We start from the raw sequence: 56,143 nt of genomic DNA, 5'->3' as shown, positions 1-56,143 counted from the left end.
TCTGTTTCGGCGCGCGCCTGCGTCAGCGCCTCCCGCAGCTCCGGGACGCTGGCGGCGTCAGCCTCCAGACGTTTCCGCAGCTCAAGCCCCAGCGCGCGCGGGATCGCCTCCGGGAACTTCAGCAGATCACCCACCGCGCCCAGCAGCTGGGCGAAATGGCGGATATAGATCTTCTTCTGACGGCCCGCAGAGGCGTAAAGATCGCTGACCGCATCCTCCAGCGACTTCGCCCCGGTGCCCTCGTCCTGCGTATAGCTCAGCGCCAGCTGGGCCATTTCGGCGAATGAAATGTCGCGGCGCACCAGGTTTTCGTCCACCATCCGGCGGTAAAGGCTCTGCAGCGAGTCGCCCTTGGCCACCAGTCCCGCGGGGATATGCTCATAGACCTCATCCCCGGTTTCCCGCAGCAGCTCCACATAGGCGCGCAGGCGGCGGTAGCCCTGGATCAGCTCATAGGTGCCGTCGTCGTTTTCCTCGACCCGGATCGGGTTCGACAGGCCGATAGATTTGATCGAAGCCTTCAGTTCATCCAGGTCCGGATCACGCCCCTCGCGCCGGTCGCGGATCAGCTTGGCGGCGCCAATCCGGCCAATCGGGATCCGGTCGACCACCAGGCCCAGCTTCTTCAGGCGCACGAACTCATGCGCCAGCCGGTCGTTTTCATCGCGGATTTTCTGCTCTGCCTCCGCCCGGCTGCGCAACGCATCAGCGTTCTCGGAGATTGCGGTGGCCATCGGCCCGCGGCGCGATTCGGACGGCTTGCGCATCCGCTGGTCCGGCTTCTGGACAGCAGTCTCTGCGGGGCGCGCTTTTACTTCAGAGAGGTCGTTTGGTTCAGTCGGGAAGTCGATGTCGAAGACTCTGCGTTTGCTCATGCCTCATCCTCCAGTTTTTCCCAGGCTTCCAGCGCGTAGGCCTTGAACTCGTCATAGGCCTGATCAAACGACGCCCGCGCACGGCGCCAGGTTTCGCGTGTCATATCCCGGTAATCGATTTCGTAGATGGAACTCAGGAAGCGGCCCGATTGTTCGACTGCGCGGGTCATCTCGATCGGGTGCTCAGTCATTCTACCCTCAAAAACCTTCATAAATGCCGAACGCATCGCACGGTGCAAATCGTTACCGCTTTCGTAACGGGTTAGAAGGAAGCGGACGTCCTGGAAAACCTTGGGCAAGGCAAATGTCCCCGCGGGGACAACGCCGTTAAAGGCGGACAAATCCTCCAGCGCCTCTGACAGCTGGCCGATGAAGGAGGTGGTGGAGTCATATTCCCAGTAACCGGGGCCGGAGGGGATATAGAGCATGTCGGCGGCAAACACCGCGTTCATCGACTGGTAGCCGATGGCGGGCGGGCAGTCGAAGATCATCAGGTCGTAGTCTTCGGACGGCAGCTGGTCGAGGTAGCGGGAGACAGCGGCGAAGAAGGACCATTCCGGGTTCAGGTGCCGGTACTGGGCGGAGGCGAATTCCACAAAGGCCGCATTGGCGCAGGAGGGGATGATATCGATGGTCGGCCAGCTGGTGGGCTTGACGAAATCGCTGACCCGCAGGTCCTGCAGACCCATGCCGGTGATCGCCTCGGGCAGCTGGCGCTGGGGCAGGGCGGTGCCGGACTCGGCGCCCCGCGAGGCGGCGTTCATCCGCTCGGTCTCGCGCACCAGGTCGCGGGCCATGATGCCCCAGACGGTATAGTCCTCGGTCACGTCGCTGAGGCCCATGGAGTGGGAGAGCGTCGCCTGGGGGTCGAAGTCGACACACAGCACCCGGTAGCCGTCCAGCGCGGCGGCATGGGCGAAATGCAGGGCAACGGTGGATTTGCCGGCGCCGCCCTTGAAGTTGGAGATCGCCACCCGCAGCGCCCGTTTGCCTGCGGGGCGTTTAGGCAGCAGGGACTGGCGGTTGATCTTGATGCGGCGGCGCAGCTCGTTGATCTCCTCCAGCGAATACCAGCGCTGTCGGCCGTCCTCCTCCACATGGCCCTGGGGCAGGGAGGGGTCGGTGGCCAGGCGTCCCCGCAGGGTCGACTGGTTGACGCGGAAGATCAGCTCCGCCACTTCCCAGGAGGAGAACCGGCGCAGGGTCTTTTCCATTTCGGGGGAGAAGGTCTGCTGGCGGATCCAGCTCTGCATCTTCAGGGATTGGGCCTGCATCTTGGACAGGTCTTCGTGCGTAAACATCGCTGCTCCTTAGCCTCACACGTTTTTCTTTATGGCCGCGCCTGATTGTTCAGGACGCTAATTCAGCCTCAATATCCATTTACGCCGAATTTGCAAAAAACGCAAAAGCTAATATGGTCTGGAAGAGCGTCCTGTCCCCGCGGGGACACATCTGCAGAAGGCCCAGCAATTTATGGGCCGGAGCGATTCGGAGGGCACCCGCCAAACGATTCGTTTCATTGGGTTTTTCTGGTGTTTAGAGACCAGATTTAGGGGGACACCCTGAAGGCGGACACAGCAGATTGGGGGACATTTCGGCGCGAATAGGGGACATCCAAGGTGTCACCCAATACCATGGATACCAATTTTTCTTTCGAAAAAGGGATTGGGTTTGAATTGAATTCCCGCCAGCGCTTGACAGAATCGGAATTCCGGACGCAAATCAGGTACAACAAACAAATAGCGTTGAGTTCAGGGCAAACCGGCCAACGCATTTCCCGGAAAAATGCCCGGGAGCACATGAGGCAGCATATCCCGGCCCAGGAGGGCAGGGGAGGGAGAAACGGGGGCAGAAATGCTTGCCAAACGGCCTGCGGGGCGAAACGCCTCAGCATTGAAGTATGACATCCTCACGGCGATGGGGGCTTATGCGCTTGGCCAGGGCAAGGGCGCGCAGAAGCTGGTTCTGCGTTTCATGACATTGATGACCGCACGCTACAACTGGCAACGGGATGAGCTGGCCGTGGGGCAGCGCGAGATCGCCCGGCTGTGGGACGTGGACGAACGCACGGTGAAGCGCGAGATGGCCAAGCTGCGCGGCATGGGCTGGCTGGTGGTAAAGCGGCAGGGCGCCCGCGGGCGGGTGACGGAATACGGCATCGATCTGGAGCGGCTGCTGGCAGACACGCAGGAGCGCTGGGGCGCGGTGGGGCCGGACTTTGCGCACCGGATGCAGGGCGCGGATGAGCCTGCGCCGAATGTTGTGCCCTTGCGCTCCGGCGCGGTACCGCCTGCTCCGGATGTTTCGGACGGCAGCGAATGGAGCCTGGCCAAGGCGGTGCTGCATGCGGAAGACCCGGCCAACTATGCCTCCTGGCTGCAGGGGCTGGAGCGCGCGGGCAGGGCAGGGGGCAGGCTGGTGCTGAAGGCGCCGAGCCGGTTCCATGCGAACTACGTGATGTCCCATCTGATGCCGCGGCTGCTGGCGGCCTGCCGGGATGTGGACAGCGACGTCTCCGCGATTGTTGTGGAGGCGTGAGGCCGAAACCGCACGCCTGCGGTTGAACCCCTTGGGGCCAAGGCATTATGTGGGCGGGCAGGGGGCCTGGCGTGACAGGCCCCGCGGAACAAGGAGCAGCCGGACATGAGCGGCGCGCAAGACAAAATCTGTGTCATTGGCCTGGGCTATGTCGGGCTGCCGCTGGCGGCGGCCTTCGGGCAGCACCGGGAGGTCGTGGGGTTCGACATTGATCCCTCGCGCATTGCCGGATTGCGCAAGGGCGAGGACCGCACCCGCGAGCTGGAGCCTGAGGAACTGGCCGCTGCGGAGTTTCTGCGCTTCACTTCGGACCCGGCAGAGATTGCGGATTGCTCCATCTATATCGTCACCGTGCCGACGCCGGTGGATGCCAGCCACCGCCCGGACTTGAGCCCGCTGCTGGCGGCCTCTACCATTGTGGGCAGTGTGCTGAAACCCGGTGATCTGGTGATCTATGAATCCACCGTCTATCCCGGTGCCACCGAAGAAGACTGCGTGCCGGTGCTGGAGGCGCGGTCAGGGCTGACATTCAACGTTGATTTCTTTGCCGGCTACAGCCCGGAGCGGATCAACCCCGGCGACAAGCAGCGGCGGCTGAAGGATGTGGTGAAGGTGACCTCCGGCTCCACGCCCGAAGTGGCGGAGCGGGTGGATGCGCTGTACCGCGAGGTGGTTGCGGCGGGCACACACAAGGCCGCAAGCATCCGGGTGGCAGAGGCCGCCAAGGTGATCGAGAACAGCCAGCGGGATATCAATATCGCGCTGGTGAATGAGCTGGCCAAGATCTTCAACAAGATGGATATCGACACCCAGGCCGTGCTGGAAGCGGCTGGCACCAAATGGAATTTCCTGCCGTTCCGCCCGGGATTGGTGGGCGGGCACTGCATCGGGGTGGACCCCTATTACTTGACGCATAAGGCGGAGCAGCTGGGCTATCATCCCGAGATCCTGCTGGCGGGCCGCCGTCTGAACGACGGCATGGGCGCCTATGTTGCCGGTGAAATGGTCAAGGCGATGCTGAAGCGCGGCCTGCCGGTGGCGGGTGCGCGGGTCTTGGTGATGGGGCTGACATTCAAGGAGAACTGCCCGGACCTGCGCAACACGCGGGTGATTGATGTAGTGCGCGAGCTGCAGCAGTACGGCGCGCAGGTGGATGTGTTTGATCCCCATGCGGATCCGGCGGAGGCGCAGGAGGAATACGGCATTCCGCTGGTGTCCGGGCCGGGGCAGGGGGCCTATGCCGGGGTCGTGCTGGCAGTGGCGCATTCCGAGTTCCGGGAGATGGGCGCAGCAGCGATCCGCGCCTTGGGGTCCGAGGGCGCGCTGGTCTATGACCTGAAATATGTTCTGGCGCCGGACGAGGCGGATTTGCGGCTCTAACCGGGGAAATCTCCCGCTCAGCCTCGAATTGCTGTATCCTTGCCCCTGCCGGTGAGGAGGTTAGTCATGACCGATGTTCTGGAAGGCCGCTGTTTGTGCGGTGCGGTGAAAATCCGTGTTGAGGACGCGCATGATCCGCGCCCCGGGGCCTGCCACTGCCGCATGTGCCAGCGCTGGAGCGGCGGGCTGTTTCTGTGTTTCGAGGCCGATGCGGAGGCGGTGACCGTGGAGGGACCGGTGGCGCGCTATCAATCCTCTGCCTTTGCCGAGCGGGCGTTTTGCAGCACTTGCGGTTCGCATCTGTGGATGCGGGACGTGGATGAGGACGGCGGCCCCTATGACCTGATGCCGGGGCTGTTTGATGAAGCGCTGGCCTGGCCGCTGAGGTCCGAGATCTATGCCGACCGGGCGATGGCATCGGTGCGGCTGGGAGGGGATCACAAGCGGGCCACCCGGGACCAGTGGGAGGCGCAGAACCCGTTTATTGATGGCGATGTCTGAGGAGCGGGGGGCGCCTCAGCGGTCTGTGCGGGCCAGTGCCAGGCCGAGGCCGGAAGTGATGAACAGCGCGCCGGTCAGCCGGTGGCGCAGGCGGCCGAGCCTCAGGATCGCGGGCCGGGCCGATTGTGCAGAGGCCGCCCAGAGCATGTCACCTGCAAAAATCACCGCCAGATAGATCGCCGCTGCGGTGAGCAGGGCTGCTGATCCGGCGCCAGGAGCGATGAACTGCGGCAGGAAGGCTGCGTTGAACAGCAGGGTTTTCGGATTGATCAGGGCCAGCAGCAGGCCTTGCCAGAAGATGGTGCGGCGCGGCTTGCGGCTGGCCTTGGCCTCTTCCATGCCGGCAACGCCCTGCCGCCAGGAGTGCACGCCGAGATAGAGCAGACAGGCGACACCGGCCCATTTCAGCCACAGGAAGGCGGAGGCGGCGAATTCCAGCACCGCGGCAAGCCCCAGAACCACGGCAGCCAGCTGCAGGGCCACGCCTGCGGTGGTGCCAAGCACGGTCAGTGCGCCAAGGCGGAAGCCGCGGGCCAGCGTATTGGCGATGATCAGTGCCACATTCGGCCCCGGAACCGCCACCAGAAGCGCTGTTGCGCCGGCCAGCGCCAGTGCCATCGTCAATTCCATGGGATTACCCTCCGCCTGTTGTGCAGGCATAAGACGCGGGCAGACCACCGCTGGCAACTGTTTTTCGGCTTGATGCTCGGGGCCTACCGTCCGATGCGCGGCAGTTTCGGGCCGCTCCAATAGGCGCCGCTGTCCTGGCGCAGGGCGTCATAGGCCTCGATCCGGCGCCGGGCGTCTTCGCCGCCGGCCTCGATCAGATGGCTGAGCAGGCATTCCAGCACGGCCATGGCGCCGCCGATAGCGCCGAAGGGATGCAGGGAGTTAGCGGCCACTGCCAGCACATGGTCAGTGCGGATGCCGGGGGCGATCACCTCGCTGTCGGAGATCAGGATCACCGTTGCGCCGCGCTCGCCCGCCAGCCGCAGCGCCTGGATGGTACCGGCGGAGTAGGGGGCGAAGGTGACGGCGATCAGGCAATCCTCGGGGCCAATGTCCAAGAGGTCGTCGAGTGCTGCGCCCATGTGGCGGGGGATGAGGTCCAGTGACGGCAGGGCCATGCGGCCGACATAGTGGAAGTAATAGGCCAGCGCATAAGATGAACGGGTGGCGGTGACATAGCTGCGGCGGGCCGTCAGCAGCGTGTCCACGATGGCCTGGGTGCGCTCAGCCGTCATCAGCCGCAGGGAGCGGGAGGTGATGTTCAATTGGTTTCGCGCGGCGGCGGCCTGCAGCTTGCCTGCGGGGCCTTCGTCCTGCATCCGGTCCAGCCAGTCCTGGCCGAGGTCGGCCTCATGCGTGGTGGTGAGGGCAGCGCGGAAGGGGGCGCGGAAGGCCTCAAACGTGTCATAGCCCAGGTGTTGGGCGAGGCGGACAAAGCCGTTGGCGCTGATGCCGGTCCTTTCTGCTGAGGTGCGGACGGTGTCGAGACCGAAGTCGCCGGGGTTGTCGATCACGTATTTCGCCGCCGCTTTCAGTTTCGGCGGCAGGTCGTCCATGCGGTCCTTCAGATGCTGGATCAGCCGGGCGGTTTTCCGGGGGTCAAGATGCGGGTCCATGCGCCATATCAGAGCAGATGTGCGGAAAATGGCAAGGCCGGAACGGGCGTTATTCCGAAAGGAACGCCATCAGGTCCTGGCGGGCGTGCAGGATGCGGATGATTTCCGGGCGGCCCTGCTCCAGCCGGTAGATCACAAGATGCGCGCCGGTGGGGTGGATGCGGACAGGAGGCGTGAATTCCGGTCGTTCGCGGGCCATTCCGGGAAAGTCTGCAAGCAAGTCGAACAGCGCAAACAGGCTGCCGGCATAGGCGTCTGCCTGCGCTTCCCCCCAGGTTTCCAGGCCATAGCGCCAGATCGCAGCAAGGTCGTCGCGGGCGGCGGGGCGGATCCGCCAGCGCGGCTCAGCCATTGCGGCGCATGGCGGCCTTGAAGCTTTCGGCTGTTAGCGGTTCCGCCGGACCGCTGGCGAGACCTGCGTCGATGGCCGATTGCAATTCGGCAATCGCAGCGGAGCGGGCCTGATCGCGGCGGATCAGGTCGCGGACATAGTCGCTGGAATTGGCATAGGTGCCGTCGCGGGCCTGTTCCTCGACCCAAGTTTTCATCTGCTCCGGCAGGGAGACGTTCATGGTGGCCATGGGCGGGCTCCTTTCGCTGGGACAGGATATGGCAATCTTTGCCATGTTTGCAAGGGGAGGGGACTGGCGGGCGGAATCGCCCACCCTACGTAAAAAGCCCGCAACCAGTTGGCGCGGGCTTTTCTCTTTTCCTGTCTGGCCGGGTTAGGCGGAGACCACCTTGAGGCCCTTTTGCTCCAGCGGCTGGATGGTGCCGTCTTCGCTGACGGTTACCTGCTCGCCATGCTCAAGGCTGTCGAGGCCCTTGCAGGCGACCAGCATCAGAACGTCCTTTTCGCGGGCGACGATGGCCATGTGGCTAAGCCAGCCGCCGACCTCGGACAGCACGGCGCCGGAGCGCTGCACCCACGGCAGCCAGGCCGGGTTGACCATGCGGCAGACCAGGATGTCGCCGTCCTGGAAGTCTGCGAAGGCTGCGGGATCGATGCAGCTGTCGTCCTCCATCCAGAACACCCGGGCGGTGGCGCTGCCGCTGCCCGCGACGCAGGTGCCGCCCATGGTACCGTCGCCCGCCTGGGCTTGGGCGCCGAGCGACAGCAGTTCGCAATCGCGCAGGGTGAGGGTGACGTCTGTGGGGGCGGATTTCTTGCGCAGGGCTTCTTTTTCTGCGCGGGCCTCTGCCAGTTCGCGGAGAGGCGCCGGGTTGGACCAGTTGCTGTCCAGAACTTCGGTGAAGGTCAGGCTGAATACCAGATCCTCCAGCCCGCTTACCTGACCCAGGGCCAGGAGGGCGCGGCGCAGTTCGGCGACGACGCGCAGCGCCTCGTGCTTGGCCTGTTCCTTGAGGTCCTGATAGGCGATGGCGATGCCTATGGTATCGTCCAGCTCATCCGGCAGGTTAGCCGGGACCGGCACTGCGCCGATCGGCTCCACCGTGCTGTCGAGCAAGGAATTCAGCAGCGCCGGAGCCTCGGCGTAGCGAGGCGAGGACAGCTCGTAGTCGAAGATCGACCGGTGGCCCATCAGCTTCATGGCACGCGCCTGGGCATCCTTGCCGGTGCAGGAGGCGAGCAGGCTGGAGGGCGCGTTGGGCAGCTCTGCGTGCATCAGATGCGCGCGCAGGGCCGGGTCGCCGGCCGCCGCCGAACCTGCCTCGCCCATGGTGAAGCCTGCCAGGATGTTGATCTTCTCGGCTTCCAGGTAGACCACTTGGATGAACATGCCCTTGAGGGTGGAGATCGCCTCAAGCAGTTTGTCCTGGGGCAGGGCGGTGTAATCCACGGCCTGCCAGATCGCCAGCTTGTTGCGCAGTTCCGGCATCACTTCGCTGCGGAAGCGGGCGATCATCGGATGCGCCTGCTTGCGCAGCTGCTTGGCCTTGGCGGCGGTGAGTTTCAGGGTCATGTCCTGCTTCAGCGCCACATCGACATATGTCTTGCCGAACAGGTTCACCAGATGGCCGTCGCGCCCCTCGGGCAGGCCATAAGGCACGCTGAGGGCACGGCAGGCCAGGTCAACGCTGCCGCCCGGCGCCCACATCTCGCTCATCAGCGAGAAGGAGAGCGGGGTGGGGCGGGGCAGGACCTCTGACATTTCGTCCTGTTCCAGGATGGCCTGATCCGGGTCAGCGCCGGCGTAGCGGTCCAGCAGGCCGCGCCATTCGGCGAGACGAGTCTGCTCCTGTTCGGTCCCCAAGGACAGCGTGGTGATGTCACGGCTTTGCACGATCTGGAACTCGCCGTTTGCATAGGCCCATTCGACGTCCTGCGGGCAGCCGAAGGTCTCCTCGATCTGTTTGCCAAGCGCCAGGAGCGGCGCCATGTCCAGGGTCTGGTCCTGATCGGCATCCGCCGGCAGGCCGGTGTAGCGGCCAAAGCGCAAGCTGGTCGGGGTGACGCGGCCGGACACCAGATCCTCGCCGCAGCCCTCGACCCATTCGATCATCGCCATGCCGGGCGCCATCGGGTCCTGGGTGAAGAGGACGCCTGCGTATTCCGCCTGCACCATCTCCTGCACCACGATGTTGCCCTGATCGGTGCTGTCGCCCTCGCCGGAGTAGCTGGCGGCGCGTTCAGACGAGAAGCTGGTCACAACTTCGTCCAGTGCGGCGCGCATGGTGTCTGCGGTCACGTCGAGCACCGATTCAAAGACACCGGCAAAGCTTTGGTCGTGGCCGTCCTCATTGCTGGCGGAGGAGCGCACGGCGACCGGTTTGCCGCCAGCCAGGGCAAAGACCTTGGCTGCAAAGGCGTCTTTCTTGGCCTCGGACATTTCGCGGTAGCCGTGGATTGCATCAGAGCGCACGATCACGCCGCCCGGTACCGGCAGGCCGGCATTGCGCAGGATCGACAGGCGCAGGGCCTTGTTGCCGGCGTGCTCCAGCTCCTCGGTGTAGCCCATCGGGATCACGCCGCGCGGCAGCTTGGCAAGGCGGCGCTTGTGGGCGCGCAAGGCAAAGGCTTCGCCCAGTTTGCGGTGCATGCCGGTGACATAGGCGCGCTGCACCAGCAAGAGCGTCAGGCTGAAGCTGAGATAGGCATTGGCGGCGCCCGACAGGCTGAACACCATGGCAAAGAGCGCGGGCATGCCCAGCACCATCCACAGGGTTTTCTGGCGCGGGGTCTTGGCTACGGCCCAGAGCAGGTAGACGGCGGCGAGCGCGCAGAACAGCACCGGCATGATGTACAGCGGATCGGGCAAGCCGAGGTCGGCCATCCACAGGAACGGGGTCTGCAGGCTGGCGCTGGCCTCCTGCGCGGCAGAGACGCCCAGCATCATCACCGGCAGGAACAAGAGCGCGGTGAGGTTCTTCATCGGCGTCAGCCCCTTGTCGGCGTAGAACGCCTGCACCGCGCGTGCCTTGCGCACCGGGTCATGGGCCAGTTTCGCCTTCAGCGCCTTCATCTCCTCCGCGGTTTCATTGGTGATGATCTGGTCGCGTTCGGATTTCAGCGCCACCGGCAGCACCAGGATGCGGGTCGCGATGGACAGCGCCAGGAGGCCCAGCAGGATATGGCTGCGCTCATGCACCCACAGAAGGGCGGCTGCCAGCGCCGAGATCGCCTTGTCCCAGAGGCCGGTCTGCTGGTCGGCCAGCCATTCCTGCACATGCGGTTTCGGCTTGGGCGCGACGAAATATTCCCACGGCAGGGTGTAGCGGCCGCGGAAGTCGATGCCCTGCTGCGACAGTTCCAGCCCAAGCACCTGGCTCATGAAGCAGCTGCGGCGGTCATAGCAGGCGGCGATGGTGGGTTTGGCGGGGTCCAGCTGTGCAATGCGGTCCATCAGGTCCGCGGTGGTCATCTTGCGGATCGGGATGTTGATGGCGCCGGGCAGGTGGCCGGTTTCAAAGTCGCCGGGATAGCGGGTGTCGACGATCTGCAGGTCCTCGGTGGTCAGCAGCTGCTCAAAATCGGCAGTGCTGAGCAGCACATCCTTGCCCGGGTATTCCGGGATCGCGCGCAGGTCGGAGAGGGATTGCACGTCCTTGTCGGAGAACTCGCGGCCCTCGACGATCCACTTCTCGATGCCGCCGGCAATAAAGCTGCAGTCGATGCCCATCGCCGCCAGCTTGGCGCAGGTTTCAGACGAGCGGTTGCCGTTGTGGCAGAACAGAACAACCTTCTGGCCGGGCTGGACCGGCTGGCTCTCAACGAAATCCGGGAAGCGGATATGGGTGGCGCCGGGCAGGGTGCCCATGGCGTTTTCGCCGGTTTCGCGGATGTCGTAGAACAGGGTCGAGCCGTCCCCCAGCGCCGCGGCGGCGTCTGCCGTGCTCATCGCCAGCGGATGGTCCTCTTGCTTGGAGAAGCTGGTTTCCTTGAGCGAAGCGTCCTTGATAGTGGTGCCGTCAAACTGCGCTGGCCGCGTCAATGTGGCCTGCAGTCTTGCTAGCTCAGCCTGCTCATGCGAGGTATATTGCCAATAGTTGCCTGCAGCCAGAGCAAGGGCTGCCAGAACGAGGACAGAGATCAGCTTGACCGGGTAGCGCCGCGGTGAGGCGCCCGGTTTGGGAGTAAAACCCAGTTTCGCCGCAATGACAGCGCCTAAACCGGAAATCATGGCAATTCCCACGGCGAGAACCTGGGACAGCGAAGAGACCGAGCCGATCACCAGTTCCGGCGAGGGAATGGCAAAGGCCGCAACCGGAAGCGCGGATAAAAGCGATGCCAGCACAAAGGTTTGTGCTGAGCGGCGGACGGACCGTTTGGTCCTGGAGGGAATAGAGGTCTGCTTCACGGTGGTTCCTGTCGGGCCAGCTGAGTCTGTTCTTCTGAAATTATGGCGAATTTGCCTAAAAGATTACGAAAACCTTACTGAAGGGTTAATATAGAGGCCGAAGAATAAAAGAACCGCAAAATTTTTCCGAGAATTGCAGGTGCGTTAACATTGTATTCTTATCTTTCTGCCATGTAACCAAGGTGCGCGGCCTCCCTGCCGTGCCAGCCGATGTCAGTCAGGAGGCTAGACTCGTGAAACTGTTAAAGTGGACCATTGGTATCATTGCAATTTTCGGGACGGGGCTGAGGCGTGCCGTCCCTGGCGCGATTCTGACGGCTTGGCTTGCGGCATTTCTGCCCGGTGTTTCCATGGCCGGGACGGATTTGATTTTCGGCACGTATGCGGCGGATAAACCAACCGCAACGGTCAAAAAATACCAGCCTTTCCTGTCTTTCCTGGCCAAGCGGATGAGCGAGGAGCTGGGAGAACCGGTCACGATCCGGCTGAAGATCGCCAAGGAATACGAGGAAGGCATCCGCCAGCTGGCCAGCGGCGAGGTGGACTTCTCAAGGTTCGGCCCGGCATCTTATGTGCATGTGATGAAGGAAAACCCGGACGTCCGGATCATCGCAATGGAATCGCAGAACGGCCAGAAGCGGTTCAAGGGCGTCATCGTGGTTCACAGCGACAGCACGGTGCAGTCGGTCGAAGAACTGGCCGGCCTCAGTTTCGCTTTTGGCGACGAGCTGTCGACCATCGGCCGCTACTTGGCTCAGGAATATCTGCTGGACGCCGGCATCAGCAGCGGCGATCTGCTGGAATTTGCCTATCTCGGCCGCCATGACCTGGTGGGCGAGGCCGTAGGCGCGGGCAAGTACACAGCGGGTGCCTTGAAGGAAAGCACATACAAGAAGCTGGCGGCCAAAGGGGTTCCGATCCGGGTTCTGGCGTCTTTTGACAATGTGACCAAGCCCTGGCTGGCGTCGCCGGAGATGCCGGCCGACGTGCTGGAAGCGATGCGCAACGTGATGCTGTCCTCGGAAAACGAGGAGATCGTGCGCCGGATTTCGAAGAACGGCTTCCTGCTGGGTGACGATCAGGATTATGACATTATCCGCCGGGCGATGGAGCGCAGCCTGGCCTTTTAGAGCACCGCGTTGATTGAATGAAACGGACAAGCATCCTTTTCCAGATCGTGCTGTCGCTGCTGCTGGCGGCTTCGGCGGTCGGCTTTGTGGTCGGCGATCTGGCGCAGCGCCAGGAGGCGCAAAGGCTGGAAGAACAGCTGGCGGAGCAGGCGGACCTCACCGTCTCGCTGCTGAGCGGCCTTATGCTGGAATCGATCATTGTCGAGGATGTGCCGGTTCTGGAAACCGGCCTGATCGAAGCCGTCACCCGCAAACCGCAGATCGTTTCCATTCAGATCCGCAGCCCGGCAGGCAAGCTGCTGGCCTCCGCTGAAGCTGCCGGTGCGCCACCGGACGGCGGCCGGGTCATGTATGAGCGCCCGATCGAGCTGGAAGGCGCGGTTTTCGGCACAATGGTTGTCGAGTGGTCGACCCAGGAAGGTGAGGCGCTGGTGGCCTCGTCGGTGCGCCAGATCATCCTTTGGACAGTGGTGCCGGTACTGGTTCTGTCCTTCCTGGTGCTGCTGCTGGTGCATGGCCTGGCCCTGCGGCCGCTGCAGATGATCCACAAGCGGATGTCGGATGCGATTTCCGGCCTGCGCAGCCCGGCTGACAAACTGCCGTGGTATGCGTCGCGCGAGTTCCGGGCACTGGATTTCTCGGTCGGGGTGCTGGAGGAAACCTTTGCCGAACGCGACGAAAGAGAGTTCGCGCTGGAGCAGGCCCGCGAGTCCGCGGATATTGCCAACCGTGCGAAGTCGGAATTTCTCGCCAATATGAGCCATGAGATCCGCACGCCGATGAACGGAGTCATCGGCATGGCGGAACTGCTGCAGGAAACTGAGCTGAACGAAGACCAGCAAATGTATGCAGAGACCATTGCCAAGTCCGGCTCCGCGCTTCTGACAATCATCAACGATATCCTGAACTTCTCCAAGATCGAGGCTGGCAAGGTCGAATTCAGTATCGAGTCCTTCAATCTGCAGACTGCGGTTGAAGACGTGGTCACCCTGCTGTCGCCAAAGGCGGCGGAGAAAGGGGTCGAGATCACCATGCGCTATGATCCGGCCTTGCCCGAAGTCTTTGAGGGAGACGCCGGCCGGATCCGGCAGGTGATTACCAATGTGGCGGGCAATGCCGTCAAGTTCACCAGCGAGGGGTATGTCTACATCGAGGTGACCGGGCAGCTGCAGGACACGGGCTGCCACATGCTGCAAGTGCAGGTGCGCGATACCGGCATTGGCATCGAGCCGGCCCGTGTCGGCAAGATCTTCCGGGCCTTCGAACAGGCTGACAACGCCGCCACCCGGAACTTTGAGGGCACCGGTTTGGGGCTGGCGATCTCCTCTCAGCTGCTTGCGCTGATGGGCGGGGCGGTGGAGGTGGATTCTGAGCCTGGCAAAGGCTCAGTGTTTACAATCCGCGTGCCGCTGCGGGCTGGCAGCCGGGCGGAAGCGGCCCCGGCGGGAAGCCCACAGAATCTTGCCGGGCTGCAGGGCTTGCTGGTGGACGATCTGGAGCTGAACCGGGTGATCCTGTCGGAACGGCTGAGTGCCTGGGGAATGTCCTGCACTCTGGCGGCATCTGCGCATGAGGGGCTGGAAATCCTGGCCGATGCGCAGCTGGACGGGCGCCGGTTCGACTTGGTCATTCTTGACTACCAGATGCCGGCCATGGACGGGCGCGCCCTTGCGGCGAGGATCCGGTCGATGCCGGGCTTTGAGGGAGTGCCGCTGATCATTCTGTCGTCCGTTGAGCACGCGCTGAGCCGTGCCGACTGCGAAGCAATCGGCGCCTGCGAGTTCGCGCTGAAACCAGTGCGGTCGGTGCAGCTGCGGCAGGTGCTTGAGCGGGTTCTGAGCCTGCCGGCCGCCCGCAGTGCGGACCCCGGGCCCGGCCGCAAAGCCGGGCCGGGTCAGCCGGAACGCCGCCTGAAGCTGCTGCTTGCCGAGGACAACCGCACCAATCAGCTGGTGGTGACCAAGATGCTGAAAGATGCTCCGCTGGACATCACAATTGCCAAGAACGGTCTTGAGGCGGTTGCGCAGTTCCGTTCCGAACGGCCTGATATCGTTCTGATGGACATGATGATGCCGGAGATGGACGGGCTCGAAGCCACCGCCCAGATGCGCCGGATCGAGGCCGCGGGCGGGGGCAGGAAATGCCCGATCGTGGCACTGACTGCAAATGCGCTGCAGGCGCATCGCGAAAAATGCCTGCAGGCCGGCATGGACGATTTCCTGAGCAAGCCAATCAACAAGAAAGCCCTGACCGACGCGATCGGCAAATGGACCGGCACCCCGGACCTGCAGCGCACCGGCAGCTGAACCGCGCTGCTGCAGGCAGGCGGAAGGTTTGCAGGAAGCCTGCGGCAGGGCGGATGCCGGGTCGTTCGGGGGGCAGGGCCTAGCTGCGGCGGCGCTGCAACAGCAGTCCGGCCAGGCTGGAGGCGGCGAACAGCCCGGCAGCGAGGCAGACGATGCTGGGGCCTGCGGGCGTGTCCAGCACAAACGCTAGCTGCAGTCCGCCGGTGGCCGCCAGCATCCCCAGCAGACCGGCAATAACCGCCATGCGTTCAGGTGTCGCTGCAAAGGGGCGGGCGGCGGCGGCCGGGATCAGCAGCATAGCGGCAATCAGCAGCACGCCGACCACTTTGATCGCCACTGCCACTACCAGCGCTAGCGCAATCGTCAGCACCATCTGCTCGCGCCGGGGATCAATACCGGCGGCATGGGCCAGGTCCGGGTTCAGGGTGGCGGTCAGCAGCGCTGACCAGCGCCACCACAGAAGCGCCAGTACCAGCACCGCGCCGCCCCAGATCACCGCGAGGTCGGCCCGGCCCACCGCGAGGATGTCCCCGAAGAGGTAGGCCATCAGGTCGATCCGCACCCCTTGCAGGAAGGAGACCGCGACCAGGCCGAAGGCAAGCGAGGAGTGCGCCAGCACACCCAGCAGCGTGTCCATCGCGTAGCCGCGCCCTGCGAGTGCCGACACCGTGGTAGCCATTGCCAAGGCGGTCGCCAGAACCCCGGCAAAGACCGACACATCAAAGCTGAGCGCCAGCGCCACGCCGAGGATCGAGGCATGCGCGGTGGCATCGCCGAAATAGGCCATCCGGCGCCAGACCACAAAACAGCCCAAGGGCGCGGCGGCCAGCGCTACGCCGATGCCCGCCAGCGCGGCACGGATCAGGAAGTCGTCAAGCAGCGTCATTCGGCGGCCTCATGCGGGTACCCTTTCCCGTGCCCATGGCCGTGCTCGTGGGCGCAGCCGTGGTCGTGGCTGTGGTTGTGTTCATGCCGGTAGAGCGCCAGCGCGCCCTGGGTGCCGGTGCCAAACAGCGCCCGGTATTCCGGGGCGGAGGCGACATGCTCCGGCGCGCCTTCGCAGCAGACATGGCCGTTGAGGCAGATCACCCGGTCGGAGGCCGCCATCACCACATGCAATTCGTGGCTGACCATCAGCACCGCGCAGCCAAGGTCCTGGCGGACCTTCTCGATGCGCTGGTAAAAGGCCGCCGAGCCGGGCTGGTCCAGACCTTGGGTGGCCTCATCAAGGATCAGCAGCTGCGGATTGCACAGCAAGGCGCGGGCCAGCAGCACCCGCTGGAACTGGCCGCCGGACAGGCCGGACATCTGCCGCGCTGCCAGATTTCCGGCGCCGGCCTGCTCCAATGCCTCCGCGGCACGGGTGTCAGATACCCGATCCGGCAGGCTTAGGAAGCGCCGCACGGTCAGCGGCAGGGTGGGGTCGATGTGCAGCTTTTGCGGCACATAGCCGATGCGCAGCCCTGGCGCGCGCCGGATAGTGCCGCGCGCAGGCTTCTGCGCCCCGATCACGCTGCGCAAGAGAGTGGACTTGCCGGAGCCGTTGGGGCCGACCACGGTGACGATCTCGCCGGCAGCAATCGACAGGCTGACGCCGGACAGCACCGTGTTGCCGCCATGCGCCACCGTGAGGCCGTCGAGGGAGATCAGGCTGCTCATGCGGCGGGTTTCTCCTGGCATTTCGGACATAGGCCCTCGGCCTCGATCACCGCGCGCTCGATCACAAAACCGGCGTCGCGGGCGGCCTCGCCAAGCTGGCCCTGTGTGGGTTCGCGCTGCGCTTCGGCAACTGCGTCGCAGGCGCGGCAGATCAGGAAGACCGGCGCGTGGCTTTCGCCCGGATGGGTGCAGGCGATGAAAGCATTGAGACGCTCGATCTTATGCGCAAAGCCGTTTTTCACCAGGAAATCCAAGGCCCTGTAGGCAACCGGCGGCTGCGAGCCGAGCCCCTCTTCGCGCAGCCGGTCGAGGATTTCATAAGCCCCCAGCGCGCGGTGCTCCTGCAGGAGTATTTCCAGCACCCGGCGCCGGACCGGGGTGAATTGCAGGCCTTCGGCCCGGCACTGGGCATCCACGGCGGCGATCCCGTCCTGGATGCAGCTGCTGTGGTCGTGTGGGGCAAAGCCGATGGAGTCCATGAACGGTGTCCTTTAGCGCGGCGGCGGATTTGCCTCTTGATATGTTATGTTATGACGTTTATCAAGTCGCGTGATGTTATAAGATTACATGGGGCGCAACATGCGGAAATCTGGCGTTTTGAGGAGCGGTGCGGCAGCGGTGGCTTTGCTGGCGGGGGCGGGCGCTGCCTGGGCAGATGTGCCGCGTGCGGCGGCGGATATTGCGCCGGTGCATGGGCTGGTGGCGCGGGTGATGCAGGGGCTGGGTGAGCCTGCTCTGGTGGTTCCGCCCGGGGCCTCGCCGCATGGCTATGCGATGCGCCCGTCGGAAGCGCGGGCACTGGATCAGGCGGATGTTGTGTTCTGGCTGGGCGAGGCGCTGACCCCCTGGCTGGAAGGCCCGCTGGAGGAACTGGCCGGTGATGCGCACCGGGTGGAACTGCTGGAGGCCACGGGCACCACGGTTCTGCCATTCCGCGAGGGCGCCCGGTTCGAAGCGCATGCCCATGATGAGGAGCATGATGATCACGCGGGCCATGACGGTCACGGTGATCATGACGGTCACGGCCATGACGCGCACACGGAAGGCCATGACGGTCATGCGGATCACGAAGGTCATAATCACGAGGAACATGCCGACGGGCACGGCGATCACGATGATCATGCCTCGCATGAAGGGCACGGCCACGAGTCACATGGAGAGGCGGGCCACGAAGACCACGCCGAGGGGCACCACCATGAGGGTGCCGACCCGCATGCCTGGCTTCTGCCGGCCAATGCACAACTGTGGCTGGATGTGATCGCAGAGGAGCTGGCGGAGCATGACCCGGACAATGCGGCGGCCTACAGGGCCAATGCCGAGGCGGGCAAGCAGGAAATCGCGGAGACCGTGGCAAGCGTTTCGGCCACGCTGGAGCCGTTCCGGGCCAAGCCGTTCATTGTGTTCCACGATGCCTATCAGTATTTCGAGCAGGGCTTTGGCCTCAGTGCGGCCGGGGCGATCTCGCTGAGCGATGCGGTGAAACCCAGCCCGGCGCGGATTGCCGAAGTGCGCGAGGTGGTGGCGGAGCTGGAGGTGGCCTGCGTGTTCTCGGAGCCGCAGTTCAATCCGGGTCTGGTTGCCACAGTTCTGGACGGCACCGGGGCAGGCACCGCGGTGCTGGATCCGCTGGGGGCAGGGCTGGAGCCGGGACCGCAGTTCTATCCGGCGCTGTTGCAGGACATCGGCGCGGCGATTGCCGGCTGCGAGTAACAGGGAGGCGGGCTTTGGGTCCGCCTTTTCTTTCATCTATTGCTGATGAGGTGAGTGAGCGTGGCGCCGGTCTCGTAATAGGCGCTGCGCAGGCCTGCGAATGGCAGGCTGTGGTCCGGGGCGGGCGGCACTGGCAGGCAGGCGCTGTCCCCGCTCAGCAGCGCCTCGGCCATGGCAGTCCCGAACAGTGTGCCGGGGCCGATACCGCGGCCGGAGTAGCCGAAACAGGCATAGCCGCCCTGCAGGTCCAGGATCTTGGGCAGGTGTTCGGTGGTCATGGCGATGCGGCCGTGCCAGTGGCTGTGCAGTTTCACATCCTTCAGCTCAGGATAGAGCGCTGCCAGCTTGCGCGGCAGCCAGCTGCGGTGCAGGGCGCTGCCGAAATGGTTGAGCGCGCCCATGCCGCCGATCACCAGCCGCCCGGCCTGATCCAGCCGCCACGACGACATCACCAGCGCGGTGTCCCAGCAGCCTTCCTTCATTGGCAGGATCTTGTCCAGCAGCGGGCCGGGCAGCGGATCGGTGGCCGCCTGGAAGTAATGCACCGGAATGACCTGCGGTGCGGTGTAGCCGGAGATCTCGCGGGCATAGGCGTTTGTGGCCATGATCAGGTGTTTGGCGCGGAGGCTGCCCTTGGGCGTTGCCACATGCCAGGCGGAGCCCTCACGGCTGATGGTTGTGGCGGGGGAATGGGCGTGCAGCTGGGCGCCCGCCGCGGCGGCGGCGCGGGCAAGGCCGCGGACATAGGCCAGCGGCTGGATGGTGCCCGCGCGCGGGTCGAACAGCGCGCCGTGCACGGCCTCGGATCCGGTGCGCTGGATGGCGTCTTCGCGGGAGAGAAGTTTTACTGGAGCGCCAATGGCGGTGAGCTGGCCGTGGCGGCGCCGCAGGTCGTTCATCCCGCCAGGCGCATGGGCGCAGTGCAGGGTGCCGCCGCGCTCCGGCTCGCATTGGATGTCGTGTTTTTCGATCAGAGCGAACACCATGTCCGGCGCGCCTGCCAGCAGCTCTGACAGGCGGCTGCCGGTCTCAGTGCCCAGTGCGGCGTTGATGTCTTCGGGCGGCAGCCAGAGGCCGGCGTTTGCCAGCCCCACGTTGCGCCCCGAACCGCCGCTGCCGATGTCCCCGGCCTCGATCAGGCGGACCGAGGCGCCCAGTTCCGCAGCCTTCAGTGCCGCCGCGCAGCCGGTATAGCCGCCGCCGATCACCACCAGATCGGCCGTTGCCTCCCCGGTGAGGTCCGGGAAGGCGGGGGTTTCCTGGCAGGTTTGGTGCCAGAGGCAGGACGCCAGATCAGATGTCAAACTTGATCCCCTGAGCAAGCGGCAGCGCGCGTGAGTAGTTCACGGTGTTGGTCTGCCGGCGCATGTACCCTTTCCAGGCGTCGGAGCCGCTTTCGCGTCCGCCGCCCGTCTCCTTCTCGCCCCCGAAAGCGCCGCCGATTTCAGCGCCGGAGGGGCCGATGTTCACATTGGCAATACCGCAGTCGGAGCCCGCTGCCGAGAGGAAATATTCGGTTTCGCGCACGTCGGTGGAGAAGATGCAGGAGGAGAGGCCCTGGGGCACTTCGTTCTGCATTTCAATGGCTTGGTCGAGATCCGTGTATTTCACCACATAGAGGATCGGGGCGAAGGTTTCGGTGTGCATGATGGCGGTCTGACCGGGCATCTCGGCGATGGCCGGATGCACATAGGCGGCGTTGGCAAAGCTGTCCGCCAGCGCCCGGGTTCCGCCGTGCACGGTGCCGCCTTCTGCCTGCGCACGCTCCAGCGCGCTGGTCATTGCGTCCAGCGCTGCGCCGTCGATCAGCGGGCCGACCAGGGTGCCATCGGCCAGCGGGTCGCCGATGGGCAGGCCCTCATACGCCTTGATCAGGCGGGGGATCAGCGCGTCATAGATGTCCGCGTGCACGATCAGGCGGCGGAGCGACGTACAGCGCTGGCCGGCGGTGCCGACGGCAGAGAAGACGATGGCGCGCAGGGCCATTTCCAGATCGGCGGAGGGCGCCACGATCATCGCGTTGTTGCCGCCCAGTTCCAGAATGGTGCGGCCCAGGCGTTTGGACATATCGCCCGCAACCGCCTTGCCCATCGGCACGGAGCCGGTGGCGGAGATGATGGCAACGTCCCTGGAGGCGGTCAGCGCCTCGCCCAGGTCCCGCTCGCCGATCAGCACCTGAATGAGGCCCTCGGGCGCGTCCCCGCCAAAGGCGGCCATCGCGCGCTCGCAGATTTTCTGCACGGCGAGGGCGGTGAGCGGGGTTTTCTCCGACGGTTTCCAGATCACCGGATCGCCGCAGACCAGTGCCAGCGCCGCGTTCCAGCACCAGGGAGCGACGGGGAAGTTGAAGGCAGTGATGATCCCGCAGGTGCCCATCGGGTGCCAGCTCTCGCGCATCGCGTGGCCGGGACGTTCGGAGGCGATGGTGAGGCCGTAGAGCTGGCGCGAGAGACCCACCGCAAAGTCGCAGATGTCGATCATCTCCTGCACTTCGCCCAGCCCCTCCTGATAGATCTTGCCGCATTCCAGGGTTACGAGGCGGCCCAGGTTTTCCTTTTCGCGGCGCAATTCGTCGCCCAGCAGCCGCACCAGCTCGCCGCGGCGGGGGGCGGGGACCAGGCGCCAGGATTTGAAGGCATCCTTGGCGGCGGCGATCTGCGCTTCGGCCTCGGCCGTGCTGTGGGTTTTCAGGCGGGCGATTTCGCTGCCGTCCACCGGCGTGGTGACGGTCAGGCTGCCGCCGTTCAGCTCGGCTTGGGTCAGGCCGGCAGCGGCGAGGATGTCGGAATGGGGCATATCAGCGTCCTTTCGGTGCGAGGGCAGGGCATGAGGAAAACTTTAGGGTGATCTCCCGGAATGTCCCGCCGGGCATAGGTCTGATATAGAAATTGCACCTTGCGAGCCGGATTGCTAATGAAAGTAAATCCTGCACCCATGAGTTATCATCATATGATTGCGCCGCGCCGTTTCCTGCCCTCAATCCCGTCGCTGCTGGCGCTGGAGGCGGTTGACCGGCTCGGCAGCGCCTCGGCGGCGGCGGAGGACCTGTCGCTGACGCAAAGCGCCATCAGCCGCCAGCTGAAGCAGCTGGAGGAGCAGATGGGGGTGGACCTGATCGCCCGCGACCAGATGCGGATGCAGCTGACGCCGGCGGGCACCGGCTTTGCCAAGGAGGCGCGCGCAATCCTGACGCGGCTGGCGCAGGCCTCCGTCAAGCTGCGCGCCAATCCCGACGGCGGCAGTTTCACCCTGTCAATCCTGCCGTCCTTTGGCCTGCATTGGCTGGCGCCGCGGCTGAAGGATTTTGCCGCGTCGCATCCCGGCATCACGGTGAACCTGCACACCCACAACTTGCCGTTCAGCTTTGACACCGGCTCTGCGCAGGCGGCGATCCACTATGGCACCCGTGACTGGCCGGGGGTGGAGTATCTGCCCCTGATGCCGAAACATGTGCTGCCAGTCTGCGCGCCGGGGCTGATGGAGGGGCCGGTTTCCAGCCCGGCGGCACTGCTGGACTATCCGCTTTTGCATCTGGAAACCCATCCCGATTGCTGGGAGCAGTGGTTTCATTTGCATGATGTGCCGGCGGCCAAGCTTCGGGGGATGCTGTTTGACCAGTCGTCGGCGATGACGCAGGGTGCGGTGCATGGGCTGGGGGTGGCCTTGCTGCCGGACTTCCTGGCGGAGAATGAGATTGCGCAAGGGCGGCTGGCGCTGGCGATGGAGGGCGCGGCGGTGAGCCTGGGCGAGTATTTCCTGGTCTGGCCTGCGGATCAGGCGGAGGAGTATCCGCTGATCAAGTTCCGCGAATGGCTGCTGTCGCAGCTAGAGGAGAAGTAACATGCGCCTGCCGAGCCTGACACATCTGCGCTGTTTCGAAAGCGCTGCGCGGCACCAGAGCTTCACCGCTGCGGGGGAGGAGCTGGGTCTGACCCAAAGCGCTGTCAGCAAGAAGGTGAAGGAACTGGAGGCGGACCTTGGCTTCGACCTGTTCCAGCGGGCCGGGCGCGGCGTGGTTCTGACGCCGGCAGGGCAGGGGCTGGCGGCCGATCTGGAGCTGGATCTGGCCGGGCTTCGCGCGACCCTGCAAAAGGCCGCCGCCGCCGGGGCCGGGCGCTCGGCCCTGCGGATTGCGGTGCTGCCGGCATTCGCCAACCTCTGGCTGATCCCGCGGCTGCCGGATTTTTTTGCCCGCCATCCGGATGTGGAGCTGAGCTTCTCCACCCGGCTGGAGCCGTTTGACTTTGCCCGCGAGAACTTTGACTTGGCGGTGCATTACGGGCTGGATAACTGGCCCGGCACCCATATGGCGCCGCTGTTTGGCGAGGAAATGGTGCCGGTCTGCGCGCCCGGATTCTTTGCCGCGCATCAGCTGGAGCAGGCGGGCAATCTGGCGCAGGCGCCGCTGTTGCACCTGGAAAGCCGCGCGGGCTCCTGGGCGGAGTGGTTCGAGCGGGCAGGGCTGGCGGGCGCACCGCGGCAGGACGGGCGCTATTTCGATCAGCACTCGATGGTGATTGCGGCGGCTGCGGCGGGACTGGGGGCGGCGATTGTGCCTTACGACATGGTGGCGCGGGAGATTACGGGCGGCGATCTGATGCGGGTCCCAGGGCCGGCGCTGGAGTCGCGCAAGCGCTATTACCTGGTGCGTCCGCACGGGGTTGTGCCGGAGGCGGTGCAGAAACTGGAAGCCTGGATGCGCAAGCAGTTGCGGAGCAGGCCGGAGTGAGATCATCCACCTGGCCGATAGGCCGGGTATGACGAACAGGAATGGATGCCGTCGAAACCGGCTGGTATTTCAAGAGCGGCTTTCGTTTCAATCTGGCTGTGCCATAACCAGCAGGGAGCCTTCGCCATGGCCCAGTTCCGCCGCGCCGCCCGTCTTGACCCGATCGGGGTCTCTGAAATCCTGACCATCGGTGCCAAGGCGGCGGAGATGAAGCGCCAGGGCGCGCCGGTGATCATCCTGGGCGCCGGGGAGCCGGACTTCGACACACCGGAGCACATCAAGGAAGCCGCCGCCGCCGCGATGCGGGCGGGGGAGACGAAATACACACCGCTCGGCGGCACGCTGGATCTGCGGCAGGCGATCCAGGCCAAGTTCAAGCGCGACAATGGTCTGGACTATGCGCTGGACGAGATCATCGCCGGCACCGGCGCCAAGGAAATCCTGTTCGATGCCTTCATGGCCAGCCTCAACCCCGGCGATGAGGTGATCGTGCCGACGCCGTATTGGACGTCTTATTCCGATATCATCCGCATTGCCGGCGGCGAGCCGGTGCTGGTGCCTTGCGGGGACGGCACCGGCTTCCGGCTGACGGTGGAGAAGCTGGAGGCGGCGATCACGCCGCGCACCCGCTGGCTGCTGCTGAATTCGCCGTCGAACCCGGCGGGGGCCGGCTACAGTGCCAGCGATTACCAGCCGCTGATGGAAGTGTTGCTGCGATACCCGGACATCTGGCTGATGGGTGATGACATGTATGAGCACATCACCTATGGCGGCTTTGAGTTTGCCACACCTGCGCAGGTGGAGCCGCGGCTGAAGGACCGGGTGCTGACGGTGAACGGCGTCTCCAAGGCCTATGCGATGACCGGCTGGCGGCTGGGTTATGCGGGCGGGCCGAAGGCGCTGATTGATGCAATGAAGGTGGTGCAGTCGCAATCGACCTCGCATCCGTCTTCGGTGTCGCAGGCGGCGGCAGTGGCGGCTTTGAACGGACCGCAGGAGGTGCTGGCGGAGCGGCGGGCGAGCTTTCAGGCGCGGCGCGATCTGGTGGTGGAGGCGCTGAACGGGATGGAGGGGATCAGCTGCCCGGTGCCGGAAGGGGCGTTCTACACATTCGCCAATTGCGCGGGCGTGCTGGGAAAGCGCACGCCGGAGAGCACAGTGCTGGAGACGGACGCGGATTTCTGCGCCCACCTATTGGACCAGCACCATGTGGCGGTGGTGCCGGGCCGCGCCTTCGGCATCTCGCCCTATTTCCGGATTTCCTATGCGACGTCCGAGGCGGAACTGCGCGAGGCGCTGAGCCGGATCACGAAAGCCGTGGCGGCGCTGGTTTAAACTTCGGCCAGTGCAGGCTGGCGGGCGCGGGCGTTGGCCCAGGCCCGCACCAGCTGCCGCTGAACCGAGGCCACCGCCAGCCCCAGGGCGATGCCGCCCAGGATGCCGAGGGTGTTGACCAGCGCGCTGCGGCCCTCCAGCCCGATCATTGGCATCAGGATCTCCGGCACGAGCCGGTGCAGCAGGTAGATCGGGAAGGCCGCCTGCGCCAGCCGCATGACTGCGCGGGAAACCGGGCGCGGAAGCGGCATCCGCTGGACAAAGATCAGCCCGGCGATCAGCGCCAAGAGCCACATGTATTTGATCCAGCCGCCGTACCAGTTGCCGCCGAGGTAGGCGGCTGCGGGCATGATCACGCAGGCGGCACCCAGCAGCACCAGCTGCTGGCGCAGCCCCCCGGCGGCGGTGATGCACCAGCCGATGGCGAACAGGTAAAGGACCCAAGGCACCGTGAACTGCGCGCGCCCGCCAATGTTCCAGACCTCCGGCGCAATCAGGCGGATAGCCACGGCAAACCCGAGCAGGCACAGGCCCGCACGATAGGCGCCCTGGTGTGCCAGCCAGCGCCGCACCGGCGGCAGCGCAAAGGGCAGGGCGATCAGCAGGGTGATCTGCCAATAGGCCTCCACGAACCAGTAGAGATAGGGCAGCATCAGATGGGTTTCCGGCGTGGTCAGGGCAAAATTCCCGGCCAGGAAGACAGAGACCCAGGGCACCTGCTCCCACGCCACGGCATAACCTGCCAGAACCAGGTAATAGGGGATCAGTACCGCGGCCACGGGTTTGAAAAAGCTGCGCATGTCACCCGCGCTCAGCGCCTCCCAGCGGTAGCCGGCAACGCTCATCCCCATCAGGATCACCATTGCGGCGGCGCCGCCGTAGGTGGGCCAATGGGTCTGATGGGCGATGACCACGGCGAGGATTGCAATCACCCGCGCGACCAGGTCAAACGGCAGGCTGCTTCCGCGGGCCGGGGCGGTGGTCTCCAGCTCCTTGATGGGCATGGTTTCCCAGCCGGCCGGGGCGCCGCCCAGTGCTTCGTCCAGCGCCAGCGACAGCTCCACATGGCGCAGGGAATCGCCGCCGAGCGATGCGAAACTGTCATTGCGGCCCACGGTTTGCGGCGCAAAGGCGGCCTGATAGGCGGCCAGCACGCCCTTGGTGCGCGCAGGCTTGGCGGATTGCGCCTTGAGCGCCGGATAGTCGATTTTGCCATTGGCGCGGCGCGGCAGGGATTTGCGCGCGACCACGGTGAAATGCTGCTGGCCGACGCCCGTCAGCCTGGCAGCCAGCGCGGCGATGCCGTCCTCCGGCCCGCTGATGGCGATGGAGATGCGGGTGTCATCACCCCAGACCGCGGCCTCATGCCCCTGGGCAGCCAGTGCGCGTTCGATGGCGTCATGGCCGATGCGCAGGCCCGCAATCTTGGACATGCGCGACAGCCGTCCGGTGATATGGTACAGCCCATCGGCATCGCGCCGGGCCAGGTCGCCGGTAGCCAGTTCGCTGAGCTCTGCACCCTTGGCCAGATCGGCGCTGCCCTCGGCATAGCCCATCATCACATTCGGGCCTTTGTAGACCAGCTCACCCTCGCCTTCGGGCGCGGTGATGTCGTTGCCGCCCGCATCGCGCAGCAGCAGCTGGCCGCCGGGGATGGCGCGGCCTGCGGCGCCGGGGTGCTCCAAAGCCTGTTCTGGCGGCAGGTAGCTGATCCGTGCGGTGGCCTCGGTCTGGCCGTACATGACGAAGAACCGCCCGGCCCGGGCCTGCATCCGTGCGACCCAGCTGCGGACCTGTTCTGCCTCCATCGCGCCGCCCGCTACGGTCAGGGTCTTGATGGTCTCCGGCAGCGCATGGGACAGGCCCGCGCTGTCCAGCAGCCGGAAGTGATGCGGCACACCGGCTAGGCTGGTGGCGCCGGAGGCCTCAAGCGCAGCGGCGAAACCGGGTTCCAGCACTGAGCCGGGCGCGAGCCAGAGGCTGGCGCCGGCGGCCAGATGCGAGTGCAGCACCGACAGGCCGTAGGAATAGTGCAGCGGCAGGATCAGCGCAGCGCGGTCCTGGGGCTGGATCTCCAGGTATTCCGCGATGGCACTGGCGTTGCTGCCCACGGCATTGGCGGACAGGCGCACACCGCGCCCGTGGCCGGTGCTGCCGGAGGTTTGCAGCAGCAGGGCAAGGTCCGGGTGGATGCCGGCCGGCTCATGCGCATGGTCCAGCAGCTGCCAGGTGCCGCCGATGCAGCGGAAGCTGGCGGCAGGGCGGAAACGGTCTGTCAGGCTTTCGGCGGTGGCCTCATCCCCGGCGGGCAGCGGCATCACGGCATGGCCTGCGGCCAGCGCGCCGAGATAGGCGGTGATGGCTTGCGGATCGCCTGCCGTCTCAACCGCAATCAGCCGCCGGTCCTGCGGCAGCTGGCGGGAAAACTGTTCCGCGGCATCTGCCAAAGCGGCATAGGTCAGCTGGGTTCCATCTGCCGCAATCAGGCAGGGACGGGCGCCGAACGCGCGCAATTTGGCCAGGTCGTAAAACATCCGCAACTCCTTCGAGCGCGGCGGGTATTATAATTTACTAATTTTGTCAATTATTCCTGGGCGGCTTGTTGCCGTCTTTTTACACGTGCGTCAGAGCGGCATGAAAAATGATTGTAATCTTGATTATGGTAATAAACTGGAGGGGTGCCGCGGGCGCTGGCCCGCGGCGGCAAGGTCAGGATTTCATCGGCTGGCCGGCCACATAGGTCTGCGCGATGGAGCGGTCGTCGCCCAGGGTCTGCAGGATGAACAGCTCTTCGGACAGGGTTTCCGCCCGCTGCATCCGCAGGTCCATCGCGTGGGTGGCGCGGGAATCGAGCACGACGATGTCGGCCTCGGTGCCTGCCTCCAGCGTGCCAATCTTGTCCTCCAGCCCCAGCGCCACGGCGTTGCCGCGGGTGATCCAGTGGAAAGCGCGCAAGGGGTGCAGTTTCTGGTTCTGCAATTGCAGAACCTTGTAGCCCTCGTTCAGGGTCTGCAGCATCGAATAGCTGGTGCCGGCGCCGATGTCGGTGGCAATGGCATTGGTGATGCCGCGCTCGCGCAGGCCTGCGTCGTCGAACAATCCGCTGCCAAGGAACAGGTTCGAGGTCGGGCAGAACACCGGCTTGGCCTGGGTTTCAGCCAGGGCATCAATCTCGCGCGGCTGCAGGTGGATCGAGTGGCCCAGCAGCATCTTTTCCGTCAGCAGCCCGTAGGACTGGTAGACGTCCAGATAATCGCGCGCCTGCGGGTAAAGCTCGGCAGTAAAGGCGATCTCGTCGTGGTTTTCCGACAGGTGGGTCTGCACGTAGCAGTCCGGGTGCTCCTGCACCAAGGCACCCGCCATCTCCATCTGGTCGGGGGTGGAGGTGATGGCAAAGCGCGGGGTGATGGCATAAAGCCCCCGGCCCTTGCCGTGGTATTTCGCGATCAGCTCCTTGGTGTCATCATAGCCGCTGACCGGCGTATCCAGCAGGCCCTCCGGCGCGTTGCGGTCCATCAGCACCTTGCCGCCGATCATCCGCATGTTGCGGCGGGCGGCCTCGGTGAAATAGGCCTCGGCGGAGGTTTTGTGGACCGAGCAATAGGCCACCGCGGTGGTGGTGCCATGGCTGGTCAAGAGGTCAAAGAAATGCCCGGCCATCCCGGCACTGTGGCCGGCATCGGCAAAGCGGACCTCCTCCGGGAAGGTGTAGTTGTTCAGCCACTCCAAGAGCTGCGAGCCCCAGGAAGCGATCACCTGCACCTGCGGGAAATGCAGGTGGGTGTCGATGAAGCCGGCCATCAGAATGTTGGGGCGGTGGTCGATCACCTCGGCGCCTGCGGCCTGCGGAGCGAGCGCGTCATAGCTGCCCTTGGCCACGATCATGCCGTCCGCGACCAGCAGTGCGCCGTCCTCGATGAACTCATAGGCGCTGGTGTCCTGGGGGTCTTGCGGCTCGGCGGTGAAGGAAAGCACCCGGCCGCGCAGCAGCGTCTGTTTCGATGTCATATCTGTGTTGTCCTTGGTTCGCAGGCAGGGAGCGCGCAGCCCCCTGCCCATTGTCATTTGGGATTATTCGCCTGCCGGCAGGTGCGGCACATGCGGCTTCACACCGTCATCCTCGGCTTCCTCGTGCTCATCCGCCTTGTGGAAGATCGGGTAGATGAACAGGAAGGCCGCGGCGATCAGGTAGCCCATGGCGACACCACTGAACTCCGGCCAATGCAGGCTGGCAGAGTGGATCACGCCGACCAGCGACATCACCGCCGCCGCCAGGGCAAAGCCGCCCGCGTTGCGGAAGTCACCGTCGATCACGCTGGCCACGATGGCGCCCCAGATCAGGCCGGTCAGGATCGCACCCTGGCTGAGCGCCAGATGGCCTTCGTAGTGCGCGCCCTGCTGCAGCAGCGCTGCGGTCAGTTCCGGATCGCCGAGCTGGGCCATGCCGGTGGCACCCAGTGCGCCCAATGCGCCGGCCAGTGCGCCCCATTTGATCACCAGGAAGGCCGAGACATGCGGCATCATTGCAATCGTCACCGCAGCGATATGGTCGGTCTTGACCGAATGCGCGGTATTGGTCACCAGGCTGAGCGCCACGAACACCAGCACCGGCGCGGCCGCGGCCACGGGGATCAGGTTGTTGAGGAACGCCAGGAGGCCAAAGAAGGCGGCAAAGGGGATCACGATGCCGACGCCGATGATGTAGCCGGAGCGCGCGCCCATCCGCTTGTACGCCGGGTGGCCGATATAGGCGGTGGTCGGGAACGGCGAGCCGAAGACCGCACCGATCATGGTGCCGACGCCGTCGGTCACCTGGCACAGGCCGACCGGATAGTGGTCGCCCGCCGCTTCGGCGCTTTCGACGTTGTTCATGGTTTCGATGAAGTTGTAGATCTGCACCGGCACCAGGACCAGGAACAGCTCCGGGTTGGCGAACAGATGCTGGATGCCGGCAATCAGGTCACCGAAGTACGGGACCGGCAGGTAGATGCCCACGCCATCCAGAGACACCGAGGCCTCACCCATGCCAAGCGCCACGACTGTGCCGACGATCAGCGCCAGAAGGCCTGCCGGGATGTTGAACGGCAGCCGGTGGCGGCCCACCAGACCCCACAGGATGATGATCATCGAGGCAAAGCCGATGAACGGGTTTTCGAAAATCGTTGCCAGCGGCACGGTGCCGATGAACACCAGCGCAATGCCGCAGAGCGTGCCGAGCATACCGGCGCGCGGGGTCACCCGCTTGAGCCAGGGGCCGACGATGGCGCCAAGGCCCGCAACGATGCCGCCCATGAAACCCGCGCCGATACCCACTTGCCACGCCAGCATGGCGTCATTGGTGGACCAGTAGATCGGCCCGATCACGCCGAACAGATAGACGAACATCACGGGCGTCGAGATGCCATAGGGCAGCGCGGTCACGTCGCGGCCCTCTTTCTCGGCGGTGTGTTTGGCCAGCCAGGTGTAGACCGCGATACCGGCCAGGATCGCCACTGCGGCGCCGGGCACGATGCGGCCGAACACGATGTCGGCAGGCATGTTGAAGACAAACTGACAGATGCCCGAAAGCACGATCAGGTTGATCAGGTTGTCTGTGAACAGCGCCCAGAATGCACTGAAGTCATTCCGCGCGAACAGTTTGTACGTGTAGCTCCGCCCGGTCATGGCGGCCTCCTCCTGTCAAGAGGACGCAGTCTTAACGGCTGTTTGCTCCAGCCGTATCTCCCTCTGCGTCCGGTTGCTTACCCGCCTGGGGCAGGTCAGTGCTCCGTGATGGAGCGGACGCGGCAGTTTCAGAGGTCAGATCAGCGATCACTTCCGCCGCCACGAAGGCTGCGATGACGCTGGGCCGCTTGTCGCGGCTACCGCTTGCCCCGATGGGGCAGATGAGACGGCCGGTTCCCAGACCGTCGCAATGGTCCCGGCACCAGCGGCGGAACTTCTCCCGCTTGGTGGCCGATCCGATCAGGCCGACATAGCCCGCATCGCCGCGCTGCAGGGCAGCGGAGGCAAGCAGGAAGTCGAGCGCGTGATCATGGGTGAGAACGATGAAGGCGCTGCCCGCCGGGGCGGTGGCGATGTCGATCTCAGGAATAGCGCTTTGGCGGATTTCCACATCCGCGTGACACAGGGCCAGCTCTTCGGCGCGCTGGTCGATCAGGATGCAGCGTACGGGCATATGCTGGAACAGATCCGCCAGGGCCCGGCCCACATGGCCCGCGCCCATCACATAGACATGCGGCAGCGCCTGCTCCTCGGCCTGCTGTGCGGCAATGGCATCGTCGCGGTCGGTCTGGCGCATCTGCGCCAGCGACATTTCCACCCGTCCGCCGCAGCACTGGCCGATCTCCGGCCCCAGCGGCACATCCAGCGTGTCGCTGATTACACCCTGCTTCAGCATCCGCCGGGCGTGGTCGATTGCAATATATTCCAGCTGGCCGCCGCCAATGGTCCCCCACAGGCCTTCTGCCGCCACAAACATGCAGGTGCCGGCCTCGCGCGGGGAGGACCCGCGGACGCGGGTCAGCGCGACTTGCACTACATGTTTGCGGCTGGCCAGAAAGTCTTGGAGGGAGGGGCGGCGGGTCATGGCTCAGCCCTGCCCTTTGAGGGTTTCGATCGCCATCAGCACGCGCTCCGGTGTGGCCGGTGCATCCAGTCGCGGGCAGACCTTGTAGTCCGCGGTGCTGGCAACAGCCATCGACAGCGCCTCGAACACCGAGATGCCCAGCATGAACGGCGGCTCGCCTACGGCTTTGGACCGCTTGATGGTGCGCTTCTTGTTCACTGACCATTCGGCCAGCTGCGTGTTGAAGATGCGCGGCCGGTCGGAGGCCAGCGGGATCTTGTAGGTCGAGGGCGCATGGGTGCGCAGGCGGCCCTCGCCGTCCCACCACAGCTCCTCGGTGGTGAGCCAGCCCATGCCCTGGATGAAGGCGCCCTCCACCTGGCCCTTGTCCAGCACCGGGTTCAGCGAGCGGCCCACGTCATGCAGGATGTCGGTGCGCTCCACCCGGTATTCGCCGGTCAGCGTGTCGACCGACACCTCGGAGCAGGACGCGCCATAGGCGTAGTAGAAGAACGGCTGCCCCTTGCCCGCCGCGCGGTCCCAGTGGATTTCCGGGGTTTTGTAGAACCCCGCCGCCGACAGGTGGACGCGGGCCATATAGGCCTCTTTCACCAGCGTATCAAAAGGGATCTCCTCGCTGCCGACGCGCACGCGGTTGGGCAGGAATTCGACCTCCGCCTCGGATACGCCATGCTTTTCGGCCGCGAACTTGGTCAGCCGGGCAATGATCTGCTCCGCCGCATCCAGCGCCGCCATGCCATTGAGGTCCGACCCCGAAGAGGCCGCGGTGGCGGAGGTGTTCGGCACCTTCTCGGTGGTGGTCTTGGTTATCTTGATGCGCTCGAAATCGACCTGGAAGGCATCGGCCACAACCTGCGCCACCTTGGTGTTGAGGCCCTGCCCCATCTCGGTGCCGCCGTGGTTCAGGTGGATCGAGCCGTCATTGTAGACATGGATCAGCGAACCCGCCTGATTGTACCAGGTTGCGGTGAAGGAAATGCCGAATTTCACCGGTGTCAGGGCAATGCCCTTCTTGATGATCTTCGATTCCTTGTTGAAAGCGATGATCTCTTCCCGGCGCTTGCGGTATTCGGCGTTCTCTTCCAGCTCCCCGATCAGCCGGTCGAGGATATTGTCCTCCACCTTCTGATGGTAGGGCGTCAGGTCGCGGCCTTCCTCGCCATAGAAGTTGGCCTTGCGCACATCCAGCGGGTCCTTGCCGAGGGCATAGGCGATCTCTTCGATCATCCGCTCCGCCGCGACCACACCCTGCGGGCCGCCAAAGCCGCGGAAGGCGGTGTTCGAAACCGTGTTGGTCTTCATCGGCCGGCTTTTCAGCAGCACGTTCGGGTAGAAATAGGCGTTATCCGCATGGAACAGCGCGCGGTCAGTCACTGGCCCTGACAAGTCAGAGGAATAGCCGCAGCGCGCGGCAAAGCCGCCCTCGACCGCCTGGATGCGGCCGGCGTCATCAAAGGCCACGTCATAGTCGATCACGAAGTCATGGCGTTTGCCGGTGGCGGTCATGTCCTGATCGCGGTCCGGGCGGATTTTCACCGGGCGGTTATGCTTCTTCGCGGCAATTGCAGCCACCGCACAGAACAGGTTCATCTGGCTTTCCTTGCCGCCAAAGCCGCCGCCCATGCGGCGCACGTTGACGGTGACCGCGTTGTTTGCCACGCCCAGAACATGCGCCACCATATGCTGCGCCTCGCTGGGGTGCTGGGTGGAGCAATGCACGGTCACATCTTCATCTTCGCCGGGGATGGCAAAGGCGATATGGCCCTCCAGATACATATGGTCCTGGCCGCCGACGGTCATCTGCGCTTGGATGCGGTGGGGGGCGTCCTTGCGGCCCGCCTCCACATCGCCGCGCTCCAGCTTCAGCGGGTCGGTGATCATCGGATAGCCGGCCTCCTGCGCCTGAACCGGGTCCAAGGCGTGCGGCAGCACCTCGTAATCCACCTGCGCCAGCTCAGCCGCACGGCGGGCGGCATCGCGGGTTTCGGCGATGACCGCGAACATCGGCTGGCCGTGGAATTCGACTTTCTCCGTCGGGAACACCGGCTCGTCATGCTTGCCGGTGGGGCTGATGTCGTTGACGCCGGGGATGTCATCGGCGGTCAGCACATCAACCACGCCTGGCGCGGCGCGCACTGCCGACAAATCAATGCCCTTGATATTGGCGTGGGCGACGGTGGAGACACCCAAGTAAGCGTGCAGCGTGCCATAGGGCTCGGCGATATCGTCGGTGTATTCGGCGCGGCCGGTCACATGCTTGATGGCGCTGTCGTGCTGGCGGTCATGGTGCACGGCGCCGCTGATGGTCTGATGGTCTTTCATCTCAAATCCTCCTCAGGCGACGGCCAGCCGGACGGCACCGGCGGTTCCCGCATCATGTTCCAGGTAGAAGCGGCGCAGCAGGTTGCTGGCCGTCAGCGCGCGGTACTCCGCAGAGGCGCGCCAGTCGCTGAGCGGGGTGAAGTCCTGCTTCACCGCTTCGGCTGCGGCGTCAAACGCCGCCTCGCCCCAGGGCTGGCCCACCAGTGCGGCCTCCGCACCGGCAGCGCGCTTGGGCGTCGCCGCCATGCCGCCGAATGCGATCCGGGCAGAGGTGATCACGCCGTCCTTCACAGTGACGCTGACCCCGGCGGCAACCGAGGAGATATCCTCGTCCCGGCGCTTGGAGATCTTGTAGGCGGCGTCGATCTGCCCTGCCACCGGGCGCGGAATACGGATCGAGGCCACGAAATCGCCCGGCTCGCGGTCCTGCTTGCCGTAGTCGATAAAGAACTCTTCCAGCGGCAGCGTGCGCGAACCGCCCTTCTTCTGCAGCGTCACCTCGGCACCCAGCGAGATCAGCACCGGCGGGGTGTCCCCGATGGGGGAGCCATTGGCGATATTGCCGCCGACGGTGCCCATGTTGCGCACCTGCCAGCCGGCAATGCGGTCCCAGTAGGCGCCCAGATGCGGGAAGGCATCGCGGATTGCCGCTTCGCTCTCGGTATAGGTGACGCCGGCACCGATGGTCAGCGCGTCATCGGTCAGCTCAACCGCCTTCAGCTCCTCCAGGTGGGCAACAAACACCACCGGCGAGATCGGCTTCATGAACTTGGTGACCCACAGGCCCACATCGGTGGAGCCTGCGACGATGGTCGCCTTGGGGTTCTCGGCCAGCACCTCTGCCAGATCCGCCGTATTCAGCGGCAGGATGGCGCGGTCGTCCTCGGGGCCGGTTACGACGCGGGCCGCGGGCTGGATCGCCTTCAGCCTGGCGGTCAGCGCGTCGCGTTCGGTGGTCAGGTAATCATTGGCCGGGGTGCCGTACTGGTTCACCGCAAGCGCCGCCTTCACGATCGGCTCATAGCCGGTGCAGCGGCAGAGGTTGCCCTGAACGGCGGTTTCCACCTCAGCCTCGGTGGGCTGCGGATTTTCCATCCACAGCGCATAGAGCGACATCACGAAACCCGGGGTGCAGAAGCCGCACTGGCTGCCGTGGTATTCGACCATCGCCTGCTGCACCGGGTGCAGACGGCCGTTCGGGCCGGACAGGTGTTCAACCGTCACCACATGGCAGCCGTTGAGCGACGCCAGGAAGCGGATGCAGGCGTTCACCGCCTCATAACGCAGGGCGCCATTCTGCAGACGCCCCACCAGCACGGTGCAGGCGCCGCAGTCGCCCTCGGCGCAGCCTTCCTTGGTGCCGGTCAGGCGCTGTTCCAGGCGCAGGAAATCCAGCAGGGTGGTGGTCGCCTTCACGTCCTCCAGCACAATGTCCTTGCCGTTCAGAAGAAAGCGTATGCCGGTTTGATGTGCCATGGGGCCTCCCGAGTGTCTCTTGGGCCGAGCTGGCCCGCTTAAGTCATTTTTACCTTGTCTGACTGCCACGGTTAACGGCTGCAATCGCGAAAGGCTTTCAACACGCTGTTGAAAATGGTTACGGTAATAGGTGCCGGAACCGGTGCTTCTCTGCCTGCCTTACTGACTGGCAGGCGGGGAACGCGCCCCGTAAAGGTCTGTGAAACATGTCTTATCTGGAATCCCTACGGGTCTTTACCCGAGTCGTCGAACTAGGCAGCATCACCTCTGGCGGGCGGGATCTGCGGCTGACGCCGGCGGTGGCCAGCAAAAGGATCAAGGAACTTGAAAAGCATCTTGGGGTGCGTCTCTTCAACCGTACCACGAGATCGCTGACCCCGACAGAGGTCGGGCAGCTGTTTTATGCAGAAGCCAAGAAGGTTCTCGAATCGATTGAAGACGCCGAGGCGGTGGTTTCGCAGTTCTCCGCTGCGCCGCGCGGGGTGATCCGGGTGACTGCGCCGCTGGGTGTAGGCCGCCGCATCATCGCGCCGCTGGTGCCCGGTTTTGTCGAGGACTATCCGGCCACCGAAATCCGCATGCGGATGTCGGACCGCAAGGTCGATATCCTGGCGGACGGGCTGGATGTGGCGTTCTTTATCGGCACCCCGCATGATTCCACCCTGAAGATGCGCAAGATCGCAGATTGCACCCGGGTGCTCTGCGCCGCACCGGAGTATCTGGAGCGCCACGGAACCCCGCAGCTGCCGGAGGATCTGCTGAGCGGCCACAACTGCCTGCTGCTGCGCTATCCGCGTTCACCTGAGTATTACTGGACGCTGACCACACCGGAGGGCCCGCGCAAGCTGGAGGTCTCAGGCAAATACGACGCCGATGACAGCGACGTGCTGACCAATTGGGCGCTGGACGGGCGCGGCATCGTCAACAAGCCGCGGTTTGACGTCGCCGCGCATCTGCAGAGCGGCGCGCTGGTGGAGGTGCTGCCGGACACGCCGCCTGAGGCGACCATCTTCGGCTGCCTCTACCCCCACCGGAAACTGCAGGATCCCAAGATCCGCCTGTTTGTGGATTATGCAGTGAAACACGGCCTCGCCGCCTTCCGGCGCAGCGAAGCGGGGAACTGAAGCCGGCAATAAAGACGGGCACCGCTGGCCCGCCTTTTCAGTTTCCAGGGTTCTCGCCTTAGCAGCGGTGCGGATTTTCCTGGCAGTAGATCAGGTTTGCCGCGGCCCCGACAGCGGCACCCGTCACCAGGTTGCCGTCCAGAACGGCGGCACCGGCAGCGCCGGCGCCCGCTCCATAGACCAGCCGCTCGCCGGTGGTGTCCCCGCAGGCGGCCAAAGCGGCGCAGAGTGCAAGTCCGATGGCGATGGTTTTCCTGTGCATCGTGTTTCCTCCTTCAACGTCCAAACCCCCGCAGTTTCGCCGCGGTCCCAAACGGCCAGCCCCCGGCTTGTGCTGCTGGGGGAAGGGTGCCCGAAAGGGATTGGCGCTGTGGCTGAACAGACGAAAGCCCCGGAGATCCGGCGCATTTGGGCGCACCCTTGTATAGGGATAACGCACGGCTGCGGTGAAAGGTTCCCGGATTTTTGGTGCCTTGGGGGTGCCTTGGGGGTGTACAGGGGGTGCACGCCCGGTGCCGGACGAAAAACGGCCCCGCCACGGGGGGCGGAGCCAATCGGTTTGAAAGTGTCTGACAGCGTCAGTTTGCGGCCAGCGTCAGCGGCAGATCCTTGGAGGCGCTGCCGTACCAGCGTCGGATCAGGGCGCGCTCCTCGTCCTCCATGAAGGTGACGTTGGCAGGCGGCATCGCGTGGGTGGCACCGGCCTGGAGGTAGATGTCACGCGCGTATTTCGCCACATCCGCGGGGGTCTCCAGCAGCACGTTCTTGGGCGCGCGGCGGATGCCGTCAAAGTAGGGTTCCCGCGAATGGCACATGGCGCAGCGGCCCGGCACCACATTCATCACGTCCTCAAAATGCTGATTACTGGCAAAGACTTGCTCGGATTTGGTCAGCTCCCGCGCCTCGGATTCTTCATAGGTGTCCTGCTGCAGCGGTGCCTGGCTCAGGATCATGATGCCGATGAACAGGATGGCGGTCACAGGCCAGGTCCAGGTCGGGTTGCTGGTGCCTGCGTGGTTGCTGTTGAAGTAATGGCGGATGGTCACGCCCATCAAGAACACCAGCGCCGCGATCAGCCAGTTGTACTCGGTGGCAAAGGCCAGCGGGTAATGGTTCGACAGCATCAGGAACACAACGGGCAGAGTCAGGTAGTTGTTGTGGGTCGAGCGCAGCTTGGCGATTTTGCCGTATTTGGCATCCGGCGTGCGGCCTTCCTGCAGGTCCTTCACCACGATGCGCTGGTTCGGCATGATGATGAAAAAGACGTTTGCCGTCATGATGGTAGCCGTAAAGGCACCCAGGTGCAGCATCACCGCGCGGCCGGTGAAGATCTGGTTGTAGCCCCAGCCCATGGCGACCAGCAGCACAAACAGCAGCAACATCAGGAAGGTCGGCTTTTCCCCCAGCGGCGATTTGCACAGGAAGTCATAGACCAGCCAGCCGATGCTGAGCGACGCGCCGGAAATGAGGATGCCCTGCCACAGGGCCAGGTCGGCCTTGGTCGAGTCGATCAGGTAAAGCTCTCCGCCCGCCCAGTAGACGATCATCAAGAGGCCCGCGCCCGACAGCCAGGTGGCGTAGCTTTCCCATTTGAACCAGATCAGATGGTCCGGCATGTTCTCCGGCGCCACCAGGTATTTCTGGATGTGGTAAAAACCGCCGCCGTGGACCTGCCATTCCTCACCATGCGCGCCGACCGGCAGATGCGGAACCTTCCGCAGGCCAAGGTCCAGCGCGACGAAGTAGAAGGACGATCCGATCCAGGCAATGGCGGTGATGACATGAAGCCAGCGGACCGCAAAGCCCAGCCAGTCCCACATGATCACGAGCTCTTCCATTGTTCTCTCCTCATAAGCTTTGATGCGAGACTAGAGCATGGTGTTATTTTCATGTATTGGGTAAAAAACCCAAGCTGTTTCAAAATAACACAAAGAATACGCGAATGGCCTATCTCGACAATATCCGCACCTTTGTCCGCGTCTATGAACTTGGCAACATGTCCGCCGCTGCGCGCGACATGCGGATCTCGGCCGCGGTGGCGTCGTCGCGGATTTCACAGCTGGAGGATCACCTGAACGTGCGGCTGTTCCAGCGCACCACGCGGCTGCTTAATCCGACTGAACAGGGCAACCTGTTCTACCACGGCGCGGTCAAGATCCTGGAAGCGGTGGATGAGGCCGAGGCGGATATCAGCAGCGTCACCCAAACACCGCGCGGCACTCTCTATGTAGCGGCGCCGCTGGGGCTGGGGCAGCGGCTGATTGCGCCGGCCGTGCCGAAGTTCAAGGAAGCTTATCCGCTGATCTCGATCCGGCTGCGGCTGTCGGACCGCAAGCTGGATCTGGCGGCAGAAGGGCTGGATGCTGCGTTTTTCCTGGGCGTGCCGGAGGATTCAAACCTGCGCATCCGCAAGATCGCTGACTGCCCGCGGGTGCTGTGCGCGGCGCCGGAGTATATCAGGCAGCGCGGCCAGCCGAAGACCAGCGACGAGTTGAAGACCGAGGCGCATGACTGCCTGAACCTGCGCTATCCCGGCGCGCCGGAGTTCCAATGGCCGCTGCGCAGCCAGGACGGGGTGAAACGGGTAACGGTCACCGGGCCGTTTGAATCGGATCACGGAGATGTGCTGACCAGTTGGGCGCTGGACGGGCATGGAATCATCCTGAAACCGGTGTTCGAGATTTCGGAACATCTGGCCTCCGGCAGGCTGGTACCGGTGCTGGCGGAAGAGCCGCCGATCCCGATCCAGATGGCCTGCCTGTACGTCCATCGCCGCCATCAGGATCCCAAGGTGCGGCTGTTCATGGATTTCATGGTGGATCACATCCAGGCATCGCTCCCCTCAGAATGAAAAAGCCCGCCCCAGTTGCCTGGGACGGGAACCGCTGGCAGATGCCAAGCGGGAGGAGAGGTATCTTGGGGTGTGCGGTTCAGCTGCCGCGGTAGGTGGAGTAGCCGTAGGGCGACAGCAAGAGCGGCACGTGATAATGGCTGTCTGCCTCGCTCATGCCAAAGCGCAGCGGCACTTCGTCGAGGAACAGCGGGTCGGCGCCGGCCTGGCCGGTGGCGCGCAGATAGCCGCCCGCGTGGAACACCAGCTCATAGGTGCCGATGGCGAACTCGCCTGCCGGCAGGATCTGCTCATCGGTGCGCCCGTCGTCGTTGGTGGTCAGGCTGCGCAGAAGGATGCGCTCTTTGCCTTCGATCCGGTAAAGGTCGATCTTCAGCCCTTCCGCCGGGCAGCCGCGTGCGGTGTCCAGCACATGGGTGGTCAGAAATCCGGCCATTTCAGCCTCCTGTCAAATCTGTTTCCTTAGGTATGCTTGGTTCAGCCCGCCCCATACAGCGGCAAGAGTCAAAAAGTTCTTTCAAAAATTTACTGAAAGCCTGCCCGGATTATTCTGTTCTATAAGGAACAAAAGACAGGAGACCTGACGTGACGCGCTATCCCCGTGACTTGCGCGGATACGGTGCTGCCGCACCCGACCCGCAGTGGCCCAATGGGGCCAAAGCCGCCGTGCAATTTGTTCTGAACTACGAAGAAGGCGGCGAGAACTGCATCCTGCACGGGGATGCGGCCTCGGAAGCGTTCTTGTCCGACATTCCTGGTGCCGCGCAATGGCCCGGCCAGCGCCATTGGAATATGGAGTCGATCTATGAATACGGATCGCGCGCCGGCTTCTGGCGGCTGCACCGGCTGTTCACCGGCGCGGGTATTCCGCTGACCATTTACGGCGTTGCCACCGCCCTGGCCCGCAGCCCTGAACAGGTGCAGGCGATGAAGGATGCGGACTGGGAGATCGCCAGCCACGGCCTGAAGTGGGTCGAGCACAAGGATATGGCCGAAGAGGAGGAGCGCGCCGCGATTGCAGAAGCCGTGCGTTTGCATGCTGAGGTCACCGGCACCCGCCCGCGCGGCTGGTACACCGGGCGCTGCAGTGCCAACACGGTGCGCCTGGTGGCCGAGGAAGGCGGATTTGATTACATCTCCGACACCTATGACGACGACCTGCCCTATTGGCTGGAAAGTGGCGGCCGCGATCAGCTGATCATCCCCTACACGCTGGAAGCCAACGACATGCGGTTTTCCAACTCGCCTGGCTGGATCACAGGCGAGCATTTCTTCCAGTATCTGAAGGATGCCTTTGACGTGATCTATGCCGAGGGCGAGGCAGGCGCGCCGAAGATGATGACCATCGGTCTGCACTGCCGCCTGGTGGGCCGACCGGGCAAGATTGCCGGCCTCAAGCGCTTCATTGAGTACATCCAGGGGTTTGAGGGCGTCTGGTGCCCGCGCCGCATCGACATTGCCGCGCATTGGGCGGAAACCCATCCGCCGGTGAAACGCGAACGCCCCAGCCAAATGGAGCGTGAGGCGTTCGTGTCCAAATTCGGCTCCATCTTCGAACATTCGCCCTGGATTGCGGACCGCGCCTTTGATCTGGAGCTGGGACCGGCGCATGACTGCGCGGCGGGCGTCCACAACGCGCTGTGCCGGATTTTCCGCACCTCTAGCGAGGACGAGCGCCTGGGCGTTCTGACCGCGCACCCGGATCTGGCCGGCAAGCTGGCAGCCGCGGGCCGTCTGACAGCCGAAAGCACCTCGGAACAGTCCAGTGCCGGCCTTGATATGCTGACTGATGAGGAGCGCGAGACCTTCACCCGGCTCAACTCTGAGTATGTGGAGAAGCACGGCTTCCCCTTCATCATCGCGGTGCGCGACCACAACAAGGTGTCGATCATGGAAGCGTTCCACCGCCGTATCCACAATGACCGGGCGACCGAGTTCGATGAGGCCTGCCGCCAGGTTGAGCGCATTGCCCAGTTCCGCCTGCAGGACCTGCTGCCGTGAGCGGCCTGCTGACCGCAAGGCCGCTGACTGCAGCGGCTTTTGCGCCCTATGGCGACGTGATCGAGGTTGCGGGCGCGCCGGACAAGATCATCAATCAGGGGATGTGCGGGCGTCACCACGACCGCGCGGCTCTGGATTTCGGACCGGACGGACGGGCCGGTATCAGCCTGTTCGACGCCAAGGCCCGCCATCTGCCGCACAAGGTGGACATGGTGGAACGCCACCCGGAGGGCAGCCAGGCTTTTGTGCCAGTGAGCGGCGTGCCGATGCTGGTAGTGGTGGCGGATGACGAGGGCGGTGCGCCGGTCAATCTGCAGGCGTTTATCAGCCAGCCGGGCCAGTCCATCAACCTGCACCGGGGCACCTGGCACGGGGTGCTCGCCCCCCTTGGCGCGCCCGGCCAGTACATCGTTGTCGACCGGATCGGCACCTCTCCCAACCTCGAAGAACACTGGTTCAAGGAGCCTTTTACCGTGGTCGCAGACTGACCGCACATCTCGAAGCCGCCAACAAAAACAAGAAGCGGCAAGATCCCCATGACCAACAGGAGATATTCATGGCTGACACTTCCATCGGGACGCCAGCGCAGCTGCGCGACCCCAACTATACCCCGCCCCTGCACAAGGCGGTGCCGCTGGGCATCCAGCATGTGCTGGCGATGTTCGTTTCCAACGTCACCCCCGCCATAATCGTGGCCGGCGCTGCCGGTTTCGGGTTCGGCTCCAACTCGCCGGACTTTCCGGAGCTGCTCTATCTGATCCAGATGTCGATGCTGTTTGCCGGTATCGCCACCCTTCTGCAGACGATCACGCTTGGCCCGGTTGGCGCGGCGCTGCCGATTGTGCAGGGCACCTCCTTTGCCTTCCTGCCGATCATGATCCCGCTGGTTGCGGGCAAGGGTGTGGACGGGCTGGCCGCCTTGTTCACCGGCGTCATTGTCGGCGGTATTTTCCATGGGCTGCTCGGCACTGTGATTGGCAAGATCCGATTTGCGCTGCCGCCGCTGGTCACAGGCTTGGTGGTGACAATGATCGGTTTGGCGCTGGTCAAGGTTGGCATCCAGTACGCCGCGGGTGGTGTGCCCGCCATTGGCACGGCGGAATACGGCTCGCTCTTGAACTGGTCGGCGGCATTGGTGGTGATCTTTGTTACCCTCGGCCTCAAGTTCTTTACCAAGGGAATGCTGTCGGTCTCTGCCGTTCTGCTGGGGCTGATCGTGGGCTATGTCTATGCGCTGATGACGGGCATGCTGACGTATGAAGCCGTGTCCGGCTCCTGGGAGCGGGCCGCAGCCTTTGCCCTGCCGCAGCCGTTCAAATACGGGGTGGAGTTCTCTGCCGCGGCCATCATAGGCTTCTGTCTGATGAGCTTTGTCTCGGCTGTGGAAACCGTCGGTGACGTTTCCGGCGTGACCAAGGGCGGCGCGGGCCGCGAAGCCACTGAGGAGGAGATCGCTGGCGCGACCTATGCCGATGGTGTGGGCACCGCGATTGCAGGGTTCTTTGGCGCTTTCCCAAACACCTCCTTTAGCCAGAACGTCGGCCTGATCGCGATGACAGGGGTGATGAGCCGCCACGTGGTGACCTGCGGAGCTATCTTCCTGATCGTCTGCGGGCTGGTCCCCAAGGTGGGCGCGGTGATCCGCACGGTGCCGATCGAGGTGCTGGGCGGCGGCGTGATCGTGATGTTCGGGATGGTGGTTGCGGCGGGCGTTTCGATGCTGTCGGACGTGGACTGGAACCGCCGCAACATGGTGATCTTTGCGATCTCCCTGTCGATCGGCCTGGGCCTGCAGCTGGAGCCGGGTGCGCTGCAGCACATGCCCGATACCGCGCGCATCCTGCTGACCAGCGGCCTGCTGCCGGCCGCGCTGATTGCCATCGTTCTGAACCTGGTGCTGCCGCAGGACCTGGCGGATGAAGCCACTGAGGAAGTCTCTGGCGGGATGAGCGGCAATGGCCGCGGGTCGCTGCCGCATGAGGATCACGCCTGAAGCAGGCACAAGCGATGAAGTAACAAGAGGAGCCGGCCCGTTTGGGCCGGTTCTTTTCGTTTCAGCCGGCCAGCCCGTGCAGCACTGCAAGCCCCGGCAGCCAGCCGGTGAAGATCCCGCACAGGAGCGTTGCGGCGGCGGTCAGCCGGGGGCTGCCGCGCCGCAGCGCGAGGTTCAGGAAATACAGGAACCACAATCCGGACCAGGCGGCCCAGCAACCCGCCAGCCAGACGTCGAACAGCCCGTCCGCCTGCATCAGCACCTGCAGCACCATGGGCGCGGCGGTCAGCGCCACAAAACCGCTGAACCATCCCAGCCCCTCGCCGCTGGAGGCGAAGATGCGGTTGTAGGCCACCCACAGGTAGGTGGTGCCGAACAAGAGCGTCATGCCTGCATCCAGCAGGTCCGCCGGCTGCTGCGCCGCCAGCGCGATCAGCAGGACGGTGGCAAAGAACACCAGCGCTGCAACCGCATTGATCAGGATGATCTCTCGGTCCTGGATCCGGCCCATCTGCCAGACGCCGTTCAGGCACAGCACCACGCCAACCACCAGCAGGCTCAATCCCAGAAACATGTTTTTAGTCCCTCAAAGAAAAACAGGAGAGAGGTACACCTCTCTCCTGCCGGTCCGCTATGCGGATATTTGCAGAATGTGTTTCTGGCTGGGCTTAGAAATCGACCTCAATGGCGATGCCCTTTTCTACGGCCACCTCAACGACCGAAGCCGCGACGGCCAGATCCTGCAGGCCGACGCCGGTGCCGTCAAACAGGGTAATCTGGTCGTCAGAGGTGCGGCCCGGGTTGGTGCCGTTGATCACCGCGCCGATCTGGGCAACATCAGACTCCTGGATCAGGCCCTGCGCCACGGCGTGCTGCGCCTCGCCGATGGAGATGGATTGCGCCACCTCGTCGGTGAACACAGATGACTTGACCAGCAGTTCGGCTTCGACCTCCTGCTTGCCCTTGGTATCAGTGCCCATGCAGGCGATGTGGGTACCAGGGCTGACGTGATCTGCCATCAGCGAGGGCGCGAAGGCCGAGGTGATGGAGATGATCACATCCGCTTCCCGCATTCCTTCCAGCTCGACCGCTTCAAACGGCACACCGGCCTCAGCCGCGACTTTCTCGATGTTGGGCAGCATTTCCGGGTGGTAGTTCCAGCCGATGACCTTCTCGAACTGGCGCTGCTCCAGGGCGGCGCGCAGTTGGAAGGTGGCCTGGTGGCCGGCGCCGATCATGCCGATCACCTTGGCGTCCTGGCGGGCCAGATGCTTGATCGACACTGAGGATGCCGCTGCGGTGCGCAGCGCGGTCAGGAGGTTGCCGCCCACCATCGCCTTCACCTTGCCAGTGTCGGGATCGAACAGGAAAACGGTGGACTGGTGATTGATCAGCCCGCGCTTTTCCAGGTTGTTCGGCCAATAGCCCCCGGCCTTGAGGCCCAGGGTGAGGCCTGCGCGGTCAAAGCCGCCCTTGAAGCCGTAAAGAGCGTCCTCGTGGCCGATTGCCTCACGCACGACGGGGAAGTTGTAGGCATCTCCCGAAGCCATGGCGGCAAAGACCTTCTCGACCGCATCGAACGAGGCTTCGCGGGTCACAAGATCCGCAATCGCCTTTTCCGGAACGATATACATGTCTGTTTCTCCTCAACAAAAAAAGCCGGCGGAGGGCGGCATGCGCACCTCCGCCAGTTCGGGGATCGTTTGCTTAGTAGGCTTTGCCGCGGGCCGAGACGGGCCAGACGGTTTCGACCTTGCCGTTGCGGACACCGACGTACCAGTCATGCACGTTGGCGGTCGGGTCGCAGTGGCCCGGGACCAGGCGCAGCTTGTCGCCCACTTTCAGCGCGCCGTTCGGGTCGGAGACCACACCGTGCTCATCCGAGCATTTGATGTATTCCACGTCGTCGCGGCCGAAGATGAAGGGCAGGCCGCTGTCGACCGACTGCGCCTTGAGGCCTGCGTCCACGATGGCCTTGTCGGCCTTGGCGTGGCTCATCACCTGAGTGTAGAGGAAGAAGGCATTCTCCCACTCGCCCTGATCGATCCGGTTGCCGTCCTTGTCCAGGATGCGGCCGTAATCCGCGTCCATGAAGGCGTAGGAGCCGCACTGCAGCTCGTTGTACACGCCGGAGTTCGATTCGAAGTAGTAGGAGCCGGTGCCGCCGCCGGAGACCAGTTCGCAGGCGATGCCTTCGGCCTTCAGGCCCTCAACTGCATCAGCAACCTGGGCGATGGCGATGTCCAGCTTGGCCTTGCGGTCCTCGTAGCTGTCCATGTGCTGCATCGCACCCTGATAGGCCTGGATGCCGGAGAACTTGAGGTTCTCAGCCGCGTTCACCGCCTTGGCGATCTCAACCACGGCTTCGGTGGTGGTCACGCCGCAGCGGCCTGCGCCGCAGTCGATCTCGACAAACACTTCCAGCTCGGTGCCGTGTTTCTGCGCTGCTGCTGACAGGTCCGCCACGTTGTCCAGATCGTCAACGCAGACGATGGTGCGGGCGCCCAGCTTGGGCAGGCGGGCCAGACGGTCGATTTTTTGCGGGTCGCGCACCTGGTTGGAGACCAGCACGTCCTTGATGCCGCCGCGGGCAAAGACCTCGGCCTCGGACACCTTCTGGCAGCAGACGCCAACGGCGCCGCCAAGGCGTTCCTGCAGCTTGGCCACGTCCACTGACTTGTGCATCTTTCCGTGCACCCGGTGGCGCATGCCATGCGCCTTGGCATAGTCGCCCATCTTCTTGATGTTGCGCTCCAGCGCGTCCAGGTCGAGGACCAGCGCCGGGGTCTGGATGTCAGCCTCGTCCATGCCCGGGATTGCCGGGACGTCATAGCCGACTTCAAGTTCTTCGAATTTGGTCTGTGCGTTCATGTTTCTATTCCCCAGTTTAGCTGTTCATCCAGGGCAGCTTGTCGAGGTCGACATTGCCGCCGGTGACGATCAGGCCCACGCGTTTGCCCGCGAAGGCGTCTTTGTTTTTCAGAATGGTGGCGAGCGGCACCGCGCTTGACGGCTCCATCACGATGCGCAGGTGCTTCCAGATCAGTTTCATCGCATAGATGATTTCGGCATCGGATGCCGTGTAGATCTCGCTGACGTGGTTGCTGACGAAATGCCAGGTCAGGTCCTTGAGCGGCACCAGCAGTCCGTCGGCGATGGTCTTGGGCGCATCATCGGCGATGATGTAACCCGCCTTGAAGCTGCGGTAGGCGTCATCGGCCTGCTCCGGCTCTGCCGCGATCACCTGGGTTTCCGGTGCCAGCGTCGACAGCGTCAGGCAGGTGCCCGAGATCATGCCGCCGCCGCCGATCGGGGCCACAACCATGTCGAGACCGTCGGTCTGCTCCACAAACTCCTTGGCACAGGTGCCCTGCCCCGCAATCACGCGCGGGTCGTTGTAAGGATGCACGAAGTCGCCACCGGTCTCGGCCTGCACCTTGGCAAAGGTCTCCTCGCGCGAGCTGGTCGAGGGCTCACATTCGGTGATCCGCCCGCCGTACCGGCGCACGGTGTCCTTCTTGGCCTGCGGTGCGGTGCGCGGCATGACCACGTTGCACGGGATGCCGCGCAGCATTGCCGCATAAGACAGGCAGGAGGCATGGTTGCCCGAGGAATGCGTGGCGACGCCCTTGGCGGCCTGCGCCTCATCCAGCCCGAACACCGCGTTGGTGGCGCCGCGCACCTTGAAGGCGCCCGGCTCCTGGAAGTTCTCGCATTTGAAGAACAGCTCTGCTCCTGTCAGCTCATTCAGGTAGGCAGAGGTGCGCACCGGCGTGCGGCGGATGTGGGGCTGGATGCGCTCATGCGCAGCCAGCATGTCCTCATAGGTCGGGATATACATCGCGGTATCCTTCATCAGGCGGCGGCCTTGGTGCTGGAGGCGGTGTTGCCGCGGTAGTAATCCTGCGCAGCAGCAACGCCGGAACCCAGCTGGATGTTGAGGCCCAGGTCGGCCATGACCATTTCTGCGGTGGCAATGCCCGAGAGCGCCATCACATCGGTCAGGCTGCCCAGGTGGCCAATGCGGAACACCTTGCCCGCGACCTCACCCAGGCCGGTGCCAAAGGCGACGCCGTATTTCTCGGCCGCCAGGCTCACGAACTTGTTGGCGTCAAATCCGTCCGGGGTGCGGATGGCGCTGACGCTGTCGGAGTAGACGTCCGGCGACACGGCACACAGTTCCAGCCCCCAGGCATGGACCGCGGCGCGGACGCCCTCGGCAATCCGGTGGTGGCGGGCAAAGACGTTCTCCAGCCCTTCGTCCAGCAGCATACCACAAGCCATGTTCAGACCGTTCAGCAGGCCGACGGAGGGCGTGTAGGGATAGGCGCTGTTGGCATAGCCGTTGGCCATATCCTTGATATCAAAGAAGGTGCGCGGCAGGGTCGCGGTTTCGGCAGCTTTCATCGCCTTGGGCGAGAAGCCGACGATGGCGAGGCCCGGCGGCAGCATGAAACCCTTCTGCGAGCCGGTAACGGCAATATCGACACCCCATTCATCCATCCGGAAGTCCATCGAGGCGATCGAGGACACGCCATCAACAAACAGCAGTGCCGGATGGCCGGCTGCGTCCAGCGCGCGGCGGACGGCGGCGATGTCGGATTTCACGCCGGTTGCAGTCTCGTTGTGGGTCGCCAGAACCGCTTTGATCTCATGCGCGGTGTCGGCGGTCAGGATTTCCTCGTAACGGTCCGCTGGTAGGCCTTCCCCCCAGGGAGTTTCAACGATCTGAACGTCCAGCCCGTGGCGCTGGCACATGTCGATCCAGCGGTGGCTGAACATGCCGTTGCGGGCGGCCAGAATCTTGTCGCCTGCGTTCAGCGTGTTGGTGATCGCGGTTTCCCAGCCGCCGGTGCCGGTCGACGGAAAGACAAAAATCTCGGCGCTCTCGCTTTTCAGAACCTTCTTCACCCCGGCCAGTGCCGGGTGCAGGATCTGGCCGAACAGCGGCGAGCGGTGGTCCAGCGTCGGCATGTCCACTGCCTTGCGCAGTGCTTCGGGCATATTGGTCGGACCGGGGATGAAAACCGGATTTTGAAAGCTCATGTCGTGCCCTCCTGTGGCGATTTCCCTCACTGTAAGGGGAAGCCGTCCACAGGGGAATTTTTTTGAAAAAAGCTTTCAAAAACTGTGAAAATGGAGAATTACACCTTAATTACAAAGGCTTTAGTTTTTTCACTGTACAGAAGTGATTTTCAGTTTTATCCATAAGCAGCTGCTTGAATTGCCAAGAAAGACCTGAAAATGTCCCAGCCGCCGCGCCGCAAAGGCCGCCCCAAGAGCTTTGATTCCGCCAGCCAGCCGACTACCATCCAGTCGCTTGACCGGGCGCTGGACGTGCTCGATGCGCTGGCCGGGGCCAGCGGCATGACGCTGACAGAGCTTTCTTCCGCGCTCGATCAGTCGGCAGCCACCATGTACCGGGTATTGTCCACTCTGGAGGCGCGCCAGATCGTCGAGATGGAGCCGCAGAGCCAGACCTGGCACATCGGCGCTATGGCGTTCCGGCTCGGCTCCGCCTTCCTGCGCCGCTCCAGCGTCATTGAACGCGCCCGGCCGGTGATGCGGGAGCTGATGGAGGCAACCGGCGAGACCTCCAACCTCGGCATCGAACGCGGCGGCGACGTGATGTTCGTGAGCCAAGTGGAAACGCACGAGTCGATCCGGGCCTTCTTCCCGCCAGGCACCACCTCTCCCATGCACGCCTCTGGCATCGGCAAGGCGCTGCTCAGCTGTTTCGGGGAGGACCAGTTGGCCCGTTTCCTGCGCGGGCGCTCGCTGGAGCGGTTCACGGAAAAAACCCTGACCTCTGCGGATGCCCTACGCGAAGATTTGGTGCAGATCCGCAGCCGCGGCTGGTCATTCGACGACGAGGAAAAGGCGCAGGGCATGCGCTGTGTTGCGGCCCCTGTCTTTGGCATGCAGGGCGAGGTGCTGGCGGGGATCTCCATCTCCGGCCCCACTGCACGGATGCCCGACGGCGGCATCGACGGTATCGGCGCCCTGGTCAAGGACGCCGCGCAGAAACTGTCGCAAGGGATGGGGGCGCCAGCAGTCTGACGCCCCCTGCTCCTAGAGCTGTATTTTCTCTGCAGCGCGGTGCGGAGTGCCTTGACCGGTGTCCAGGAACGCCTTCAGGCTGGAAACGAAGAAATGGTCCCAGCCGGCCTCGCAGATGCCGTAACAGAGCAGGCTAGGTCTGAGGCCCTCATGCTCAAACCGGATGCGGCAGCCCTGCGGATCCGGGAAGATCCGCCAGATCGCGCGGGTGCCGAGCCATTCAGTCTGGATCCCGTTGGGCTGTCCCTCGTGCAGATGCAGCGCCTCGACGCATTCCAGCTCGACAAGTTCGCCGGGAACAAGGCGCTTGGCCTCAAAGGTCCAGAAGGAGCGCCCCGGCGGGAAGGTGAATCTGGCGCGGTCGCCGGGCTGCAGAATGGGATTATCCGGCACCGTCCACCAATCTCCGAACCCTTGGGTTAGGGCGTGAAAAGCCTGTCCCGGTGTGGCGGCGGCGGAAATGCTGCGTTTGTAATTCCGCGAGGCAGGGCTGCTGGTCCGCTCGTTCCAGTGCGGCGGCAGGGTTTTGGCCATACCCGGCAGCGCGCTCATCCGTTCCTTCCAGTCCGCCAGACGGGGGTAGTGATCCGGCGGAAAGCCGAACCCGAGCCTTTCCATCACCTCGTGGCGCGTTTCGACTGCTCTTTGGATCAGCCGGATTTCCGGAAACGCCACCGCGTCTGCGGCGCTCGGCGTATCCCCGGCCAGATACGGCCTGCCGTCCAGCAACCCTTCCAGCCAGCGGCACTCCCTGTGCAGGGCCTCTGCCGCGGTCTTCAGCGCTGCTTCTTCGGGGCTGCCGGGGACCGGAGCGATGCGCTGCACCAGGACCGGCGCAAGCACCGCATGACAGGCATCGCGCAGATAGCTGCTTGCTTCCATCGTGATCTGCCAGATTTCTGCGGCTTCATCGGGGGAAGATCCAAATATCGGACGCTCCGGATAGGCCCGGTCGAGCCAGGCAAGTGCTGCGATGGAATCCCGGATAACGCAGCCGCCTTCCTCCAGCACTGGGACCGTGCCGCGCGGGTTGAGCGACAGGAAGGGTTCCCTTTTGTGCTCTCCGTCCGACGCCGACAGCACGTTCTGATCCCAGCTCAGCCCCTTGAGGGCCAGGCCCGCGAGAACACGCCAGGCCCGGGGTGCGCCGCTGATTGTGTGAATAGTGAGTGTCATGTTGTGCCTCCTTCAGGTGTCTCTGAGGAGGATAGTGTCTGTTAATTGATTGAAAAGTAGGCAGAATTTTCTTACTTAGTCAGGGAAACGATACTATTGCCCGGCTGCTTCCAACAACAAGTTCCGGCTGAATGGCATCCTCAACTCTGATTTTCTGCGAAACTCCTCGAAATCATGTTAGTATCATTTTCGTACCATGGAGGATTTTAAATGAATGCCGAGCCGCCGAAAAATTTCCAGACGACGCAATCTGGCGGGGCATTTGGCAAGCGCTGTCCGATGCCGGACATCGCTCAGCTCATTGGCGGCAAATGGAAGCTGATTATTCTTCAGGTGCTGATTTTTCAGGGAACCAAACGGTTTGGCGAGCTGAAGCGGGAAGTTGAAGGCATCACCCAGACTATGCTCACCAGCCAGCTGAGGGCGCTGGAGAAAGACGGCCTTGTAAGCAGGGAGATTTTTCCCGAGGTTCCGCCAAGGGTGGAATACACGGCAACCGCCAAGGCGCTGGCCCTGACGGACATGTTCCATGCAATGCATGCATGGTGGGTTCTTCAGAATAATGAACAGGCCAGCTGACATGCGAGTCAGCTGGCCTGAAGATCAGCAGCCTGCATCCGGGAGCGGCAGGCAACCTCCTGCCCCTCAGCGCAGCGGCGCCAGCGGCATGTGACGGTTCACGTCCTTGTACAGCAGATAGCGGAATTTTCCCGGACCACCCGCATAGCAGGCCTGCGGGCAGAAGGCGCGCAGCCACATGTAATCGCCTGCCTCGACCTCAACCCAATCCTGGTTCAGCCGGTAGACCGCCTTGCCCTCTAGTACATAAAGCCCGTGCTCCATCACATGGGTTTCGGCAAAGGGGATCACCGCGCCGGGTTCAAAGGTGACGATGGTGACATGCATGTCGTGGCGCAGGTCATTCGGGTCCACGAAACGGGTGGTCGCCCATTTGCCCTCGGTTTCCGGCATCGGGGTCGGATCAATGTGTTTGTCGCTGGTGACAAAGGCCTCCGGCGCGTCCAAGCCCGCAACCTGCTGATAGGCCTTGCGGATCCAGTGGAAGCGCACCGGCGCATCGCTGTTGTTGCGCAGGGTCCAATTGGCCTGCGGCGGCAGAAAGGCATAACCGCCCTCTTCCATTTGGTGCGCGGTGCCGTCGATGGTCAGGGTCATGGACCCTTGGACCACGAACAGCACTGCTTCAGTGCCCGCTTCGGTTTCCGGTTGGTCGCTGCCGCCGCCGGGCTGCACCTCGGCGATATACTGCGAAAAGGTTTCGGCAAAGCCGGACAGGGGTCGCGACAGCACCCAGAAACGCGCCTTGTCCCAGAACGGCAAAAGGCTCGCCACGATGTCGCTCATCGTGCCCTTGGGGATTACCGCATAGGCTTCGGTGAACATGGCGCGGTCGGTCAGCAGCTGGGTCTGAGGCGGCAGCCCGCCTTCCGGTGCGTAGTAGGATCGATTGGTCATGGGCTGCCTTTCCTGCTGAAGTGCTGCCCCATTGATACCCGCCTGCCCGGCGCAACCGAACTTATTTCCGTATCAAGAATACCTGAAGGATTATCTTGGTAATTTTGAAGGCTGGCTGTACCGGCTCACTTGCCGCTGCCGATATCCTCCGGCGCGATGGAGACGGTTTTGACCACGGCATGGCATTCCGCACCAGGTTCCAGTCCCAACGCTTGGGCTGATCGGCGGGTGACCCGAGCCAGAACCCGCCCCGCCGGCGTGGTCAGCGAGACCATCGCGCCCGGACCTCCGCCAGTGCGGACATTTTCCACCGTCGCCGGCAGGATATTGAGCGCCGACAGCCCTTCGGGACGGCGGCGCGACAGGATTACTTCATGGGCCGAGATCCTGACCCGGACCATGCTGCCGGGCGCCTTGGCGACTTGCGGCAGGAATAGAGGCACGCCACCTGCATCCAGTTCTGTAAGCCCGTCGCTGTGGTGCCTTGCCACCCGGGCCTGCAGCAACGCACCTGCGGCACGGACGCCGGCTGGCATGACCGCGGGATCACCCAGAACCTCTGCGGCTGTTCCTTGCCGCTGCACCCTGCCGTCCTGCAGCACAACCACGGTGGTTGCCAGCCGGGCAACCTCGGCGGCGGAGTGGCTGACGTAGAGCATTGGGATGCCGATCTCGTCCCTCAGCTTCTCGAAATAAGGCAGGATTTCCGCTTTGCGGGCCTCATCCAGGGCCGATAGCGGTTCATCCGCCAGGATCATCCGCGGTGCGGCCAGCAGCGCCCGGCCGATGGCGACCCGCTGCTTCTCGCCGCCGGACAACCGGCCGGGACGGCGCTGCAACAGCGGGCCGATGCCCAGGAGGTCCACCACCCGCTCCAGGCTTTCGCGCTTGGCATCCCGCGGCGCAAACCATTGCCCGAACAGCAGATTCTGCCGCACCGTCAGATGCGGAAACAGCCGCCCCTCCTGAAACACATAGCCCATGCGGCGCTTGTGCGGCGGCAGCCATTGACCCCGCCTGGTGTCGCACAGCACCTCGCCCTCCAGCGCCACCCGGCCCTGATCGGGCCGGAGCAGCCCGGCCACTGCCTGGATCACCGTCGTTTTGCCGGTGCCGGAGCGGCCGAACAGCACGGTGACCCCTGGCGGGGCCTCAAACTGCACATCCAGCCCGAACCCCGGCAGCGCGTGTTGCAGCGACACTGTCAGCATTAGCGCCCCCCTGCCCGGTCAGCCGCCCGCCGCGCCAGCAGTTCCGAAAGCAGCAGAGCAGTCAGGGCGATAGCAATCGACACCAGGGTCAGCCGTAGCGCCGCGGTCTCGCCGCCCGGCACCTGCAGGAACGTATAGATCGCCGAGGGCAGCGTCTGGGTCTGCCCAGGAATGCTGGAGACAAAGGTGATGGTGGCGCCGAACTCACCCATTGCCTTGGCAAAACCGAGCACCGCGCCGGCGATCAGCCCGGGCAGGATCATCGGCAGAGTGATGGTGGCAAAACACATCAGGCGGGATGCGCCAAGGGTTGCTGCGGCCTGCTCCAGCTTGGGATCCACCGCCTCAACCGACAGGCGGATGGCCCGCACCATCAGCGGAAAGGCCATGATGGCGGCGGCCAGCGCAGCCCCTGTCCAGCGGAAGGCAAAGACAATGCCGATCTGCTGCAATGCGCCGCCCACCGGACCCTTGGTGCCGAACACCATCAGCAGCAGATAGCCGGTAACCACCGGCGGCAGGATCAGCGGCAGGTGCACCAGGCTGTTCACGACCTGCTTGCCGGGAAACTGCCAGCGCGCCAGCGCGTAGGCCACAAAAACCGCCAGCGGCAGGGCCGCCAGAGTTGCCCAGATCGAAACCCGCAGCGACAGCATCACCGCCTGCCACTCTTCGGGTCCCAGCCATGCGGTTTCAATGCTCACTGCTCCGGCACTCCAAACCCGTGCCGGAGGAAAATCTCTCTGGCTGCCGGGCTTTGCAAGTAATCCAAAAACGCCTTGGCCTCGGCCATTTTGCCATCCGCGACCGCTGCAGCAGGATAGAGAATTGGCGGGTGGCTGTCTTCCGGAAAGACAGCAATGACCGCGACGCCGGCTTCTGCACGGGCATCGGTTGCGTAAACCACTCCCATCGGCACCTCACCGGAAGCAGCCAGCGCAAGCGCCGCGCGCACATTGGCGGTTTGTGCTACTTTGGAGGCAACATCCGGCCACAGCCCCAGCGCCGTCAGCGCCGCCTTGCCGTAAATGCCCGCAGGCACCGCATCCACCAGTGCCATGGCCAGGCGGCCTTCGCCCAGCAGCCGCGCCAAGTCCGCGGTTTCAAGGTCCAGCGGCTGCACGTTGCGCCCGTGCGCGATCAGAACCAGCCTGTTCTCCAGCAAGTCCAGGCGTGAGGCTTCATCGATCAGGCCCTCTTGCTGCAGGACATCCATCCAGCCGGGATTGGCTGAAATGAACACATCTGCTGGTGCGCCCAGCTGGATCTGCCGGGCCAGCGCAGGCGAGCCTGCATAAGAGAGCGTCACATCCCGGCCGGTACCCGCTTGGTAGGAAGCCGCGGCTTCATCCAATGCGGTTTTGGTGCTGGCGGCGGCAAAAACGGTGATCCCGGCTTGCAGCTGACCGGCCACGCCCAGGACCAGGGCCCCGGCAGCAACAAGGCTCCGCCGGAATACCGGCGAAGCCAATGAATTCAGGAATGAAGCCAGGTTTGCGCTCATGTCCCTTAAGGGACTACCTCTGCCGGCCGGAACGGGCAAACGGAAATTCTTGCCCCGGCTCAGCAGCTATGCAGCCCGGATGAGGGCCGAGGCTGCTGGTCAGAAAAGATCGACAACGCCAGCGCCTGCACCAGCGGCCGCAGGAGCGGGTGCGGGTGCGGGACGCGCGGCGGCGCGGAGCTCCATTTCGCCGAGCTTGCGGTCGTCCTTCACGTGGGTCTGCTGGGCCGCACCGGAACAGGCATGAAAACGCACCCGGCGCGCCGAGGTGCCACCAACGCTGGAAGAGATCACTGGAATGCCCTCATCACGCAGGAAGCGCTGTACAAAATCGGCATTTGAAGCACCAATGTCCGACAGGTTGGCTGACATCTTCGCACCGCCGAACACTTTGGACTTGAGATTGGAGCGGATCGCGCCCTTCTTGAGAACCCCGTTGATCAGCAGCTCCATAGCATGGATGCCATAGCGGGCATTGGCTGCCCCGCCCTGACGGGCGTTGGCCAGCAGGAAATGATTCATCCCGCCCACACCATTTTCCGGATCATAAATGCAGGCAGCAATGCACGAACCAAGGACCGTGGAGAACATGATCTTAGGATCTGTGCTCACCCGGTATTCCCCTTGCAGAACCGTAACGGATTTCGAATTGGCGAAAACAGTAGTCAAAGTCAGGTCCTTCCTGCGGTTCGATCAGACCTTGCTGGCCTGTAGTAGTGTATTGGCCATCCGGGTCAGAGGCACCTGCTGCTGGGCAGCCCCCATTTCCCAGGCCACCCGGGGCATGCCGTAGACCACTGAGGATTTCTCATCCTGGGCAAAGGTCTTGGCGCCGGCCTTGCGCAGTTCCAGAAGCCCCCTGGCCCCGTCCTGGCCCATGCCGGTCAGAATAGTGGCAACAACGTCCTTCCCATATGGCACGGCAGAGGTGAACAGAGCGTCAACAGAAGGTGTGTGGCCGGAAATATCCGGGCCTTCCTTCATCCGCAGACGCAGGGGCTTGCGGCTGGTCAGTCCCATGTGACGGCGCTGGCCGGCAGCGATGTAAACGTGGCCCGGCTCCAGAGTGATGCCGTCCTCGGCCGCACGCACGCGGGCCGGGCAGATGCGGTCCAGCAACGATACCAGGCCGGAGCCGAAGTTCTTGCCGGTGTGCTGCACGATCAGGGTTGGCGGACAGTCGAATGGAAAGCCGACCAGCACATTGCGCAGCGCTTCCACGCCGCCGGTCGAGGACCCGATCAGGATCAGCTTCTTGACATTTCCAGCTGTGGCGGAAGGGCGTGCAGCCGAAGCACTTGCTGCGGCACGGGCACTGCGGCGCGGCGCATTCAGCATCATGTCCAGATACTGGGCAAACTGGCTTGGGTGGTCGGATTTCGTAAGTTCGAAAATGCCCGCGCCGACATCCAGAAGCGGCGAGGATTTTCGGGCCGGTGTGGCGCCCTGGGTATCCATCACGGAAACCCAGCGGGTATCCATGGCGGAGAACAGCGCCATCATCATCTCAAATTCGGGCAGTTTGGTGAAACCGTCCTCGACAAAGGCAAAAACCGGCNNAAACCGGCTGTGCAGCCTCTGCCTGATTGTAGGCCATCATCAGATTGTTGGCCAACAGCACTTTCATGCCGGGGTAGGCGGACTCCATGTAACCCTGCAACGTGCGGGCAAAATTCCGGTCCGTGGTGATGATTAATAAGTTTCGCGAAGACAATGGGTTCCCCAGTCAGTTTGCAGTGCCGTCAGGATTGCAGGCACAGGTTGCCATAGTCTGAAGGCGCCGCGTTTTTCTGTGCGGCGCCTCCGGTGAGT

At 64.0% G+C, this 56,143-nt stretch carries 49 protein-coding genes and 1 pseudogene (1 of these 50 cut by a window edge); 16 read left to right on the top strand and 34 right to left on the bottom strand.

From position 1 onward, the window contains the following. Both RA26_RS21140 and RA26_RS21135 read right to left on the bottom strand, forming a co-directional pair. Positions 1-875, bottom strand: the 5' portion of a protein-coding gene (locus RA26_RS21140) for a ParB/RepB/Spo0J family partition protein (protein ID WP_039187293.1). Its footprint begins 253 nt before the window's first position; the window shows 875 of its 1,128 coding nt (coding positions 1-875); it begins with the start codon at positions 873-875; its stop codon lies beyond the left edge, outside the window. Then, positions 872-2,176 carry an AAA family ATPase gene (locus tag RA26_RS21135; protein ID WP_039187290.1) on the bottom strand — a complete coding sequence of 435 codons (1,305 nt, stop codon included), beginning with the start codon at positions 2,174-2,176 and terminating at the stop codon, positions 872-874. Before RA26_RS21135 ends, RA26_RS21140 begins: the two co-directional genes overlap by 4 nt. A gap of 553 nt (positions 2,177-2,729) precedes the next feature. Between RA26_RS21135 and RA26_RS21130 the strand changes: the two genes are divergently transcribed. The 3 genes from RA26_RS21130 to RA26_RS21120 all read left to right on the top strand — a co-directional run bounded on the left by RA26_RS21130 (position 2,730) and on the right by RA26_RS21120 (position 5,294). Continuing rightward, complete coding sequence (locus RA26_RS21130) at positions 2,730-3,413, top strand: DnaA N-terminal domain-containing protein (RefSeq protein ID WP_039187288.1); 684 nt, start codon at positions 2,730-2,732, stop codon at positions 3,411-3,413. Between the two features lie 105 nt (positions 3,414-3,518). Beyond that, positions 3,519-4,793: a Vi polysaccharide biosynthesis UDP-N-acetylglucosamine C-6 dehydrogenase TviB gene (gene tviB, locus RA26_RS21125; RefSeq protein WP_039187286.1), complete on the top strand. Its 1,275-nt coding sequence runs from the start codon at positions 3,519-3,521 to the stop codon at positions 4,791-4,793. Positions 4,794-4,859: 66 nt separating this feature from the next. Further along, positions 4,860-5,294, top strand: coding sequence for a GFA family protein (locus RA26_RS21120; protein ID WP_039187284.1), 435 nt, complete (start codon positions 4,860-4,862; stop codon positions 5,292-5,294). 15 nt (positions 5,295-5,309) lie between these two features. Here the strand turns inward: RA26_RS21120 and RA26_RS21115 are convergent, their stop codons facing one another. The 5 genes from RA26_RS21115 to RA26_RS21095 form a co-directional block, all read right to left on the bottom strand. Continuing rightward, a complete protein-coding gene (locus tag RA26_RS21115; protein WP_039187283.1) occupies positions 5,310-5,924 on the bottom strand; it encodes a LysE family translocator in 615 nt (204 codons plus the stop codon). An 83-nt stretch (positions 5,925-6,007) separates the two neighbouring features. Next, a complete protein-coding gene (locus tag RA26_RS21110) occupies positions 6,008-6,919 on the bottom strand; it encodes a MurR/RpiR family transcriptional regulator (protein WP_039187280.1) in 912 nt (303 codons plus the stop codon). A gap of 49 nt (positions 6,920-6,968) precedes the next feature. After that, a complete protein-coding gene (locus RA26_RS21105) occupies positions 6,969-7,271 on the bottom strand; it encodes a type II toxin-antitoxin system RelE/ParE family toxin (protein WP_039187277.1) in 303 nt (100 codons plus the stop codon). Next, positions 7,264-7,500, bottom strand: a complete 237-nt coding sequence (locus RA26_RS21100) for a type II toxin-antitoxin system ParD family antitoxin (protein WP_039187274.1) — start codon at positions 7,498-7,500, stop codon at positions 7,264-7,266. The genes RA26_RS21105 and RA26_RS21100 overlap by 8 nt, the downstream gene beginning before the upstream one ends. Before the next feature lie 144 nt (positions 7,501-7,644). Next, the gene (locus tag RA26_RS21095; protein ID WP_039187272.1) at positions 7,645-11,679 is read right to left on the bottom strand and encodes a PEP/pyruvate-binding domain-containing protein; all 4,035 of its coding nucleotides are present in this window, start codon (positions 11,677-11,679) and stop codon (positions 7,645-7,647) included. A gap of 233 nt (positions 11,680-11,912) precedes the next feature. Here RA26_RS21095 and RA26_RS21090 point away from each other — a divergent pair, with 233 nt between their 5' ends. Continuing rightward, complete coding sequence (locus RA26_RS21090; RefSeq protein WP_039187270.1) at positions 11,913-12,809, top strand: PhnD/SsuA/transferrin family substrate-binding protein; 897 nt, start codon at positions 11,913-11,915, stop codon at positions 12,807-12,809. Between the two features lie 17 nt (positions 12,810-12,826). Next, positions 12,827-15,115 carry a response regulator gene (locus RA26_RS21085; protein ID WP_039187267.1) on the top strand — a complete coding sequence of 763 codons (2,289 nt, stop codon included), beginning with the start codon at positions 12,827-12,829 and terminating at the stop codon, positions 15,113-15,115. A gap of 79 nt (positions 15,116-15,194) precedes the next feature. Here the strand turns inward: RA26_RS21085 and RA26_RS21080 are convergent, their stop codons facing one another. From RA26_RS21080 to RA26_RS21070, 3 genes are read right to left on the bottom strand one after another with little or no spacing between them, the layout of a single operon-like run. Continuing rightward, positions 15,195-16,001 (bottom strand): metal ABC transporter permease, encoded by an 807-nt coding sequence (locus RA26_RS21080; RefSeq protein WP_039187264.1) that lies wholly within the window; start codon positions 15,999-16,001, stop codon positions 15,195-15,197. Next, positions 15,998-16,774: an ATP-binding cassette domain-containing protein gene (locus RA26_RS21075; protein ID WP_039187262.1), complete on the bottom strand. Its 777-nt coding sequence runs from the start codon at positions 16,772-16,774 to the stop codon at positions 15,998-16,000. The genes RA26_RS21080 and RA26_RS21075 overlap by 4 nt, the downstream gene beginning before the upstream one ends. Next, a complete protein-coding gene (locus RA26_RS21070) occupies positions 16,771-17,253 on the bottom strand; it encodes a Fur family transcriptional regulator (RefSeq protein WP_039187258.1) in 483 nt (160 codons plus the stop codon). The genes RA26_RS21075 and RA26_RS21070 overlap by 4 nt, the downstream gene beginning before the upstream one ends. Before the next feature lie 100 nt (positions 17,254-17,353). On the opposite strand from RA26_RS21070, the gene RA26_RS21065 reads away from it, so the two are divergent. Further along, positions 17,354-18,484: a zinc ABC transporter substrate-binding protein gene (locus tag RA26_RS21065; protein ID WP_052272523.1), complete on the top strand. Its 1,131-nt coding sequence runs from the start codon at positions 17,354-17,356 to the stop codon at positions 18,482-18,484. A 32-nt stretch (positions 18,485-18,516) separates the two neighbouring features. On the opposite strand, the gene RA26_RS21060 is transcribed toward RA26_RS21065, so the two are convergent. Beyond that, positions 18,517-19,788, bottom strand: a complete 1,272-nt coding sequence (locus tag RA26_RS21060) for an NAD(P)/FAD-dependent oxidoreductase (RefSeq protein ID WP_039187253.1) — start codon at positions 19,786-19,788, stop codon at positions 18,517-18,519. After that, a complete protein-coding gene (amaB, locus tag RA26_RS21055) occupies positions 19,778-21,280 on the bottom strand; it encodes an L-piperidine-6-carboxylate dehydrogenase (protein ID WP_039187251.1) in 1,503 nt (500 codons plus the stop codon). The genes RA26_RS21060 and amaB overlap by 11 nt, the downstream gene beginning before the upstream one ends. A gap of 138 nt (positions 21,281-21,418) precedes the next feature. Between amaB and RA26_RS21050 the strand changes: the two genes are divergently transcribed. The 3 genes from RA26_RS21050 (at position 21,419) to RA26_RS21040 (ending at position 24,548) form a co-directional block, all read left to right on the top strand. Further along, a complete protein-coding gene (locus tag RA26_RS21050; RefSeq protein ID WP_082015904.1) occupies positions 21,419-22,324 on the top strand; it encodes a LysR substrate-binding domain-containing protein in 906 nt (301 codons plus the stop codon). 1 nt (position 22,325) lies between these two features. After that, entirely contained in the window at positions 22,326-23,213 is an 888-nt protein-coding gene (locus RA26_RS21045; RefSeq protein WP_039187248.1) for a LysR substrate-binding domain-containing protein, read from the top strand. Between the two features lie 126 nt (positions 23,214-23,339). Then, complete coding sequence (locus RA26_RS21040) at positions 23,340-24,548, top strand: pyridoxal phosphate-dependent aminotransferase (protein ID WP_039187245.1); 1,209 nt, start codon at positions 23,340-23,342, stop codon at positions 24,546-24,548. Here the strand turns inward: RA26_RS21040 and RA26_RS21035 are convergent. The 6 genes from RA26_RS21035 to xdhA form a co-directional block, all read right to left on the bottom strand. Continuing rightward, positions 24,545-27,082: an AMP-binding protein gene (locus RA26_RS21035; protein WP_039187243.1), complete on the bottom strand. Its 2,538-nt coding sequence runs from the start codon at positions 27,080-27,082 to the stop codon at positions 24,545-24,547. The two genes, RA26_RS21040 and RA26_RS21035, sit on opposite strands and share 4 nt — an antisense overlap. A gap of 175 nt (positions 27,083-27,257) precedes the next feature. Then, positions 27,258-28,556, bottom strand: a complete 1,299-nt coding sequence (gene guaD, locus RA26_RS21030) for a guanine deaminase (protein ID WP_039187305.1) — start codon at positions 28,554-28,556, stop codon at positions 27,258-27,260. Between the two features lie 63 nt (positions 28,557-28,619). Then, complete coding sequence (locus RA26_RS21025; RefSeq protein WP_039187240.1) at positions 28,620-30,212, bottom strand: xanthine/uracil/vitamin C permease; 1,593 nt, start codon at positions 30,210-30,212, stop codon at positions 28,620-28,622. 31 nt (positions 30,213-30,243) lie between these two features. After that, complete coding sequence (xdhC, locus tag RA26_RS21020) at positions 30,244-31,137, bottom strand: xanthine dehydrogenase accessory protein XdhC (protein WP_039187239.1); 894 nt, start codon at positions 31,135-31,137, stop codon at positions 30,244-30,246. Between the two features lie 3 nt (positions 31,138-31,140). Continuing rightward, positions 31,141-33,459, bottom strand: a complete 2,319-nt coding sequence (xdhB, locus tag RA26_RS21015) for a xanthine dehydrogenase molybdopterin binding subunit (protein WP_039187238.1) — start codon at positions 33,457-33,459, stop codon at positions 31,141-31,143. A gap of 12 nt (positions 33,460-33,471) precedes the next feature. Beyond that, positions 33,472-34,935 carry a xanthine dehydrogenase small subunit gene (gene xdhA / locus RA26_RS21010; RefSeq protein WP_039187236.1) on the bottom strand — a complete coding sequence of 488 codons (1,464 nt, stop codon included), beginning with the start codon at positions 34,933-34,935 and terminating at the stop codon, positions 33,472-33,474. Between the two features lie 206 nt (positions 34,936-35,141). Between xdhA and RA26_RS21005 the strand changes: the two genes are divergently transcribed. Then, complete coding sequence (locus tag RA26_RS21005) at positions 35,142-36,059, top strand: LysR family transcriptional regulator (RefSeq protein WP_039187233.1); 918 nt, start codon at positions 35,142-35,144, stop codon at positions 36,057-36,059. Positions 36,060-36,117: 58 nt separating this feature from the next. Here RA26_RS21005 and RA26_RS21000 read toward each other — a convergent pair whose 3' ends face one another. After that, the gene (locus RA26_RS21000) at positions 36,118-36,321 is read right to left on the bottom strand and encodes a hypothetical protein (RefSeq protein WP_039187230.1); all 204 of its coding nucleotides are present in this window, start codon (positions 36,319-36,321) and stop codon (positions 36,118-36,120) included. A gap of 316 nt (positions 36,322-36,637) precedes the next feature. Beyond that, complete coding sequence (locus RA26_RS20995) at positions 36,638-37,897, bottom strand: urate hydroxylase PuuD (RefSeq protein ID WP_039187228.1); 1,260 nt, start codon at positions 37,895-37,897, stop codon at positions 36,638-36,640. Between the two features lie 104 nt (positions 37,898-38,001). On the opposite strand from RA26_RS20995, the gene RA26_RS20990 reads away from it, so the two are divergent. Further along, complete coding sequence (locus tag RA26_RS20990) at positions 38,002-38,910, top strand: LysR family transcriptional regulator (RefSeq protein WP_039187226.1); 909 nt, start codon at positions 38,002-38,004, stop codon at positions 38,908-38,910. Between the two features lie 79 nt (positions 38,911-38,989). Here RA26_RS20990 and uraH read toward each other — a convergent pair whose 3' ends face one another. Continuing rightward, the gene (gene uraH, locus RA26_RS20985; RefSeq protein WP_039187224.1) at positions 38,990-39,346 is read right to left on the bottom strand and encodes a hydroxyisourate hydrolase; all 357 of its coding nucleotides are present in this window, start codon (positions 39,344-39,346) and stop codon (positions 38,990-38,992) included. Between the two features lie 149 nt (positions 39,347-39,495). Here uraH and puuE point away from each other — a divergent pair, with 149 nt between their 5' ends. From puuE to RA26_RS20970, 3 genes are all read left to right on the top strand, one after another. After that, on the top strand, positions 39,496-40,911 hold the full coding sequence (puuE, locus tag RA26_RS20980) for an allantoinase PuuE (protein ID WP_039187222.1): 1,416 nt from the start codon (positions 39,496-39,498) through the stop codon (positions 40,909-40,911). After that, positions 40,908-41,399, top strand: coding sequence for an ureidoglycolate lyase (locus RA26_RS20975; RefSeq protein WP_039187220.1), 492 nt, complete (start codon positions 40,908-40,910; stop codon positions 41,397-41,399). Before puuE ends, RA26_RS20975 begins: the two co-directional genes overlap by 4 nt. 68 nt (positions 41,400-41,467) lie before the next feature. Then, the gene (locus tag RA26_RS20970; RefSeq protein ID WP_039187217.1) at positions 41,468-42,904 is read left to right on the top strand and encodes a uracil-xanthine permease family protein; all 1,437 of its coding nucleotides are present in this window, start codon (positions 41,468-41,470) and stop codon (positions 42,902-42,904) included. 61 nt (positions 42,905-42,965) lie between these two features. Here RA26_RS20970 and RA26_RS20965 read toward each other — a convergent pair whose 3' ends face one another. The 5 genes from RA26_RS20965 to bhcA all read right to left on the bottom strand — a co-directional run bounded on the left by RA26_RS20965 (position 42,966) and on the right by bhcA (position 47,950). Beyond that, positions 42,966-43,478, bottom strand: a complete 513-nt coding sequence (locus RA26_RS20965; protein ID WP_039187215.1) for an AmiS/UreI family transporter — start codon at positions 43,476-43,478, stop codon at positions 42,966-42,968. A 94-nt stretch (positions 43,479-43,572) separates the two neighbouring features. Next, positions 43,573-44,538, bottom strand: a complete 966-nt coding sequence (bhcD, locus tag RA26_RS20960) for an iminosuccinate reductase BhcD (RefSeq protein WP_039187213.1) — start codon at positions 44,536-44,538, stop codon at positions 43,573-43,575. A gap of 73 nt (positions 44,539-44,611) precedes the next feature. Further along, a complete protein-coding gene (gene bhcC, locus RA26_RS20955) occupies positions 44,612-45,775 on the bottom strand; it encodes a 3-hydroxy-D-aspartate aldolase BhcC (protein WP_039187211.1) in 1,164 nt (387 codons plus the stop codon). Positions 45,776-45,791: 16 nt separating this feature from the next. Beyond that, positions 45,792-46,760, bottom strand: a complete 969-nt coding sequence (gene bhcB, locus RA26_RS20950) for a beta-hydroxyaspartate dehydratase BhcB (RefSeq protein ID WP_039187208.1) — start codon at positions 46,758-46,760, stop codon at positions 45,792-45,794. Continuing rightward, positions 46,760-47,950: an L-aspartate--glyoxylate aminotransferase BhcA gene (gene bhcA / locus RA26_RS20945; protein ID WP_039187206.1), complete on the bottom strand. Its 1,191-nt coding sequence runs from the start codon at positions 47,948-47,950 to the stop codon at positions 46,760-46,762. Before bhcA ends, bhcB begins: the two co-directional genes overlap by 1 nt. 198 nt (positions 47,951-48,148) lie before the next feature. Here bhcA and bhcR point away from each other — a divergent pair, with 198 nt between their 5' ends. Next, a complete protein-coding gene (bhcR, locus tag RA26_RS20940; RefSeq protein ID WP_039187203.1) occupies positions 48,149-48,964 on the top strand; it encodes an HTH-type transcriptional regulator BhcR in 816 nt (271 codons plus the stop codon). Positions 48,965-48,976: 12 nt separating this feature from the next. Here bhcR and RA26_RS22525 read toward each other — a convergent pair whose 3' ends face one another. Continuing rightward, complete coding sequence (locus RA26_RS22525; protein WP_241482710.1) at positions 48,977-50,140, bottom strand: glutathione S-transferase N-terminal domain-containing protein; 1,164 nt, start codon at positions 50,138-50,140, stop codon at positions 48,977-48,979. 210 nt (positions 50,141-50,350) lie between these two features. On the opposite strand from RA26_RS22525, the gene RA26_RS20930 reads away from it, so the two are divergent. Then, positions 50,351-50,719 (top strand): winged helix-turn-helix transcriptional regulator, encoded by a 369-nt coding sequence (locus RA26_RS20930; protein WP_039187201.1) that lies wholly within the window; start codon positions 50,351-50,353, stop codon positions 50,717-50,719. A 66-nt stretch (positions 50,720-50,785) separates the two neighbouring features. Here RA26_RS20930 and RA26_RS20925 read toward each other — a convergent pair whose 3' ends face one another. The 7 genes and pseudogenes from RA26_RS20925 to RA26_RS23290 all read right to left on the bottom strand — a co-directional run. Continuing rightward, positions 50,786-51,616: a bifunctional allantoicase/(S)-ureidoglycine aminohydrolase gene (locus tag RA26_RS20925; RefSeq protein ID WP_039187199.1), complete on the bottom strand. Its 831-nt coding sequence runs from the start codon at positions 51,614-51,616 to the stop codon at positions 50,786-50,788. Positions 51,617-51,741: 125 nt separating this feature from the next. Continuing rightward, entirely contained in the window at positions 51,742-52,827 is a 1,086-nt protein-coding gene (gene modC / locus RA26_RS20920) for a molybdenum ABC transporter ATP-binding protein (protein ID WP_039187197.1), read from the bottom strand. Continuing rightward, on the bottom strand, positions 52,827-53,531 hold the full coding sequence (gene modB / locus RA26_RS20915; protein ID WP_039187195.1) for a molybdate ABC transporter permease subunit: 705 nt from the start codon (positions 53,529-53,531) through the stop codon (positions 52,827-52,829). Before modB ends, modC begins: the two co-directional genes overlap by 1 nt. After that, positions 53,528-54,331 (bottom strand): molybdate ABC transporter substrate-binding protein, encoded by an 804-nt coding sequence (modA, locus tag RA26_RS20910; protein WP_052272521.1) that lies wholly within the window; start codon positions 54,329-54,331, stop codon positions 53,528-53,530. The genes modB and modA overlap by 4 nt, the downstream gene beginning before the upstream one ends. Positions 54,332-54,430: 99 nt before the next feature. Then, entirely contained in the window at positions 54,431-55,000 is a 570-nt protein-coding gene (locus RA26_RS20905; RefSeq protein ID WP_039187193.1) for a chemotaxis protein CheD, read from the bottom strand. 24 nt (positions 55,001-55,024) lie between these two features. Then, positions 55,025-55,669, bottom strand: coding sequence for a CheB methylesterase domain-containing protein (locus tag RA26_RS20900; protein WP_446720185.1), 645 nt, complete (start codon positions 55,667-55,669; stop codon positions 55,025-55,027). A 222-nt stretch (positions 55,670-55,891) separates the two neighbouring features. Further along, positions 55,892-56,045: pseudogene (locus RA26_RS23290) on the bottom strand (chemotaxis protein CheB); the annotation flags it as partial. Positions 56,046-56,143: the final 98 nt, after the last annotated feature.

Source organism: Leisingera sp. ANG-M7 (assembly GCF_000813965.1).
GTDB lineage: Bacteria > Pseudomonadota > Alphaproteobacteria > Rhodobacterales > Rhodobacteraceae > Leisingera.
Note: the sequence above shows the minus strand (reverse complement) of the source record. Positions and strands in the feature narration are given on the sequence as shown.

What these genes read in the sequence shown, in the direction of transcription:
- RA26_RS21135 (WP_039187290.1), bottom strand. Translation starts at nt 2,176, where the DNA reads ATGTTTACGCACGAAGACCTGTCCAAGATGCAGGCCCAATCCCTGAAG.
- RA26_RS21130 (WP_039187288.1), top strand. Translation starts at nt 2,730, where the DNA reads ATGCTTGCCAAACGGCCTGCGGGGCGAAACGCCTCAGCATTGAAGTAT.
- tviB (WP_039187286.1), top strand. Translation starts at nt 3,519, where the DNA reads ATGAGCGGCGCGCAAGACAAAATCTGTGTCATTGGCCTGGGCTATGTC.
- RA26_RS21120 (WP_039187284.1), top strand. Translation starts at nt 4,860, where the DNA reads ATGACCGATGTTCTGGAAGGCCGCTGTTTGTGCGGTGCGGTGAAAATC.
- RA26_RS21115 (WP_039187283.1), bottom strand. Translation starts at nt 5,924, where the DNA reads ATGGAATTGACGATGGCACTGGCGCTGGCCGGCGCAACAGCGCTTCTG.
- RA26_RS21110 (WP_039187280.1), bottom strand. Translation starts at nt 6,919, where the DNA reads ATGGACCCGCATCTTGACCCCCGGAAAACCGCCCGGCTGATCCAGCAT.
- RA26_RS21105 (WP_039187277.1), bottom strand. Translation starts at nt 7,271, where the DNA reads ATGGCTGAGCCGCGCTGGCGGATCCGCCCCGCCGCCCGCGACGACCTT.
- RA26_RS21100 (WP_039187274.1), bottom strand. Translation starts at nt 7,500, where the DNA reads ATGGCCACCATGAACGTCTCCCTGCCGGAGCAGATGAAAACTTGGGTC.
- RA26_RS21085 (WP_039187267.1), top strand. Translation starts at nt 12,827, where the DNA reads ATGAAACGGACAAGCATCCTTTTCCAGATCGTGCTGTCGCTGCTGCTG.
- RA26_RS21080 (WP_039187264.1), bottom strand. Translation starts at nt 16,001, where the DNA reads ATGACGCTGCTTGACGACTTCCTGATCCGTGCCGCGCTGGCGGGCATC.
- RA26_RS21075 (WP_039187262.1), bottom strand. Translation starts at nt 16,774, where the DNA reads ATGAGCAGCCTGATCTCCCTCGACGGCCTCACGGTGGCGCATGGCGGC.
- RA26_RS21070 (WP_039187258.1), bottom strand. Translation starts at nt 17,253, where the DNA reads ATGGACTCCATCGGCTTTGCCCCACACGACCACAGCAGCTGCATCCAG.
- RA26_RS21065 (WP_052272523.1), top strand. Translation starts at nt 17,354, where the DNA reads ATGCGGAAATCTGGCGTTTTGAGGAGCGGTGCGGCAGCGGTGGCTTTG.
- amaB (WP_039187251.1), bottom strand. Translation starts at nt 21,280, where the DNA reads ATGCCCCATTCCGACATCCTCGCCGCTGCCGGCCTGACCCAAGCCGAG.
- RA26_RS21050 (WP_082015904.1), top strand. Translation starts at nt 21,419, where the DNA reads ATGAGTTATCATCATATGATTGCGCCGCGCCGTTTCCTGCCCTCAATC.
- RA26_RS21045 (WP_039187248.1), top strand. Translation starts at nt 22,326, where the DNA reads ATGCGCCTGCCGAGCCTGACACATCTGCGCTGTTTCGAAAGCGCTGCG.
- RA26_RS21040 (WP_039187245.1), top strand. Translation starts at nt 23,340, where the DNA reads ATGGCCCAGTTCCGCCGCGCCGCCCGTCTTGACCCGATCGGGGTCTCT.
- RA26_RS21035 (WP_039187243.1), bottom strand. Translation starts at nt 27,082, where the DNA reads ATGTTTTACGACCTGGCCAAATTGCGCGCGTTCGGCGCCCGTCCCTGC.
- guaD (WP_039187305.1), bottom strand. Translation starts at nt 28,556, where the DNA reads ATGACATCGAAACAGACGCTGCTGCGCGGCCGGGTGCTTTCCTTCACC.
- RA26_RS21025 (WP_039187240.1), bottom strand. Translation starts at nt 30,212, where the DNA reads ATGACCGGGCGGAGCTACACGTACAAACTGTTCGCGCGGAATGACTTC.
- xdhC (WP_039187239.1), bottom strand. Translation starts at nt 31,137, where the DNA reads ATGACCCGCCGCCCCTCCCTCCAAGACTTTCTGGCCAGCCGCAAACAT.
- xdhB (WP_039187238.1), bottom strand. Translation starts at nt 33,459, where the DNA reads ATGAAAGACCATCAGACCATCAGCGGCGCCGTGCACCATGACCGCCAG.
- xdhA (WP_039187236.1), bottom strand. Translation starts at nt 34,935, where the DNA reads ATGGCACATCAAACCGGCATACGCTTTCTTCTGAACGGCAAGGACATT.
- RA26_RS21005 (WP_039187233.1), top strand. Translation starts at nt 35,142, where the DNA reads ATGTCTTATCTGGAATCCCTACGGGTCTTTACCCGAGTCGTCGAACTA.
- RA26_RS21000 (WP_039187230.1), bottom strand. Translation starts at nt 36,321, where the DNA reads ATGCACAGGAAAACCATCGCCATCGGACTTGCACTCTGCGCCGCTTTG.
- RA26_RS20995 (WP_039187228.1), bottom strand. Translation starts at nt 37,897, where the DNA reads ATGGAAGAGCTCGTGATCATGTGGGACTGGCTGGGCTTTGCGGTCCGC.
- RA26_RS20990 (WP_039187226.1), top strand. Translation starts at nt 38,002, where the DNA reads ATGGCCTATCTCGACAATATCCGCACCTTTGTCCGCGTCTATGAACTT.
- uraH (WP_039187224.1), bottom strand. Translation starts at nt 39,346, where the DNA reads ATGGCCGGATTTCTGACCACCCATGTGCTGGACACCGCACGCGGCTGC.
- RA26_RS20970 (WP_039187217.1), top strand. Translation starts at nt 41,468, where the DNA reads ATGGCTGACACTTCCATCGGGACGCCAGCGCAGCTGCGCGACCCCAAC.
- RA26_RS20965 (WP_039187215.1), bottom strand. Translation starts at nt 43,478, where the DNA reads ATGTTTCTGGGATTGAGCCTGCTGGTGGTTGGCGTGGTGCTGTGCCTG.
- bhcD (WP_039187213.1), bottom strand. Translation starts at nt 44,538, where the DNA reads ATGTATATCGTTCCGGAAAAGGCGATTGCGGATCTTGTGACCCGCGAA.
- bhcC (WP_039187211.1), bottom strand. Translation starts at nt 45,775, where the DNA reads ATGAACGCACAGACCAAATTCGAAGAACTTGAAGTCGGCTATGACGTC.
- bhcB (WP_039187208.1), bottom strand. Translation starts at nt 46,760, where the DNA reads ATGAAGGATACCGCGATGTATATCCCGACCTATGAGGACATGCTGGCT.
- bhcA (WP_039187206.1), bottom strand. Translation starts at nt 47,950, where the DNA reads ATGAGCTTTCAAAATCCGGTTTTCATCCCCGGTCCGACCAATATGCCC.
- bhcR (WP_039187203.1), top strand. Translation starts at nt 48,149, where the DNA reads ATGTCCCAGCCGCCGCGCCGCAAAGGCCGCCCCAAGAGCTTTGATTCC.
- RA26_RS22525 (WP_241482710.1), bottom strand. Translation starts at nt 50,140, where the DNA reads ATGACACTCACTATTCACACAATCAGCGGCGCACCCCGGGCCTGGCGT.
- RA26_RS20930 (WP_039187201.1), top strand. Translation starts at nt 50,351, where the DNA reads ATGAATGCCGAGCCGCCGAAAAATTTCCAGACGACGCAATCTGGCGGG.
- RA26_RS20925 (WP_039187199.1), bottom strand. Translation starts at nt 51,616, where the DNA reads ATGACCAATCGATCCTACTACGCACCGGAAGGCGGGCTGCCGCCTCAG.
- modC (WP_039187197.1), bottom strand. Translation starts at nt 52,827, where the DNA reads ATGCTGACAGTGTCGCTGCAACACGCGCTGCCGGGGTTCGGGCTGGAT.
- modA (WP_052272521.1), bottom strand. Translation starts at nt 54,331, where the DNA reads ATGAGCGCAAACCTGGCTTCATTCCTGAATTCATTGGCTTCGCCGGTA.
- RA26_RS20900 (WP_446720185.1), bottom strand. Translation starts at nt 55,669, where the DNA reads ATGCTGAATGCGCCGCGCCGCAGTGCCCGTGCCGCAGCAAGTGCTTCG.